At 48.0% G+C, this 57,671-nt stretch carries 54 protein-coding genes, 1 tRNA gene, 2 other RNA genes and 1 other annotated feature (2 of these 58 only partly in view); of the genes, 47 read left to right on the top strand and 10 right to left on the bottom strand.

Annotated elements, in window-relative coordinates; genetic code table 11:
• The 3 genes in view from AWM72_RS09060 to AWM72_RS09050 are tightly spaced (at most 18 nt apart) and all read left to right on the top strand, a layout consistent with a single transcriptional unit that may run on beyond the window.
• Positions 1–1,367, top strand: the 3' portion of a protein-coding gene (locus tag AWM72_RS09060) for a hypothetical protein (RefSeq protein WP_067976420.1). The gene continues 673 nt to the left of window position 1, outside the view; the window shows 1,367 of its 2,040 coding nt (coding positions 674–2,040); the start codon falls outside the window, past its left edge; its stop codon occupies positions 1,365–1,367.
• An 18-nt stretch (positions 1,368–1,385) separates the two neighbouring features.
• Positions 1,386–1,808 (top strand): phage holin family protein, encoded by a 423-nt coding sequence (locus AWM72_RS09055; protein WP_067976418.1) that lies wholly within the window; start codon positions 1,386–1,388, stop codon positions 1,806–1,808.
• Between the two features lie 8 nt (positions 1,809–1,816).
• The gene (locus tag AWM72_RS09050) at positions 1,817–3,079 is read left to right on the top strand and encodes a peptidoglycan amidohydrolase family protein (protein ID WP_067976416.1); all 1,263 of its coding nucleotides are present in this window, start codon (positions 1,817–1,819) and stop codon (positions 3,077–3,079) included.
• 276 nt (positions 3,080–3,355) lie between these two features.
• Here AWM72_RS09050 and AWM72_RS09045 read toward each other — a convergent pair.
• Positions 3,356–3,427, bottom strand: a tRNA-Arg gene (locus AWM72_RS09045).
• A gap of 134 nt (positions 3,428–3,561) precedes the next feature.
• On the opposite strand from AWM72_RS09045, the gene clpP reads away from it, so the two are divergent.
• The 36 genes from clpP (at position 3,562) to AWM72_RS08865 (ending at position 39,742) form a co-directional block, all read left to right on the top strand.
• The gene (gene clpP, locus AWM72_RS09040; RefSeq protein WP_067976413.1) at positions 3,562–4,158 is read left to right on the top strand and encodes an ATP-dependent Clp endopeptidase proteolytic subunit ClpP; all 597 of its coding nucleotides are present in this window, start codon (positions 3,562–3,564) and stop codon (positions 4,156–4,158) included.
• 220 nt (positions 4,159–4,378) lie between these two features.
• Positions 4,379–5,215, top strand: coding sequence for a helix-turn-helix transcriptional regulator (locus tag AWM72_RS09035; protein ID WP_067976412.1), 837 nt, complete (start codon positions 4,379–4,381; stop codon positions 5,213–5,215).
• Positions 5,216–5,258: 43 nt separating this feature from the next.
• Positions 5,259–6,428 carry a Gfo/Idh/MocA family protein gene (locus AWM72_RS09030; protein WP_067976411.1) on the top strand — a complete coding sequence of 390 codons (1,170 nt, stop codon included), beginning with the start codon at positions 5,259–5,261 and terminating at the stop codon, positions 6,426–6,428.
• A gap of 15 nt (positions 6,429–6,443) precedes the next feature.
• The gene (locus AWM72_RS09025) at positions 6,444–7,445 is read left to right on the top strand and encodes a Gfo/Idh/MocA family protein (protein WP_067976410.1); all 1,002 of its coding nucleotides are present in this window, start codon (positions 6,444–6,446) and stop codon (positions 7,443–7,445) included.
• Positions 7,446–8,309: a sugar phosphate isomerase/epimerase family protein gene (locus tag AWM72_RS09020; protein ID WP_070485929.1), complete on the top strand. Its 864-nt coding sequence runs from the start codon at positions 7,446–7,448 to the stop codon at positions 8,307–8,309.
• Positions 8,310–8,352: 43 nt separating this feature from the next.
• A complete protein-coding gene (locus AWM72_RS09015) occupies positions 8,353–9,435 on the top strand; it encodes a Gfo/Idh/MocA family protein (RefSeq protein WP_198434454.1) in 1,083 nt (360 codons plus the stop codon).
• Between the two features lie 235 nt (positions 9,436–9,670).
• On the top strand, positions 9,671–10,714 hold the full coding sequence (locus AWM72_RS09010) for a sugar-binding transcriptional regulator (protein WP_067976409.1): 1,044 nt from the start codon (positions 9,671–9,673) through the stop codon (positions 10,712–10,714).
• Positions 10,715–10,765: 51 nt separating this feature from the next.
• Positions 10,766–11,758, top strand: a complete 993-nt coding sequence (gene gap / locus AWM72_RS09005) for a type I glyceraldehyde-3-phosphate dehydrogenase (RefSeq protein ID WP_067976407.1) — start codon at positions 10,766–10,768, stop codon at positions 11,756–11,758.
• 82 nt (positions 11,759–11,840) lie between these two features.
• A complete protein-coding gene (locus AWM72_RS09000) occupies positions 11,841–13,034 on the top strand; it encodes a phosphoglycerate kinase (RefSeq protein WP_067976406.1) in 1,194 nt (397 codons plus the stop codon).
• A 3-nt stretch (positions 13,035–13,037) separates the two neighbouring features.
• Positions 13,038–13,799 carry a triose-phosphate isomerase gene (locus AWM72_RS09255; RefSeq protein WP_083272361.1) on the top strand — a complete coding sequence of 254 codons (762 nt, stop codon included), beginning with the start codon at positions 13,038–13,040 and terminating at the stop codon, positions 13,797–13,799.
• 30 nt (positions 13,800–13,829) lie between these two features.
• Positions 13,830–15,128 carry a phosphopyruvate hydratase gene (gene eno / locus AWM72_RS08990; RefSeq protein ID WP_067976404.1) on the top strand — a complete coding sequence of 433 codons (1,299 nt, stop codon included), beginning with the start codon at positions 13,830–13,832 and terminating at the stop codon, positions 15,126–15,128.
• Positions 15,129–15,645: 517 nt separating this feature from the next.
• Positions 15,646–15,854 (top strand) — a binding site (T-box leader).
• Between the two features lie 177 nt (positions 15,855–16,031).
• A complete protein-coding gene (gene argF, locus AWM72_RS08985) occupies positions 16,032–17,045 on the top strand; it encodes an ornithine carbamoyltransferase (RefSeq protein WP_067976400.1) in 1,014 nt (337 codons plus the stop codon).
• A complete protein-coding gene (gene argC / locus AWM72_RS08980) occupies positions 17,038–18,075 on the top strand; it encodes an N-acetyl-gamma-glutamyl-phosphate reductase (RefSeq protein ID WP_067976398.1) in 1,038 nt (345 codons plus the stop codon). Before argF ends, argC begins: the two co-directional genes overlap by 8 nt.
• 12 nt (positions 18,076–18,087) lie before the next feature.
• Positions 18,088–18,963, top strand: a complete 876-nt coding sequence (argB, locus tag AWM72_RS08975) for an acetylglutamate kinase (RefSeq protein WP_067976396.1) — start codon at positions 18,088–18,090, stop codon at positions 18,961–18,963.
• A gap of 10 nt (positions 18,964–18,973) precedes the next feature.
• Positions 18,974–20,161 carry a bifunctional glutamate N-acetyltransferase/amino-acid acetyltransferase ArgJ gene (gene argJ, locus AWM72_RS08970; RefSeq protein WP_067976392.1) on the top strand — a complete coding sequence of 396 codons (1,188 nt, stop codon included), beginning with the start codon at positions 18,974–18,976 and terminating at the stop codon, positions 20,159–20,161.
• Positions 20,162–20,174: 13 nt separating this feature from the next.
• Positions 20,175–21,377 (top strand): acetylornithine transaminase, encoded by a 1,203-nt coding sequence (locus tag AWM72_RS08965; RefSeq protein WP_070485920.1) that lies wholly within the window; start codon positions 20,175–20,177, stop codon positions 21,375–21,377.
• A 109-nt stretch (positions 21,378–21,486) separates the two neighbouring features.
• Positions 21,487–21,714, top strand: a complete 228-nt coding sequence (gene secG / locus AWM72_RS08960; RefSeq protein WP_067976391.1) for a preprotein translocase subunit SecG — start codon at positions 21,487–21,489, stop codon at positions 21,712–21,714.
• 232 nt (positions 21,715–21,946) lie between these two features.
• Entirely contained in the window at positions 21,947–22,711 is a 765-nt protein-coding gene (locus AWM72_RS08955; RefSeq protein WP_067976389.1) for an alpha/beta hydrolase, read from the top strand.
• On the top strand, positions 22,708–25,083 hold the full coding sequence (gene rnr / locus AWM72_RS08950; RefSeq protein WP_067976387.1) for a ribonuclease R: 2,376 nt from the start codon (positions 22,708–22,710) through the stop codon (positions 25,081–25,083). The genes AWM72_RS08955 and rnr overlap by 4 nt, the downstream gene beginning before the upstream one ends.
• A 12-nt stretch (positions 25,084–25,095) precedes the next feature.
• The gene (smpB, locus tag AWM72_RS08945; protein WP_067976385.1) at positions 25,096–25,560 is read left to right on the top strand and encodes an SsrA-binding protein SmpB; all 465 of its coding nucleotides are present in this window, start codon (positions 25,096–25,098) and stop codon (positions 25,558–25,560) included.
• Between the two features lie 297 nt (positions 25,561–25,857).
• Positions 25,858–27,849, top strand: coding sequence for a fructose-bisphosphatase class III (locus tag AWM72_RS08940; protein WP_067976645.1), 1,992 nt, complete (start codon positions 25,858–25,860; stop codon positions 27,847–27,849).
• Positions 27,850–27,868: 19 nt separating this feature from the next.
• Positions 27,869–28,561, top strand: coding sequence for a histidine phosphatase family protein (locus AWM72_RS08935; RefSeq protein WP_067976383.1), 693 nt, complete (start codon positions 27,869–27,871; stop codon positions 28,559–28,561).
• A 149-nt stretch (positions 28,562–28,710) separates the two neighbouring features.
• Positions 28,711–29,075, top strand: a transfer-messenger RNA (tmRNA) gene (ssrA, locus tag AWM72_RS08930).
• 414 nt (positions 29,076–29,489) lie between these two features.
• Positions 29,490–29,831, top strand: a complete 342-nt coding sequence (locus tag AWM72_RS08925; RefSeq protein WP_067976381.1) for a DUF2187 family protein — start codon at positions 29,490–29,492, stop codon at positions 29,829–29,831.
• A gap of 304 nt (positions 29,832–30,135) precedes the next feature.
• Complete coding sequence (locus AWM72_RS08920) at positions 30,136–30,363, top strand: acyl carrier protein (RefSeq protein WP_067976378.1); 228 nt, start codon at positions 30,136–30,138, stop codon at positions 30,361–30,363.
• Positions 30,364–30,390: 27 nt separating this feature from the next.
• On the top strand, positions 30,391–31,344 hold the full coding sequence (gene fabK, locus AWM72_RS08915) for an enoyl-[acyl-carrier-protein] reductase FabK (protein ID WP_067976375.1): 954 nt from the start codon (positions 30,391–30,393) through the stop codon (positions 31,342–31,344).
• A gap of 86 nt (positions 31,345–31,430) precedes the next feature.
• Positions 31,431–32,366: an ACP S-malonyltransferase gene (gene fabD / locus AWM72_RS08910; RefSeq protein WP_067976373.1), complete on the top strand. Its 936-nt coding sequence runs from the start codon at positions 31,431–31,433 to the stop codon at positions 32,364–32,366.
• Between the two features lie 4 nt (positions 32,367–32,370).
• Positions 32,371–33,102, top strand: coding sequence for a 3-oxoacyl-[acyl-carrier-protein] reductase (fabG, locus tag AWM72_RS08905; protein ID WP_067976371.1), 732 nt, complete (start codon positions 32,371–32,373; stop codon positions 33,100–33,102).
• A 9-nt stretch (positions 33,103–33,111) separates the two neighbouring features.
• Positions 33,112–34,353, top strand: coding sequence for a beta-ketoacyl-ACP synthase II (fabF, locus tag AWM72_RS08900; RefSeq protein WP_067976369.1), 1,242 nt, complete (start codon positions 33,112–33,114; stop codon positions 34,351–34,353).
• Entirely contained in the window at positions 34,353–34,838 is a 486-nt protein-coding gene (accB, locus tag AWM72_RS08895) for an acetyl-CoA carboxylase biotin carboxyl carrier protein (RefSeq protein ID WP_067976366.1), read from the top strand. Before fabF ends, accB begins: the two co-directional genes overlap by 1 nt.
• An 11-nt stretch (positions 34,839–34,849) precedes the next feature.
• A complete protein-coding gene (gene fabZ / locus AWM72_RS08890; protein ID WP_083272359.1) occupies positions 34,850–35,311 on the top strand; it encodes a 3-hydroxyacyl-ACP dehydratase FabZ in 462 nt (153 codons plus the stop codon).
• A gap of 20 nt (positions 35,312–35,331) precedes the next feature.
• A complete protein-coding gene (gene accC / locus AWM72_RS08885; RefSeq protein WP_067976363.1) occupies positions 35,332–36,702 on the top strand; it encodes an acetyl-CoA carboxylase biotin carboxylase subunit in 1,371 nt (456 codons plus the stop codon).
• A gap of 16 nt (positions 36,703–36,718) precedes the next feature.
• Positions 36,719–37,582, top strand: coding sequence for an acetyl-CoA carboxylase, carboxyltransferase subunit beta (accD, locus tag AWM72_RS08880; protein WP_067976359.1), 864 nt, complete (start codon positions 36,719–36,721; stop codon positions 37,580–37,582).
• 10 nt (positions 37,583–37,592) lie between these two features.
• The gene (accA, locus tag AWM72_RS08875) at positions 37,593–38,405 is read left to right on the top strand and encodes a carboxyltransferase subunit alpha (protein WP_067976357.1); all 813 of its coding nucleotides are present in this window, start codon (positions 37,593–37,595) and stop codon (positions 38,403–38,405) included.
• A gap of 32 nt (positions 38,406–38,437) precedes the next feature.
• Positions 38,438–39,340, top strand: a complete 903-nt coding sequence (locus AWM72_RS08870) for a hypothetical protein (protein ID WP_067976356.1) — start codon at positions 38,438–38,440, stop codon at positions 39,338–39,340.
• A complete protein-coding gene (locus AWM72_RS08865) occupies positions 39,341–39,742 on the top strand; it encodes a ribonuclease HI family protein (protein ID WP_067976353.1) in 402 nt (133 codons plus the stop codon).
• Between the two features lies 1 nt (position 39,743).
• Here AWM72_RS08865 and AWM72_RS08860 read toward each other — a convergent pair whose 3' ends face one another.
• The 3 genes from AWM72_RS08860 to gpsB form a co-directional block, all read right to left on the bottom strand.
• Complete coding sequence (locus tag AWM72_RS08860) at positions 39,744–40,880, bottom strand: THUMP domain-containing class I SAM-dependent RNA methyltransferase (RefSeq protein WP_067976351.1); 1,137 nt, start codon at positions 40,878–40,880, stop codon at positions 39,744–39,746.
• Between the two features lie 145 nt (positions 40,881–41,025).
• An RNA gene (gene rnpB, locus AWM72_RS08855) (RNase P RNA component class B) lies at positions 41,026–41,375 on the bottom strand.
• A gap of 41 nt (positions 41,376–41,416) precedes the next feature.
• Positions 41,417–41,773 (bottom strand): cell division regulator GpsB, encoded by a 357-nt coding sequence (gpsB, locus tag AWM72_RS08850; protein WP_067976349.1) that lies wholly within the window; start codon positions 41,771–41,773, stop codon positions 41,417–41,419.
• A 183-nt stretch (positions 41,774–41,956) separates the two neighbouring features.
• On the opposite strand from gpsB, the gene AWM72_RS08845 reads away from it, so the two are divergent.
• From AWM72_RS08845 to dtd, 4 genes are all read left to right on the top strand, one after another.
• Positions 41,957–42,451, top strand: a complete 495-nt coding sequence (locus AWM72_RS08845) for a hypothetical protein (RefSeq protein WP_067976348.1) — start codon at positions 41,957–41,959, stop codon at positions 42,449–42,451.
• Positions 42,451–43,401 (top strand): 50S ribosomal protein L11 methyltransferase, encoded by a 951-nt coding sequence (prmA, locus tag AWM72_RS08840; protein ID WP_067976346.1) that lies wholly within the window; start codon positions 42,451–42,453, stop codon positions 43,399–43,401. Before AWM72_RS08845 ends, prmA begins: the two co-directional genes overlap by 1 nt.
• Positions 43,402–43,534: 133 nt before the next feature.
• A complete protein-coding gene (locus AWM72_RS08835; protein WP_067976343.1) occupies positions 43,535–45,763 on the top strand; it encodes a RelA/SpoT family protein in 2,229 nt (742 codons plus the stop codon).
• Positions 45,764–45,782: 19 nt separating this feature from the next.
• Positions 45,783–46,229, top strand: coding sequence for a D-aminoacyl-tRNA deacylase (gene dtd / locus AWM72_RS08830; protein ID WP_067976341.1), 447 nt, complete (start codon positions 45,783–45,785; stop codon positions 46,227–46,229).
• A gap of 629 nt (positions 46,230–46,858) precedes the next feature.
• Here dtd and AWM72_RS08825 read toward each other — a convergent pair.
• Together AWM72_RS08825 and AWM72_RS08820 are read right to left on the bottom strand one after the other, a co-directional pair.
• Positions 46,859–47,818, bottom strand: a complete 960-nt coding sequence (locus AWM72_RS08825) for a 2-keto-3-deoxygluconate permease (protein ID WP_067976339.1) — start codon at positions 47,816–47,818, stop codon at positions 46,859–46,861.
• Between the two features lie 117 nt (positions 47,819–47,935).
• Positions 47,936–49,084 carry a M20 family metallopeptidase gene (locus AWM72_RS08820; protein ID WP_067976337.1) on the bottom strand — a complete coding sequence of 383 codons (1,149 nt, stop codon included), beginning with the start codon at positions 49,082–49,084 and terminating at the stop codon, positions 47,936–47,938.
• A gap of 75 nt (positions 49,085–49,159) precedes the next feature.
• Between AWM72_RS08820 and AWM72_RS08815 the strand changes: the two genes are divergently transcribed.
• Positions 49,160–49,987, top strand: coding sequence for an ADP-ribosylglycohydrolase family protein (locus AWM72_RS08815; protein WP_067976334.1), 828 nt, complete (start codon positions 49,160–49,162; stop codon positions 49,985–49,987).
• Positions 49,988–50,422: 435 nt separating this feature from the next.
• Here the strand turns inward: AWM72_RS08815 and AWM72_RS08810 are convergent, their stop codons facing one another.
• The 3 genes from AWM72_RS08810 to AWM72_RS08800 all read right to left on the bottom strand — a co-directional run bounded on the left by AWM72_RS08810 (position 50,423) and on the right by AWM72_RS08800 (position 53,011).
• On the bottom strand, positions 50,423–51,427 hold the full coding sequence (locus tag AWM72_RS08810; RefSeq protein ID WP_067976332.1) for a biotin--[acetyl-CoA-carboxylase] ligase: 1,005 nt from the start codon (positions 51,425–51,427) through the stop codon (positions 50,423–50,425).
• Positions 51,428–51,466: 39 nt separating this feature from the next.
• Positions 51,467–52,018 (bottom strand): cysteine hydrolase family protein, encoded by a 552-nt coding sequence (locus AWM72_RS08805; protein WP_067976329.1) that lies wholly within the window; start codon positions 52,016–52,018, stop codon positions 51,467–51,469.
• Between the two features lie 63 nt (positions 52,019–52,081).
• Positions 52,082–53,011, bottom strand: coding sequence for an aromatic acid exporter family protein (locus AWM72_RS08800; protein WP_067976327.1), 930 nt, complete (start codon positions 53,009–53,011; stop codon positions 52,082–52,084).
• Positions 53,012–53,286: 275 nt separating this feature from the next.
• Between AWM72_RS08800 and AWM72_RS08795 the strand changes: the two genes are divergently transcribed.
• The 3 genes from AWM72_RS08795 (at position 53,287) to AWM72_RS08785 (ending at position 56,323) form a co-directional block, all read left to right on the top strand.
• Positions 53,287–54,969: a formate--tetrahydrofolate ligase gene (locus tag AWM72_RS08795; RefSeq protein ID WP_067976325.1), complete on the top strand. Its 1,683-nt coding sequence runs from the start codon at positions 53,287–53,289 to the stop codon at positions 54,967–54,969.
• Between the two features lie 131 nt (positions 54,970–55,100).
• Positions 55,101–55,868 carry a pseudouridine synthase gene (locus AWM72_RS08790; RefSeq protein ID WP_067976323.1) on the top strand — a complete coding sequence of 256 codons (768 nt, stop codon included), beginning with the start codon at positions 55,101–55,103 and terminating at the stop codon, positions 55,866–55,868.
• Positions 55,865–56,323 (top strand): hypothetical protein, encoded by a 459-nt coding sequence (locus AWM72_RS08785; RefSeq protein WP_067976321.1) that lies wholly within the window; start codon positions 55,865–55,867, stop codon positions 56,321–56,323. The genes AWM72_RS08790 and AWM72_RS08785 overlap by 4 nt, the downstream gene beginning before the upstream one ends.
• Before the next feature lie 25 nt (positions 56,324–56,348).
• Here the strand turns inward: AWM72_RS08785 and AWM72_RS08780 are convergent, their stop codons facing one another.
• Positions 56,349–57,671, bottom strand: partial view of an N-acetylmuramoyl-L-alanine amidase family protein gene (locus AWM72_RS08780; RefSeq protein ID WP_083505598.1) — the 3' portion only. 114 nt of this gene lie beyond the right edge of the window; only the last 1,323 of its 1,437 coding nucleotides appear in the window; its start codon lies off the right edge, out of view; the stop codon is at positions 56,349–56,351.

Here is a 57,671-nt window from a genome sequence, read left to right as displayed (position 1 = left end):
TGTATTATGGATATAAGGCCGAAATTCGAGAATATAATTATAATTTTGAAGCAGAAACTTTTGTTTTAACCAAAACCCATAAAATTAAAAATCCTGAAGAAAGTTTATCTTATAATACTGAGAATAAAAAAATTAAGATTGTGTCTCCTTATGTAAGTTTGTACTTGAAGTCCTTATCATCCAATCTAAATAAGATTGGTGTGGAAATGATGGGGAGTGTTCACAATGTTTCTAGTAATAAACTAGGTCAAATAGAGACAATGCTCGAACAGTTACTAGAGATTCAAAAAAATAGTCAGTTAAATCCTAAGAGGGCTATGCTTACGGATGTCAAACTAAGAAAGACATCTGTAAATTACATCCATGAATATCGTAACGGTAAATTCTATGGGACATATGGCCTAGATGTATATACAAGCGAAGATGGTGAGGCTTGGGAAAAGATAACTTCTCTACCACCTAAGGATGGAGCTAACCGTATTATCGAACATCTATTTGTTGGAGGCTATGGAAATCTTGTAGCCTGTTGTTACGGTGGAGAGGTATTTATATCTGATGAAAATGGTGTTTTTAAAGCAGAACCTGACATCGTATCAGGAATATTTAATCACAATTGGGGTTCAACACGGCATGAAAATGTTATTGCTTTTACGACATATGAGAAAGCTGGAATGGAGACATCTAATCGTCATGAAGCATTTTTATCCACGGACTCGGGAAGAACTTTTAAGAGAATCTTTGATAAAAGTATCATTATTAGCCCAGAATTTCCTCCATTAGAAGATCGCCGTACGCATTTACATGACATTGAATATGATCCTCTATCAGGAAGGCTATATATTTGGGCAGGGGATTTCGGTGCAGCTTCCTTGTATTATTCCGATGATTGGGGGAATACCTGGAATATGTTTGCTAACCAACGCAAATTTGCAGGAAATTATACTCAATTAATATCAGGCCCACGAGGGTTATTCTTAGCAGCTGATACAAGTGGAGGTGGCGGAGATTTCCTAAACATCGATAGAAATCGCGTGATTAACCCTCAATTAGAACTTTCAGATTTCACAGAAGGTTTTTGGAGCATGCAAGATCGTAGCAAACGCTATCTGTCGACAAAAAAATTTGTTAATCGCGCGGAACAGATTTACATGTTTTCAGCATGTCCTGAGTATGACGAAAATGGTCGATGTGGATATTTAGCTTTTTCTAGGGACGGATATAGCTGGCAACTCTTGTGGGAAAGCCCCCATACAAAGCACATGTCAGGATTGGATACGGTCGTTTACGGAAATGGCAGAATTGTTGGTTCTTATAATAATAAAGAAGGTGACGGGTATTTAACTTTTACAGCTTTACTCCACCTTTAGAAAGAAAGTGATAGGAACATGATTAATATTGATATTACAAAAGAAATTTTCTTTATGAGTTTAATTAAATTAAGCCATAGTTTTCTATTTCAATCTCTATTATGGCTGATTTTAGCTGATGTTATTTCAGGTTACGGAAAAGCGTTCAAGCTAAAAGTGCTCGACTCTAGCGTTGGTACAAATGGTTTAATAAAGCATACTTTAGTTGTCTTTATAATGACTATTTCTGGAACATACGCTAAAGCGTTAGGGCTAGATTTTGCTTCTAATGCTTTGGGTATTTTCTTTATCTCAGGTTACGCTGTTAGCTTTATTGAAAATTTAGATGCCATTGGAGTTCCTATTCCTTCTTGGATTTCCCAATATTTCAATAGAATGCGTTCAGATTATGACGCAAAAGTAACTAAATATTTCAAAGAAGACTTGAAAAATAGAAAATAGGTGATTTAATGGAGCTCAAATATAATGGAGCTGTTCTGAAAGAAGAAACGCTCAATGCTATCTTGAAAAAAGCTAGGGAATATCAAATCCTCCCCAGCTTTCTCATTACACAATTACATTATGAAGGCCTTTGGGGTAACTCTGAGGTGGCCCGATTAAATAGTAACCTTGGTGGCATGACATGGACTGGAACGGCTCAACGTCCATCTGGTGTTGTTGTGTCTAAAGGCAGTCCCCGGCCTGCTGCAGAGGGTGGCCACTACATGAAGTATGCCAGCCTATCGGATTTCATCGAGGACTGGACGTATCTGCTTCGCCCTGATGGCTACTACAATGTGTACCAGGAAAATGACTTCAAGTATGCGGTGAAGGGGATTTTCGTTGTGGGTGGTGCTCAATACGATTATGCGACGATGAACGTGGCCACCAGTCAGCAGCGCTATGAGTTATACCTACAAGGAATGACTGCTCGGCGACAAGCGATTAACGTTGCAAACAATAATAGCTTAGATAAATTAGATCAAGATTATTTACACGAAGGGAAGCAAACAGTTATGAAAATTGATATTGATAAAGCAATTTCTTTCATGAGAGATTTGAAAGCAAAAGGAACCACTTACAGCATGTATGGTAGCCGCACTGGCGCAGACGGCTCTGCTGATTGCTCTGGTGCCATCTATGCTGCTCTGCGGTCTGCTGGAGCTAGTAACCTAGGGCAGGTTGCTTCTACAGAAAGTATGCATGGTTGGCTAGTAGCGAACGGCTTCAAGCGGATTGCAACTAATGCAACTTGGCCAGCTCAGAAAGGGGATATCTGTATCATGGGGCAGATTGGTCACAGCGCAAACGCAGGAGGCCATGTATGGATGTTTACCAGTCCCACAACGGTTATCCACTGTTCTTATAAAGACGGCTGGAATGGCGGGGTATATGAGGAACCAGAAACAAATGTTATGGGGACTTATGACTACCTAGGCTACTGGTATGTATACCGCCAGGAAGCTAAACCAGTCCCTCTTAAATCACCTGCTGAGATTGCTAAGGAAGTACTGGATGCTAAATGGGGTAATGGTGCAGATCGAATTTCTAAATTACAATTAGCTGGGTATGATCCAGTTGCGGTTCAGAATGAGGTTAATAAGCTTGTGGAGGCCCGTGATCAAAAAGAAATCCAAGTGGCTGATCACCAACCAGGGCAGGATGGTAAGGTCGAACTGGCTGACAATGAAGTTCTTCTGAATGGGATTGTTTACGTCATTACTGAAAAATAGTATATAAGATTAAAAGAGGAGGCCGTATTGGTCTCCTCTTTTTTTGTGCTTTATATTAAAAAATAACTTCCCAACTTTGTGAAAAGTTGAAAAGTTATAGATAATTTTGTTCAAAACCTTATAACGATGCTGGCTGACGGTTCAAAAAGTTATAGAAATGTTATAGAATTTCGAGTAAAAACTAGCATTTATTAGACTTCACTAGCCTTTAGTAAGTGCGACAAATGCTGATAAATCAACACTGGCCTTTACTAGACCTCACTAGATTTCACAAAATACGCCCAGAGGGAATCGAACCCCCATCTCAAGAACCGGAATCTTACGTGATATCCATTACACTATGGGCGCAAAAATTAACAACAAGATTATTATACAATTTTTCCTTGGAAAATGCAAATCTTTTTTAGGACTTTTTGCTTGACCATTGTTGACCAACCGTGTATGATAGAATTAAACAATGTATAGGGAGGTAGTTTTAATTTATGAATTTAATTCCTACAGTAATCGAACAATCTTCGCGTGGTGAACGTGCTTATGATATTTATTCTCGCTTATTAAAGGACCGTATTATTATGATGTCTGGGGGAGTAGATGACAATATGGCGAACTCAATTATCGCCCAATTGCTCTTCCTGGATGCCCAAGATCCTGAAAAGGATATCTACATCTATGTCAACTCACCAGGTGGTTCTGTCACAGCTGGCCTTGCCATCTATGATACCATGAACTTTGTGAATGCAGATGTGGTAACCATTGTGACAGGTCTTGCAGCTTCGATGGGTTCAGTGATTGCCATGGCTGGAGAAAAGGGCAAGCGTTATGCCTTACCTAACTCTGAAATTCTAATCCACCAACCTTTAGGCGGGGTCCAAGGCCAAGCGACTGAGATTGAAATCACTGCCCGTCATATCTTGAAGACCAAGAAGAACTTGAACCGGATCATTTCCGAAGCAACTGGTCAAGACATTGAAGTGGTTGAAAAGGATACCGACCGTGATAATTGGATGTCGGCTGAAGAAGCCAAGGAATATGGGATCATCGACCATATTATGACCTCCAATTCAGAATTACAAAAATAGTCGCTTGAGTCAAGCTGTGCGAGCTAAGATTTTCTTGCACAAGTTAACAAGTGAGACGAGTTATAGACTGGAGTTTTTCCAGTCTTTTTTTACAAATATTCATGTTCAAAATATCACAAATAGCACTCTCAGTCAAAAAATAAGCGCTTTTAAACAGATTTATCTAATGATTAAAAGCGCTTTCTCGGGTATAATAAGGATGTACGAGGCAGGTGGCAGAATGGATGAAGAAATTTATGCGGGTTATGACCTGCAAGGCGGCGATGAGTGGTTAGAATTCCATACCCACCGCCAATTGGAGATCTACCAGTTTATTGCTGGTTGCTGCTATTTTCAGATTGGCAGCCAGTTTTATGAGCTGGAGCCAGGGGATATTTTACTGATTGATGGCATGCGCCTCCACAAGGCTTTTGTCAAAGATGAAGGGGAGGTTTACCGACGCCATGTGGTGCATTTCACCAGGGAGTCGATCCAGCCCCTCTTGGCCAGCCTGGACGCTAGTCAGCTCCTGGAGCTCTTCAAGGAGGGTCAGGGGAGTCTCTACCGGATGACAAAATCTTCGGACAAGGAAATCGTGGCTGAGAAGATGCGAGCTCTGGCAGAACTCACCCAGCTGGATTCCTCCTATACTTTCCATGAGCAGCAGGTCAAGCTACAGATTGTAGACCTCTTGATGACCTTGGACCGGATGGACCACCAGTCGATTGTGGAAGTGAGCGCCCGCCAGGAAGAGCCCTTGCTAAGGGTCCAAGAGATTGCCTACTATTTGACCCAGCACTACCAAGAGAAGTTAGACTTGGATAAAATTGCAAGCGGTGTCAACCTGAGTAAGTCCTATGTCTCTCACTTGTTCCGTGAGGTGACCGGGATGACGGTGATCAATTTCCTCATGAAGTACCGCCTCTTACAGGCTCGCTATCATTTGATGATGAGCGATGATTTATCCATCCAGGAGATTGCCTTGGCGAATGGTTTTGAGAGCAATGCCCATTTTTCGCGTTATTTTAAGCAGAGTGTGGGCGTGACACCCAGCCAATTCCGCAAGGCTAACCGCTAAGTCAAAGAATATATTATAGAAGATAAATGAAGGAGATGTTATTATGGCAGACAAATTAAAATTCGCTATTATTGGTTTCGGGACACAGGGTTCAGCATACGGACGCTTTATTGATGAGGGCATGGTGCCTAGCATTGATTTAGTCGCTGTTTGTGATATTGATGAGGAACGTACCAAGTTAGCTAAGGAACTCTACCCACAAGTAGAAACTTATTCTGACTATAAAGAGTTAATCGATTCTGGCAAGGTGGAAGCAATTGTGACCACAGTGCCTCACTACCTCCACCCTGAAATGGCTATTTATGCCTTGAGCAAGGGCGTTCACGTATTGAACGAGAAACCTGCTGGGGTTTACACCAAGCAAGTGAAGGAATTAAATGAATACGCTGAGAAGGCAGATGCCACTTATGCGATCATGTTCAACCAACGCAACAACCCACTCTACCAAAAGATTAAAGCCATTGTAGATTCTGGTGACTTGGGCGATCTCCGCCGGTCAAACTGGATCATTACAACTTGGTGGCGGCCACAAGCTTACTATAACCAAAGCGACTGGCGGGCAACTTGGGGTGGTGAAGGCGGCGGCGTCTTAGTGAACCAAGCCCCTCACCAATTAGACTTGATTCAATGGATTGCAGGTGTTCCTGAATCGGTTTACGCCATGGTTCAAGAAGGTTACCAACGTGAAATTGTCGTAGAAGACCAAGTCCATGCCATGCTCCGCTATGCCAATGGGGCAACAGGGGTCTTTGTGACTTCTACCAATGAAATTGCGGGTTCAGACCGCTTAGAACTCTACTTCGACAAGGGTAAGATCGTTGTGGATGATTCTCAAAAAGCAACGGTTTACCGCTTGAAGGAAACTGAACAAGAAATTAACAAGGAATTCGATGCCGCTAAGGTGAAGAGCATGATGGCTGGGGAAGATGTCTTCGGCGACCTCTTCGAAGCCGTTGATACCATTGAAGAAGACAATGTCTGGGGTGCCCAACACTCAGGCGTTATGGAAAACTTCGCCCAACATATCTTACACGGTAAGGATTTAATTGCACCAGGGGCTGAAGGGATTAATGGCGTGCGTCTGGCGAATGCCATCCAAATGTCAGGCTGGACAGGCGAAGAAGTGTCCATTAAGAACTTCGATGATGAAAAATTCCTTGGCATGTTGAACGAACATATCGCTAAAGAAGGCAAATTCGAACAACGCCAATAAGAAAGGAAGCTAGACATGCTTAAGGTTGGAGTTGTCGGATTAGGAACAGTGTCCGTGGTCCACTTGAGAGCGATCGAGAATGCCCAGGCAGCTGAGTTAACAGCTGTCTGTGACCTCGATGAAAGCCTGAAAACTCAAGCGGAAGGGGCCCGTTTCTATACCGACCTAGATAAGATGCTTGACCAGGAAGATTTGGATGTGGTCCACATCTGCTTGCCCCACCATCTCCACGATGAGGCAGCGCTCAAATGTTTAAAGGCAGGGGTTCATGTCTTCCTTGAGAAGCCGGTAACCATTGACGCCGAGCGGACCCGCCAACTTCTAGCTGCCCAGGAAGACCTGGCCAATGACAGCAAGCTGGCGATTTGCTTTCAGAATCGCTTGAATGCTACGGTTCAAGAGCTTAAGCGCATTCTGACAGAGGAAGATACCTCGCCAGTGATTGCGGTTAAGGGGCTTGTTGCCTGGTACCGGCCGGAAGACTATTACACCATGAAGCCTTGGCGGGGACGGGAAGCTGAAGCAGGGGCTGGGACCATTATCAACCAGTCCATCCATACCCTGGACCTCATGCATTATGTGACCGATACGGACTGGCTAGCTTGCCGAGGCATGCTGGGTAATCTAATGGAATACGATATCGAAGTGGAAGATTCGGCAATGGCCAATTATAAACTAAGCGATGGTAGCCACGGCTTCTTTGCGGCGACCAATGCCTATTACGGTAACGATTCCATTGAATTACAGGTTGTGACCCAAAAGACCCGCTATACCATTAAAGACGACAAGCTCTACGATGACCAAATGAACTGCTTGGCTGAAAACGAAAGCTTACCAGGGACTAAGATCTACTATGGACCTAGCCACCAGCGCTGCATCGAAAACTTCTACCAGGCCATTATTGACGGCACAGACAACTATTGCCAACTGTCCGATGCCTTAACCACTATGGAAATGATCGATGCCATGAAAGCATCATCGAAGACCAAGCAAACCATCTATAAGGGGGATATTTAAATGAGTAAAATTGGCGTTCAAGCAATGATGTTAAAGGACAAGTTTGAGGAATTAGGAGCCTATGAAACCCTGAAAAAAGTTTCAGAACTCGGCTATTCAGCGGTTGAAATTTCTCAAATCCCGATGACAGAAGAGAATGTCCAAGAAATCAAACGAGCTAAGGAAGACTTCGGGATGGAAATTGCTTCCTTATCTTGTAACGTGATCGATGAAGGGGTACCAGGCGGAAACGATGCCTTGGATACTAAATTCGACAAAATTGTTAAGGACTGCAAGACCTTAGATGTGGACTTGCTCCGGATCGGTATGCTGCCCTTTAAGAATATGAAGAACAAGGAAACTGCCTTGGAATTCTGCCGGGAAGCGAATAAGTATGCTAAGCAGTTAAAAGAAGAAGGCATCCGTCTCTTCTACCACAACCACCATGTGGAATTCCGCCGCTATGAAGGCAAGTTCCTCTTGGATATCATTGCCGAAGAGTGCCCAGATCTCGACTTCGAATTCGACTTGCACTGGGTGCAACGGGGTGGAGCCAGCCCAATTTCAATTTTGGAACAATATGCGGACCGGACCGACCTTGTCCATATTAAAGACTACCGGATTGGTGAGATTCCGGACGAAGCTTTTGAAGCCCTCGAAGCTGAAGATGTAGAAACCTTCTATGGTTACTTCACGAATATTGTTGAATTTGCGGAAATTGGCCAAGGCTCCATGGACTACAAGGCGATTATCGACAAGGCGGTAGAATTAAACATTTCTTACCTCTTAGTTGAACAAGATATGCTTTATGGTCGCGATCCTTTCGACTGCTTAGCCGATTCACGGGATGCTCTTTATGACTTAGGCTTCAAAGACTTGTTCTAAAATCTAAGAGACGCAATGAAAGAATGATGAAGGAGGAATAACTTTGGGCGCAAATGATGGGATGAATTATGCACCAAAAGGAAAGGTTAACCATGTAGTAGAAGCTGGCGAATTCCAGGTTGGAGTGACGGCTCTCGACCACGGTCATATCAATGGGATGACTAATGGCTTAATTGAAGCCGGGGCTACGATTAAATACGTTTACGATCCGGACCCTGAGAAGGTCGCTGAATACCGGGAGACCTTCCCAGATGTGGAAGTGGCTGATTCTTTAGAACAAATTCTCGAAGATCCAGAGATCAAGATGGTAGCTGCAGCAGCTGTGCCTAATCTGAGAAGTGCCTTGGGTAACCGTGTCATGAAGGCTGGTAAGGATTACTTCACCGATAAGACAGGCTTTACGAGCCTAGACCAATTGGCAGAAACTCGCCGCGTACAGAAGGAAACAGGGCGCCGCTACTTCGTCTACTTCTCTGAACGCTTGCACGTCGAAGCCGCTGTCCTAGCGGGTCAATTGATTGAAGAAGGACGGATCGGCAAGGTCATCCAAGTAACGGGCTTTGGCCCCCACCGCTTGGACAAGGAAAAACGTCCGGACTGGTTCTTCAATAAAGAAGAATATGGCGGTATCTTAGCCGATATTGGCTCCCACCAAATTGAGCAATTCCTCTATTATACGGGTAATGAGGATGCGGAAGTGATCGCTTCTAAAGTGGCTAACTACGACAATCCAGATGTGCCTGAATTAGAAGACTATGGCGACGCGACCCTAGTCGGGGATAACGGCGCGACCTTCTTCTTCAAGGTGGACTGGTTCACACCAGACAGCTTACCGACTTGGGGTGACGGCCGGACCTTTATCACCGGGACCAAGGGCACCATTGAACTGCGCAAGTACTTAGACGTCGGACGCGAAGACAGCCTGGACCATGTGTACCTAGTGACAGAAGAGGGCGTTGAACACCGCCAAGTGACCGGCGAGATTGGTTTCCCCTTCTTTGGCCAAATGATTCTAGACTGCCTAAACGGAACTGAAGAAGCCATGACTCAAGAGCACATCTTTAAGGCCCAAGAGCTTTGCTTGCTTGCCCAGGAAAAGGCCCAAGTCATCCAAAGCAAAATATAAATTCGATAGCTTGGACTAATTATGTCCAAGCTATTTTATTTTTTTGCCCCATATTTGGGGTGGATTTACATACTTTTTACAAATTTTTGCCAAAGTTTTTAAGCTGATAACTTGCACTTTGGACGGAAGCTTGCTATACTAACGGTGTAAAGAAATTGATCGCAAATTTTTTTACAGACACTTGGTCAGAAATTGTCTACCTGGACAATAACTGTCCAAAGAAATGAGGGAGCTTATGGATCTATCTTTAAGTCTAATTGAAGATGTGGTTCCAGAGCTACACACAACTTACCGCTTGCGGATTCGGATGCTGAGTTTGCTCTTAGCTGAGGGGCCCATGGGTCGTAAGACCATGGCCTTGCGCTTGGATCTCACGGAGAGACGGGTGCGAGCTGAGACAGACGTCTTGGACAGGCAGGGGCTTTTAGAGAAATTGGCCTCGGGCATGGTCCTGACTACTAAAGGGGAGGAAGCAATTACGCTTGCCCACCGTTTATTCAGACTCGAAACCGATATCCAAGTCCTGGAAAGAGAATTAGCTGACCTTCTAGGTATCCAGTCGGCCCTGATTGTTAATGGGGTTCTAGGCTTGGATGATGGGACGGAAGCTAAGATGGCCCAAGCCTTGTCAACTTACTTGGCTGACCATCTGGACAAGGGCCAGCAAGTGATTGCTGTGACAGGTGGATCGACCGTCCAAGCTGTGGTGCCTCATCTCTCCAACCGTCTTTTAACAGATGGCCGGTCCTTTACCGTCGTCTCGGCGCGTGGAGGTATGGGAGATGAAGCGGCTAACCAGCCCAACACCATCAGCGAAAGACTCGCTCAACTCTTGGGTGGCCAGAGCATTTCACTCTACGCCCCTGAAAGTTTGAACACAGCAACTTATCAAATGTTGCTCAAAGAGCCACAGATTAACAAAACCTTGCAACGGCTAAAGGAAGCTAATGTCTTAATCTTTAGTGTAGGGAATGCGGATATCATGGCTAAGCGACGCGACTTGGATGCCAAGGCTTGTGACTTTATCAAGTCCAAGGCAGCCATCGGTGAAGCTTTTGGATGCTTCTTTGATAAGGAAGGTAAGATTGTATACCGGGTTCCACGGATCGGGATTCAAATTGAAGATATCCACCAAGTTAAGTGGCCCATTCTCGTGGCCGGTGGCGAAGTCAAAGCAGATGTGATTACTGCCTTCGCCAAAATCGCCCCCCAGCAATTAGTTTTAATTACGGATGAAGGGGCAAGTCATATGGTATTAAATGGAGCCAAGCTCTATTGATATAAAATTGTTGTATAACTGTTGTAGTTCTTACAAGGAGGAATTTACATTATGGCAAAGAAATTAGCAATTAACGGTTTTGGCCGTATTGGTCGTTTAGCTTTACGTCGTATTTTAGAAAAAGGTTCAGATTTAGAAGTAGTTGCAATCAACGACTTAACTGACAACGAAGACTTAGCTTACCTTCTAAAATATGATACTGCTCAAGGGCGTTTCCCTTACAGTGTTGAAGCTAAAGAAGATGCCTTAATTGTTGATGGTAAAGAAATCAAATCCTATGAAGAAGCAGACGCTTCTAAATTACCTTGGGGTGACTTAGGAATTGACTTCGTACTTGAATGTACTGGTTTCTACACATCAGTTGATAAAGCACAAGCTCACATCGATGCTGGTGCTAAGAAAGTTTTAATTTCAGCTCCTGCTAAAGGCGACCTTAAGACTATCGTTTACGGTGTTAACCACGATATCTTAACTGCAGACGACAACATTGTATCAGCAGCTTCATGTACAACTAACTGCTTAGCTCCAATGGTTAATGTATTGAACAAAGAATTCGGTGTGAAACGTGCATTAATGTCAACAATCCACGCTTACACTGCAACTCAAAAAACTCAAGATGCTCCAGGTGGCCGTAAGAACCGTGCTGGCGCTGACAACATCATCCCAGCTTCAACTGGTGCTGCTAAAGCTGTAGGTAAAGTAATCCCTGAATTAGATGGTAAGATCGACGGGACTGCTCAACGTGTTCCTGTAATCACTGGTTCAGAAGTTGAACTTTACTCAGTTCTTGAAAAAGAAGTAACTGCTGAAGAAGTTAACGCTGCTATGAAAGCTGCTTCAAGCACTGCCTTCGATTACACTGAAGATGAAATTGTTTCATCAGACATCATTGGTTACCCATACGGTTCTGTATTCGATGCAACCCAAACTAAGATCATGGATGCAGATGGTGGCCAATTAGTGAAGACTGTTGCTTGGTATGATAACGAATATGGTTTCACCAGCAACATGATCTCTACTTTAGAACACTTTGCTAACCTATAAGAGAAATCTTTAAACTAGCGGGGAGCTTCGCGCTTCCCGTTTTTTTAAAAGTAAGTAGATAAGGATAGAAAAGGGGTTTAGCATGGCTAAAAAAACAATTGAAGATATCGATGTAAAAGGGAAAAAAGTATTAATGCGCGTGGACTTTAACGTGCCAATGGATGGATCAACCATTACCGATGATAACCGGATGGTCCAAGCTCTTCCTACCATTAAATATGTGTTAGAGCACCAAGGAAAATTAATCCTCTTCTCCCACTTAGGCAAGGTTAAGACCGAAGAAGACAAGGCTTCTAAGACCCTACGTCCAGTAGCTGAACACTTGGAAGAATTACTCGGTCAAAAAGTAACCTTCGTTCCTGAAACACGTGGTAAAGAATTAGAAGATGCTATCAACAACTTGGCTGAAGGCGAAGTTCTGCTCTTTGAAAACACCCGTTTCGAAGACATTGATGGTAAGAAGGAAAGTGGCAATGATCCTGAATTAGGCAAGTACTGGGCATCCTTAGGCGATGTTTTCGTTAACGATGCTTTCGGTACCGCTCACCGGGCTCACGCTTCCAACGTAGGGATTTCTTCAAACATTGACACAGCCGTTGCTGGTTTCTTAATGGAAAAAGAATTAAAATTCTTAGGCGATGCTGTTGAAAATCCTAAACGCCCATTCGTGGCTATCCTCGGCGGGGCTAAGGTTTCTGATAAGATCCAAGTCATCGAAACCTTGCTTGACAAAGCTGACAAGGTATTGATCGGTGGCGGTATGGCCTACACCTTCCTCAAGGCACAAGGCTATGAAGTTGGGAATTCCCTCTTAGAAGAAGACAAGGTTGACCTAGCTAAAGACTTAATGGAACGCGCTGGCGACCGTTTGGTATTACCAGTTGACGTAACCATTGCAGATGACTTCTCTAATGATGCCAATACTAAGGAAGTCGCTGCGGATGAAATTCCTGCAGGTTGGGAAGGTTTAGACTGCGGGCCTAAGACTATTGAAGCCTTCAAAGAAGTGCTTAAAGATGCGAAAACAGTGGTATGGAATGGACCAATGGGTGTATTTGAAATGCCTGCCTTCGCTAAAGGGACCAATGCGGTCTGCGAAGCCATTGCCCATCTTGACGATGCAACAACTATCGTAGGTGGCGGGGACTCTGCAGCAGCAGCCCAAAAATCTGGCTTCGGCGATAAGTTCTCCCACATCTCAACTGGTGGGGGCGCATCCATGAAATTCTTGGAAGGCGCTGAACTTCCAGCTGTTGCCGCTTTAGATAACAAGTAAACCTTGCCTGAGCTTATACTAGGAAGGATCTGCCAAGCCGCGACTTCCGCGCGTCAGCTTGACCAAGCTATCGCTGGAGTCGACCGGATCCTTGGCCAGTCGGAAGGCGTCCAGCATATCCACTTCCTTCCTGCTATATTTATCAGCCAATTTTGCCCCAGTGCGTTTCAGGCATGCGCGCTGGGCAGCCAAAACTGCTCGGTTCAAAGTGACTATGCCGAATTAGGTGAATCGACGGCCTACCAACTTCACCAGGCGGGTATTACGCATTGCTTAGTTGGGAGTGCTAGTCGTCGCCAAGCCTTCATGGAGGATGATTCCGACTTGTCTAGGAAGATTACGAATTGCTTAGACGTCGGTATTCGTCCCGTGCTCTGCCTAAGCCTTCCCCAGATTAGTCGGGAATGGAACATGCAGAGCGTCTGGCTGGCCCAGCAGATTTGGCAGATTTATTCAAATTTGACGGCAGAAGAACAAGGTCAAGTCTTAATTCTCTTCGAAGGGGCAGAAGGGGACGAGCTCTCGGCTCAAGCCCTGGAAAGGGTGGCCCAATTAATCCGCGATACGGTCTTTGAGATTGCGGGTGAGGCCATTGCCCAGTCCCTTGAACTCATCTACAGCATTAAGGCTTTAGATGGGCTAGACTTGGATCTCCTAGCTGACGGCATCTTTGACGGCGTCTGTTCCAATGACCGGACCCTGTCAGATGACGATTGGCTAGCTGTCATTAAAAATTTGCAAGCCCATCATCTTATGGTAAAATGAATTTAATTTAAAAAAAGGAGCAATTAAAGCATGTCATTAATTATTGATGTTTACGCACGCGAAATCTTAGATTCACGTGGTAACCCAACAATCGAAGTTGAACTTTACACTGAATTAGGTGGCTTTGGCCGCGGTATGGTACCTTCTGGTGCTTCAACTGGGGAATACGAAGCTGTTGAACTTCGCGATGGTGACAAAGACCGTTACCTCGGTAAAGGTGTGACCAAAGCAGTTGAAAATGTAAACACTACAATTGCGGAAGCTATCCTTGGTTTAGATGTACAAGACCAAATTGGGATTGACAACACTATGATCCAATTAGACGGTACACCAAACAAAGCTAAATTAGGCGCTAACGCTATCTTAGCTGTTTCTTTAGCTGCTGCACGTGCGGCTGCTGATGAATTAGGCGTTTCTCTATACAACTACTTAGGTGGATTCAACGCTAAAGTTCTACCAACTCCAATGATGAATATCGTTAACGGTGGGTCTCACTCTGACGCACCAATCGCTTTCCAAGAATTCATGATCGTTCCTGCTGGGGCTCCTTCATTCAAGGGAGCTTTACGCTGGGGGACTGAAGTTTTCCATGCCCTTAAAGATATCCTTAAAGGTCGCGGCTTAGAAACTTCTGTTGGTGACGAAGGTGGTTTCGCCCCTCACTTCAAAGGGACTGAAGACGCTGTAGAAACCATTATCGAAGCTATCAAAGCTGTTCACTTAGAACCAGGTAAAGATGTCTTCATCGGTTTTGACTGTGCGTCTTCTGAATTCTACCAAGATGGCAAGTATGACTATACAACCTTCGAAGGTGAAGGTGCGGCTGTTCGTAGCGCTGCTGAACAAGTCGAATACTTAGAAGAATTAGTTAACAAATACCCAATCATCACCATCGAAGACGGGATGGATGAAGATGACTGGGAAGGTTGGAAACTCTTAACTGAACGTTTAGGTGACAAGGTTCAATTAGTAGGGGATGACCTCTTCGTAACCAACACTGAACGTTTAAGCCGCGGGATTGAAGAAGAAATCTCTAACTCTATCTTGATTAAGGTTAACCAAATCGGTACCTTAACCGAAACCTTCAACGCTATGGAAATGGCTAAACGTGCAGGCTACACTAACGTAGTTTCCCACCGTTCTGGTGAAACTGAAGATGCTTCAATCGCTGACATCGCAGTTGCCTTCAACGCTGGCCAAATTAAGACCGGTTCATTATCACGGACTGACCGTATTGCTAAATACAACCAATTACTCCGTATCGAAGATGAATTAGGTGAATTAGCTGAATACCAAGGTCTTAAAGCCTTCTACAACCTTAAAAAATAAGGTCTGAGATTCCCGTCACTTAAAAGTTAATTGTTCATCCACTATTCTTGTTTGTCTTCTGACAAGCGGGATAGCGCCAGGCTCATTAGGGCCTGGCTTTTTTAATTAAACACATTGTGCTGGTGAGCATGCGTTCCGTCTTGAAAGTGATCGTTAAATGTTCAGCGGATCAACACGGCTGAAGCCGTCTTGTACTTTATCCGTAAGTCGCTAAAACGCCAACGGCTAAAGCATAGCACCGGCTCGAGCAGCTTCAGCTCTTGGAGCGAAACGACTTATGCGATAGCTGTTCGAACAGCGTGAGATTACAGATATCGTATGCTGGCCAGAGATGAAGTTCAAGGCTGCGTCAGCAGCGTTGCGACTTCACAATTTAATATCTGTTCATAAAACTTGCTAATAATTCTACTTTTATTTTTATAAGCCTAGTGGAATGAGATGGCGCTGCTATATCTTTTTTTGAAGAAATATAAAAAAGGCTTGACCTTAATATGAAAAAATGGTTAAATAATACTAATCAAATTCTAAGAAACAAAAAGTAGCAGGGGCTATTCTCTTAAGCGAGCAGCTGGTGGTGGAAGGGTTGTGAGAAGCTAACTGTGAAACGTCTTGTTGAGATGGCTGGTGAAATGAGTAACCGGACCCGCAGAAATTGCGTTAACATTAACTAAGTGAAGCTGACAAGCTAAGAATTAGAGTGGTACCGTGGAATTTTCCGCCTCTTATCGTCTGGGACGATAGGGGGCTTTTTTCATAAGGAGCGACTGGCTGGGCTAGGCTTCTGGGTAGTTTTACTTAAAGCTACCAGTAGAGTGGTACCGTGGTCACACCGCCTCTACTGTTCAAGGACAGGGGTGGTGTTTTTTATTTGAAAGCAAGTGTTGAGTTTAAGGAGGACACAAGATGTTACAAGGAAAAGATTTTTTAAAGATTAAAGATTTTACAAAAGAAGAGTTAACTTATTTAATTGATTTTGCGCTTCATTTGAAGGGGCTGAAGCAAGCGGGAATTCCTCATAAGTACATGGAGGGGCAGAATATTTGTCTCTTGTTTGAGAAAACCTCGACGCGGACCCGGGCTGCTTTTACGGTTGCGGGGGCTGACTTGGGAGCGACGGTTGAATTCCTGGGGGCTAAGGATATCCAGCTCGGTAAGAAGGAATCGGTTGCCGATACGGGACAGGTTCTCGGGCGGATTTTTGATGGGATTGAATACCGGGGCTTTAGCCAGGAAATTGTGGAAGCTTTGGCTGAGGCCTCACCGGCACCGGTTTGGAATGGCTTGAGCGATGTCTCCCATCCTACCCAGATGATCGCGGATTATATGACCATCAAGGAAGTCTTCGGCACCCTCCAAGGGATTAAGTTAGTCTACTGCGGCGATGGGGCCAATAATATGGCCAATAGTCTCTTGATGGCTGGCGCTATTCTCGGAGTGGATGTGACTGTGGCTGCGCCAGAAGGCTACCAGCCGGATCCTGCTATCTTAGCTGAAGTCCAAGACCGGGCCAAAGTATCAGGGGCTAAGATTGACGTGACGGCTGACATCAAGCAGGCTGTCCAAGGGGCCCATGTCATCTATACCGATGTTTGGATCTCGATGGGGGATGAAGCGGAGGCTGACCAACGCTTGGCTGACCTTCAAGCCTACCAGGTCAACCAAGACTTGATGGACCTGACAGACCCCACCTGCATCTTCCTCCACTGCTTACCTGCCTTCCACGATGCTCAGACAGACTTCGCTAAGGACAAGGGCGTATCCGAATTAGAGGTTACGGATGAAGTCTTCAAGAGTCCAGCCGCCTACCAGTTCCAACAGGCCGAAAACCGGATGCATTCGATTAAGGCCATCATGGCGGCTACCAACGGCCACCTCTTCGTGCCTCACTTAGAGAAGGGAGGGGCTCTCCATGATTAAGGTTTCGGTAATCGGAGGCAATGGCTATACCGGTCTTGAGCTCTTACGCCTCTTAGCCAAGCACCCCCAAGTTACCCTCTCCCATGTGACGTCCAGAAGCTATGCCAGCCAGGTCATCGGCCAGGCCTTCCCCCAATTAGTAGACCTGGGGGACTTAGCCTTTGAAAACTTAGACCTGGACAAGCTCCAAGCTTCTGACCTCGCCTTTATCTGCCTGCCCCATGGTCATGCCAAGGCTATTGTGGAAAATCTTGACCTTGAAAAGATCCGGATTATCGACCTGGGCGCTGACTTTCGTTTGAAAGACCCGGCGACTTATGAAGCCTACTATGGGCAACCAGCACCAAGAGGCGACTTGTTAGACCAGGCTGTTTATGGTTTAGCAGATATTTATCCTGAGGCCATTCAAAAAGCCCAACTTGTCGCTAATCCGGGCTGCTTTGTGACGTCTGTCTTGCTGGGGCTCTATCCTGCACTGAAAGCGGGTTTGGTTGACCTTCAAGCGATTATGATCTCTTCCGCCTCGGGCATTTCTGGGGCAGGACGGAATGAATCCCTAGATAATCTCTACGCGGAAATGACGGAAAACTTCAAGGCCTATAAGCCCTTGACCCACCGCCACGTTCCGGAAATGGAAGCTGAACTGGGCCGTTTTGCTAAAGAAGAAGTTAAAGTACAATTTGTGCCTCACTTGCTGCCTATTGCTCGGGGCATCCAATCCACTATTTATACTAAATTGACAGGCAGTGAGGATTTGACAGCCATCCACCAGCACTACCAAGCCGCCTACCAGGCATCTGACTTTGTCCAAGTCTTGCCTTTAGGGAGTCTGCCCCAAGTCAAGCAAGTGCGGGGGACCAACCGCTGCCAGATTGGTCTAGCAGCTGATGCGGACGCGGGTCACTTAATTATTTTCTCAGTGATCGATAATTTGATGAAGGGCGCCAGTGGCCAGGCGGTTCAGAATATGAACCTCTTATTTAATTGGCCTGCCAACTTGGGCTTGGACCAGCTGACGGTTTGGCCCTAAAGGAGGAAAGACATGACAAAAGAATGCGATGCAAGAGTGCAGGTCTTACTTGAGGCCTTGCCTTATGTCCACCAGTTCCACCAAAAAATTGTTCTCATTAAATTTGGTGGTCATGCCATGGTCGATGAAGAGGCCAAGCTAGCCTTTGCCCAGGATATCGTCCTCATGCAAGCGGTAGGGATCCTGCCGGTAGTGGTCCACGGGGGTGGGCCTTTCATAGGCAAGATTCTGGAGCGGATGGGGATCCAGTCACGTTTTGAACAGGGGCTCCGGATAACGGATAAGGAGACCTTGGAAGTGGTGGAAATGGTCCTCGATGGTCAGGTGAATGGCGACGTAGTCAAACGGATTAACCAGATGGGCGGACGTGCCCTCGGTTTATCGGGCAAGGATGCCAAGCTGATCCAAGCCGGTCCCCTTGCCCTAAGAAATGATGAGGGGAAAGTTCTTGACCCGGGCTATGTGGGCCAGGTGCAAGGGATTAATACAGATCTTGTCTCAGAAGTTATCCAAGCAGGCTATGTGCCGGTTATTTCCTCTGTAGGGGTGGGCAAAGACGGCCAGGTCTACAACATCAATGCAGACACAGTGGCTAGCCAGCTGGCCCAAGCCCTAGGAGCGGTTAAGCTGGTGCTCTTAACGGATGTCAAGGGCGTCTACCGCGACCCTGAAGATCCCGAGAGCTTAATTTCGACTCTGACTATTGACGAGTTCCTCCAGCTTAAGGAGGAAGGCATTCTCACCGGGGGCATGTTGCCGAAGATTGAGGCTGCCCTTGCAGCTATCCAGGCTGGGGTCGACCGGGTCCACCTGATCTCTGGGAGTGAACCCCATGCCTTATTGGAAGAATTGTTTTTTGATGCTGGTATTGGCACCATGATTGAATAGGAGGAGCGCTATGAGAGATGTATTAAACCAGGGCCTTGCCAGTATTCCCGGCTTGGAAACTTGCGGAGCCCATCTCGGTTTTAAATATAAGAAGAAAGATATGGGACTGATTTACTTTCCCGATGGGGCGGAAGTAGCGGGCGTTTTCACTCAAAATCCTGTCCAAGCCCATCCGGTTCGTTTTTGCCAGGACCAATTGGAAGCATCGAAGCGTTTCAAGTTAATCGCGGTCAACAGTGGCAATGCCAATGCCTGCAATGGCCCGGCTGGCTGGGAAGCTTTAAAAACTTGTCAAGCTAGCTTGTGTGAGGCTTTAAAGATTGGCGAAGATGAATTTCTGATGGCTTCAACAGGGGTGATTGGGGAAGCCTTTGATGTGAGTCCCTTGGTCTCTGCTTGCGACAGTCTATGCGGTCAACTCGGGACGGCTTCTTCCGATGATTTTGCCCAGGCTATCTTGACGACGGATACCTGTACCAAGCAAGTGGCCTACCAGTTCGATCATTATCGAATTGCTGGGGTGGCTAAGGGATCGGGGATGATCCATCCGAATATGGGTACCATGCTGGCCTTTATCGCAACGGATGCTGACCTCAGCCAGGTCCAGCTCGGCAAGGTCCTCCACCAGGTGACCCAAACGACTTTCAACCGGATTACGGTGGACGGGGACACGTCGACTAATGATTCGGCATTCTTAGCCGCTACCGGTCAAGCAGGTCCAGCTGATGTCGACCAATTCGCCCAAGACTTAGAAGTGGTCATGCGCGACTTGGCGCAAATGATTGTACGCGACGGGGAAGGAGCGACTAAGTTTGTCACGGTAGCCGTTGAAGGCGCCCAAGACGAAGACCAGGCCGTGTCCGTGGCTAAATCGGTAGCCACGTCCAACTTGGTTAAGACAGCTCTCTATGGCGAGGATGCCAATTGGGGTCGGGTCTTAGCCGCAGCTGGCTATGCCGAAGGTCTGCCCATCGATCCGGACCGCCTGACCATTGCTTTTGCATCAGCAGGGGGAACGATCACCCCCTACCAAGCTGGGCAGGGGCAAGGCATGGATGAAGACCTGGCGCGGCAGATTCTCCATGAAGAAGACATTCAGATCCACTTAAGTCTCGGTTTAGGCCAGGCTCAGGCCAGGGTTTGGACCTGTGACTTCTCTCACGATTACATTAAGATTAATGCGGAATACCGCAGCTAGAAAGGATGGTTGGATGACGAGTCAAGCAGAATGGAGCCAACGCGGGCAAGAGGTTTTATTGAATTTATTTAACCGGGAGGACCGGGTGATGGTGAAGGGGGAAGGGTCTTATGTCTATGATGCGGACGGCAAGGCCTATCTGGACTTTATGTCCGGCATTGCGGTTAACGCCCTGGGGCATAGCCATCCCGCCCTCGTCCAGACCTTAGCTGACCAAGGTCAAGTCGGCATGCACTTCTCTAATTATTACTGGAACATGCCCGCCATCGAACTTGCGGAAAAACTTGCCGCAAAGACGGGCTTGGGCCAGTCCTTCTTCTGTAATTCGGGGACGGAAGCTAATGAAGCGGCGATCAAGTTAGCCCGTAAGTGGGGCCGCCAGCACAAGGGCGAAAATGCTATTCAAATCATTAGCTGCCAACAATCCTTCCACGGTCGGACCATGGGCTCACTTGCGGCAACGGGTCAGGCAAGCTTGCAGGCGCCTTTTGCGCCCATGCTCGAAGGCTTCTCCTATGTTCCCTATAATGACTGCCAGGCTCTCAAGCAAGCGGTGACCAAGGAGACCTGCGCCATCATTGTCGAAGTGATTCAAGGGGAGGGTGGGGTCCATCCGATGACCCAGGCCTATGCCCAGACCTTAAAAGACCTCCAAGCGGAAGCTGACCTTCTGCTCATTATTGATGAGGTACAGACAGGGGTCGGTCGGACCGGTCATTTCTTAGCCAGTCAGGGCTATGGCTTACAGGCGGATATGGTGACTTTGGCCAAGGGGCTAGCGGGCGGTTTTCCGATTGGGGCCTTGCTGGCGGGAGAAAAGATCCAGGCCAGTGTCCAAGCAGGGGACCATGGGAGCACTTTTGGGGGCAATCCTTTAGCCTGCGCCTTAGCCAACACTGTCCTCGATGTTTTGGACCAGGACCAATTATTGGCTAATGTCCAGGCACGGTCTAAGCAATTACAGGAAGGCCTAAATCATATTCGTCAAGAAGTCGGCAGGATTGTTGATGTCCGGGGTCAGGGCCTCCTGCTCGGCGTTGAGCTCAGCTTACCAGTCGCAGATCTTTGCCAAGCTTGTTATGAAGCAGGACTGCTCTTAGTGAGTGCTAAAGGTAATGTGGTCCGCTTCCTGCCCTCCTTGAATGTTTCTCAGGCAGACTGCGACCAGGCTTTGGCGATTTTTGCCCAAGTCTTAGGCGAGCTCCAGCCTGCTTAAGTATTTTGTCCGACTAGACCTCTGGATCTGAAGAGAAAGCATTGTTTGCTAGACCAAGTTATGGTAGAATAAGGGTTGTATAATTTTATTTATGAGATGAGGGGATGTATTGTACGATATTTTACTAACAGCAATGATTGTCATTGCGATTCTATTAATATTAGTCGTTATTGTGCAACCATCAAAGAATAATCCGAGCAATCTAACGAGTTCTGATGCCTCTGTCGGTAAACGCAAGAAGGCCCGCGGTTTTGAAGCGGCCATGAACCGTTTTACCGTTGTACTTGGTTTTGTTTTTATGGTAATTGCATTATTAATTGCTAAAATTTCATCATAAGATTGACAAGAGCCAGGTTCAACCTGGTTTTTCTTTTGCATTGGAATCCTCGCATGTGTTCTGCTTTTGAATTTAGATAAGATCTCGTCTCGATGCTCGACAAACAGTCATCGATAATCGCAATTAAATTAAAAATATCGAAGCATTCTTTTTTCCTGAAGGCTATGGGTTGTTTTCCCTAGGCAGTCTTCGGTAAAATGAAAGTAAGTGAAAGATCTTGAGGAGGGGTATTGTGAAATTACCTGGACCATTCTATTTTAAAGCCGGTCCCCGTGCGGTTCTCTTACTGCACGCTTATACAGGAACGGCTAATGACCAACGGATGCTCGGTCGCCGACTCAACCGGGAGAATTATACGGTGCTAGGCCCTAACTTTACGGGCCACGCTACAACAGATGTCGACCAATTAGTGGACACGCCTTGCAGCCAGTGGATTGAAGATGGCCGGCAAGCGCTGGCCCAGCTGCGTGCTGACGGTCATGAGGAGATTGCGGTCTTTGGCCTGTCGCTAGGCTCTAGCATCGCGACCCGGCTGCTCTTAGATGACGACGCGCTCTTGGGAGGCGGGGTCTTCAGCTCGCCCTTGATGCTCGATTCGATTAGCGAGAGTCAGGTCCCCCAAGCCTTCATGACCTATGTGAAGAAGGTCTGGCAACAATTAGGCGAAGACCCAGAAGCAATTTCTGCCAAAAGTCAGGCTATCCAGCCTAAGTTGGCCAAGCGTTTAGAAAACATCGACCAAATGAACGCTCAAATTTGCCAGGATCTTACGACTTTGGACAAGTCTTTCTTTATTGCCCAGGGCGAACAGGATGAATTAATCGACGGGACGGCGGGAAGCCAGCTCAAGGCCTATATGGAAGATCTGGGTAAGACGGTTGATTTTGTTTCTTATCCAGATGCAGGGCATGTCCTCACCGTTGGCAGTAACCATAAACATTTAGAAGACGATGTCCTTGATTTCTTAGAAGGACTAGATTGGAAAGATAAGGCATGAATAAAGAACAAGTAAAAGACCAACTTTTACAAGCCATAAAGACTAGTGACCAGGGGCAGACCGCTTCGGATTACAGCAAGCTTTTAGGCTATGATGCGGCAAAGGATTTTACAGATTTTGTCAACCTGGTAGCGGAATTGGAGCGCCAGCACGAGATTGTGATCCTAGAAGACGGGACGCTCGGTTTAAGCCAGGACTATGACCAGCTGACCGGTCGGCTCTCAGTGAATAAGAAGGGCTTCGGCTTTGTGAGTGTGGAGAATATGGAACGCGATATTTTTATCCCTGCCAAGGACCTCAATGGGGGGATGAATGGGGATACAGTCCAAGTTGAGATCACCCAGGAAGCCAAGGAGTGGGAAGATAAGTCGGCCGAGGGTAAGATTAACCAGGTCCTGGAACGGGCCAACCAACAAGTTGTTGGGGAATTCTATCCCTTCTCCGATGACGACCAGAAGAAATACCAAGCGATCGGTTATATCAAGCCGCTCAACCACTCTTTGGGCCAAATGACCTGCCTAGTGACGGACCAGGGCCTCAAGCCTGTTGAAGGGGAGATTGTCCGGGCCGAGATTGTCGCCTATCCAACAGCCAAATTGGCGATGACCTGCCGGGTTCTAGTTAAGGAAACGGTGGGCCACAAGGATGCGCCGGGAACGGATATATTGGCGGTTCTCGCCATGTTTGACATCCCCCATGAATTTCCAGAAGAGGTCATGGCGGAAGCCGAGGCTGTCTCCGAAACGATTAGCTCCGAGGATTTAGAGGGGCGGATGGATTTAAGGGACCAGCTCACCATCACCATCGATGGGGCCGATGCCAAGGACTTGGACGATGCCATTTCCCTCAAAACTTTAGTGGATGGGGGCTATGAGCTGGGGGTCCATATTGCGGACGTTTCCTACTATGTTAAGGAAAACTCTGCGATCGACCAGGAAGCCTTCGACCGGGGGACCTCTGTCTATTTGACTGACCGGGTGGTTCCCATGCTGCCCCAACGCTTATCGAATGGGATCTGTTCCCTCCAAGAAGGGGTGGACCGCCTGGCCATGTCCTGCTTGATGACCTTGTCTAAGACGGGTCAAGTGACGGACTATCAGATTGGGCCAAGTGTCATTCAATCCGACCACCGCATGACCTATTCTGATGTCAATGCCATCCTCTCGGGTCAGGGCCAAGACTTGCGTGGGCAATACCAAGATATCGTGGCCATGTTAGAAGGAATGGCAGACCTCCACCATATCTTAGAAGCTAAACGTAAGCACCGGGGCGCCATTGATTTTGATACATCGGAAGCTAAGATCATTGTGGATGAGACAGGCTTCCCAGTGGATATCCAGCTCCGTGAGCGTGGCCTGGGTGAGCGGATGATTGAATCCTTCATGCTGGCCGCCAATGAGACGGTTGCTAGACACTACACCCTAGCTAAGAAAGACTTTATCTACCGGGTCCATGAACATCCCGATATGGACCGGATGCAGAACTTCCTCCAATTCGTGACGGCCATGGGGGTTAAGGTCAAGGGGACTTCTTCTGATATCAAGCCTAAGGAATTGCAGCAGATCCTCAAGAAGATTGAGGGCGAATCCTATGAGCCTGTCGTTAAGATGATGATGCTCCGGTCCATGCAGCAGGCCCACTATGATACCGAAGCTCTGGGTCACTTTGGCCTAGCAGCGGAAGACTATACCCACTTCACCTCGCCTATCCGCCGCTATCCGGACTTGATTGTCCACCGGCTTATCCGCCAGTATGCTAACCATGAAAGTAATACGTCGACCCAGAAAAATTTAGGTGAGATTGCCGAGCAATCGTCCAAGCGGGAGCGGCGCAGTGTGGATGCTGAGCGAGAAGTGGATAGCCTGAAGAAGACCGAATTTATGTTGGACAAGGTGGGCGAGACCTTCCCAGCCATTATCAGCTCGGTCACAAATTTTGGCCTCTTTGTCCAATTGGAGAATACCATTGAGGGCATGATCCATGTCTCCAGCCTCAAAGATGACTACTATAACTTCATAGAAAGTCACCTGGTTCTGATCGGTGAACGGACGGGACGGACCTTCAAGATTGGCGATCCGATTGAAGTGAAACTGATCAATGCGGACGTGGACTCCCGGCAACTGGACTTCCGCTTGGTAGAAGAGGAGGCTGAGTCCAAGCAAGGTAAAGACCAGCAAGCTGGCCAGTCTAAAGCTAAGAAGAAAGGCAAGGGCAAGCACCACAAGGCCAAGCCTAAAGACTTCAAGTCCCCTAAGAAGGACAAGAAGGGTCATCCTAAGAAGAAACATGGAAAAGGCAAGAAAGGCAAAAAGTCTTCCCAACATAAGCACAAAGGCCAGGGAGATTTTAAGATTCGTAAACGTCAAAAGTAAAGGAGCTATCAAATGGCTAAAGCAAAAGATAACAGTCATGTGGTGGCCCGAAATCGCAAGGCCAACCACGATTTCACCATTGAAGATACTGTCGAATGCGGCATTGTCCTGACGGGGACGGAGATTAAGTCCGTCCGCCAGTCCAAGGTTAACCTAAAGGACGCCTTTGCCCGGATTGAACGGGGGGAGGTCTGGCTCTACCAATGCCATATCAGCCCCTATGAGCAGGGCAACCGCTACAACCCTGATCCTATGCGCCGGCGCAAACTGCTCTTGAAGAAGCGGGAGATCGCTAAGTTAGAAAAGGCGACGGAAAGGGACGGCTACACCTTAGTCGCCCTCAAAATGTATATCAAACGGGGCTTTGCTAAGGTTCTTATCGGCACAGCCAAAGGGAAGAAACGCTACGACAAACGCCAGAGCCTCAAGGAACGCGATATGAAACGCGACATCCAACGGGCCCTCAAGGTGCGCTAGACTTTTCTTCAGGGCAGGCAATTCTGCCGGACTAGCCTTTCGAAATAGATTTTCAAGCTGGGCTGAGCCCGGCTTTTTCTTTTTGGAAAGGCGATTTTATGTCCTCTAATCCTCAACACTAGCTTGATGACCAATAAAAAACTTTATACCGATTCAAAAAGTTGAGCGGATACTGGCCAATACAATTCGCTAAAGAATATTTTTATTGGAAAGTTTCTAGCAGAAAACGAAAAGCATGCTATAATGAATAGAAGATGTAAGTGTTTTCTTACAAATATGTTTGAAGGGATTAAGCGTATGGATACAAAAGCCTCCTATACACATGACCGTTACTTGCAATTACTGGCCCAAAAATTTCCTAACCAGGCTGCTGCAACAACTGAAATCATCAACTTGGAAGCCATTATGGAGCTACCCAAGGGCACGGAACATTTCATGAGCGACCTCCATGGGGAATTCAATGCCTTCAACCATGTCTTACGTAACGGCTCAGGGAATATCAAAGAAAAGATTTCTGAAGTTTTTGGTTCCTTGCTCAGCCAGGAACAGCGTAATGAATTGGCGACGATTATTTATTATCCTGAAGAGATGTTGGCCCACCTCCTTCCTCAATTCACCAGCGAGCGGGAAGTAGTTGATTTCTACTATACGATTATATCCCGTTTGGTCAAACTGGCCCAGTTCGTGGTGTCTAAGTACACCCGGTCTAAGGTGCGCAAGGCTATGGCTAAGGACATGGCTTATATTATGGAAGAGCTGATTTTTAAGGATTCCGTTGTGACCAATAAGGAATACTATTACCATAATATCGTAGAGAATATCATTGAATTGAATGAAGCTGACCTCTTAGTGGTACGCTTGTCGGAGTTAATCCGTGAATTAGTCGTGGACCACCTCCATATTCTTGGGGATATCTACGACCGGGGTGATAGTCCAGATAAGATTATTGACCTCTTGATGGAAAAGAAGTCTCTTGACATTCAGTGGGGCAACCACGATGTGATCTGGATGGGAGCTGCCAGTGGGTCTCGGGTCCTGATTGCCAATGTCATCCGCATCTGCGCCCGCTATGATAACTTGAATATCATTGAGGACGCTTACGGGATTTCGCTGCGCCAATTGGTTTCCTTTGTGGACGCAACCTATTCAGATGATGATTTAGGGATTTTTATGCCCAAATTAGACCCAGATATTGACCACTTCCCAGCTGAAATCGTCCAGATTGCCAAGATGCAACAAGCCATGGCCATTATCCAGTTCAAGTTGGAAGCGGCCATTATCAAGCGCCATCCTGAATTCAACTGTGACAACCGCCTGCTTTTAGATAAGATTGACTTTGACAAGGGCCAGGTCTTCGTCGATGGGAACTGGCACCGCTTGCTCAATACCCATTTCCCCACTGTTGACCCCGATGACCCCTACCGGCTGACGGAAGATGAAGAGATGATTATGGACCGGCTCCAGGAAGCCTTCCTCAATTGCGACCGGCTCCATAAGCATATTGCCTTCCTCTACCGCAAGGGGGGGATCTACAAGTGCTACAACGATAACTTGCTCTTCCACGGCTGTATTCCTTTTAATGAGGACCATTCCTTTAAGGAGCTGGAAATCGATGGCAAGTTCTATGGGGGACGCACACTTATGGATAAGTTCGATAAGCAGATGCGCCTGATGTATAGTTTCCGCCAGGCTGATGAAAGCAAAAATCCCTACTTGGACTATTGCTGGTATCTCTGGCAGGGCGAAGCCTCCTCGCTCTTTGGCAAGAAGCAGATGCGGACCTTCGAACGCTACTATGTCAAGGATAAGGACACCCATGAAGAATATAAAAATACTTACTACAGCTGGCGAGAAGAGGAGGCCTGTGTGGATACCATCCTCAAAGAATTCGACCTGCCCGTGGAATGCGGCCATGTGATCAATGGGCACACCCCCGTCAAGGAAATCAAGGGGGAAGACCCTATCAAGGCTAATGGAAAGCTCCTGGTTATTGATGGGGGCTTCTCCAAGGCCTACCAATCCACAACAGGACTTGCAGGTTATACCCTGCTCTTTAACTCTTTTGGTATGCAATTGGTCTGCCACCAAGCCTTCAAGGGGGTCGAAGACGTGGTGATGAACGGAACGGATATTATTTCCACCCGGCGTGTGGTCGATAAGGAACTGGAACGTAAGACAGTGGGGCAGACGGATGTCGGCCAAGCATTAAAAGCCAATGTCCAAGACCTTAAAGATTTACTTTGCGCCTTCCGTTCTGGTAAGATAGCAGAGAAGGAAGTTAACAATTAATAAGGGAGAGATTGAAGCGATGTCCAAAGGTGTCAGCATTTACTTTATGCGCCACGGCCAAACTTATCTGAACAAGTATAACCGCATGCAGGGCTGGTGTGATGCCCCCTTAACGGATCAGGGGATCCGGGACGCCATGCGCAGCGGCCGGGGCCTAGCGGAGATTGAATTTTCCGCTGTTTATACCAGTGACCTGCAGCGGACGGTTAAGACAGCTGAATTGGTCTTAGATCAGAATAAGCAGGGCCAGGGCCTAGAAATTCAAAAACGCCCCGAATTCCGCGAGCAGTTCTTTGGCAGCTTCGAAGGCCTGGATGCTAAGGAGATCTGGGACGGCGTGAGTCGGCATGTCCACCAAGACTTGAGCCGGGGCTATGAGGGATTGACCTCTCCTGATGCGGTTAAAGTTGAGATGGATGCCTTCCATGAATTGGACCCTAGCCATGATGCCGAGGACTTTATGACCTTCTGGCTGCGGGTGGAACTGGGCTTGATCGATGTCATTACTAAGCACCGAGAGACCGACCAGAATATCCTCATTGTCTCTCACGGCATCACCATTCGCAATATGATCCATGAACTCATTCCTGATTTTGAGATCGACCAGATGTTAGACAATGCCAGTGTCAGCATCCTCCGCTACCAGGATGGTTTCTACCACCTGGAAGCTTACAACCAGACCAAGCATTTCGTAGAGCTTGCTGAGGATTAAGCTCTTAGAGATTCGCCCTGATGACTGGTCTAAGTAATAACTAAAAAAAGCAGGCTCTCTTACAAAAGGAGGGCCTGCTTTGTGGTCGATAGGGCATGAGGCTTGCACTGAGCCTTAGTATTTGTTATAATTATTTTTGCATCACATTCGGGGATGTTCCGGAATTCGACAGGCATGCCCCGATGTATGACTACATTCCGAAGCGACGACTTCGTAAAAACGTCAAACAGTTTAAATATAACTGACAAACAAGAAAATCAAACTTTAGCATTCGCTGCCTAGCAGCATGCTAAGATCCGCCTAGTATCGCCCATGTATTAGTTTCGGGTCCTATTGAAGTGGGATACGCTCTAACTTTCCACCTGGAAGTTAGAGAAGAGATTCACCAGGTTCGCTAACCAGATCGGTTTGTCATAAGACCCCTGGGGCGCTAAAATGAATCTTATGACTATGAGTGTAAACGTCATATAATCGGAATGTCTGGACAGGGGTTCGACTCCCCTCATCTCCATTGAAGGGGCTTAGATGATTTAAAAATGGCTCTCAAACGTTGATATGACAATGTTCTTAGAGAAGTTTAAAGTGTTTAAAAGCATACCCCTCCAGTATAAAGCTTGAGGGAAAAAGCCCCGCAAAAGTTGAGGAGGGACTGCATTAAGCCTCCTAACAGATATGAAGCCATGGTTCAGCCGTGGCTTTTTTCTTTTGTCTCTCTCAGTAATGTTTAGTGGGTAGACCATATGCGCATGGGAAACCTTTATGTCAGGTTTTCTTGACTAAATAACATCGCATGCACATGCAGAGGCCTTTTTTGTGTTGCTAAACAAGTCCTCAAGCAGTCAAAAATGCAAATATTAGCAAAAATATTAAAATGATGTTAAAATAAGACTAGTAGCTATTATTTGTTTCCAAAGAAAGAGGCGTAAGTATGAAAATTAAGCTGACTCCTGAAGTTCAAGCGTTGGTTGAAACGGAGCTAAGAAGGGGAACAAACAAATCTCGGATTGCGAATTTGATTGACCTTTCCTATGAAGAAGCCTGCGCTGTCATTGATCAGGTAAAGAAATCGGTTCGTCCTGATGTTGGAGATGAAATAAAATTTCAATTTAGAGACTGCGATATGACCGGAATCATCGAAAAATTGCTCACCAATTCAGCTGTTGTCCGTATCTATTGGGACTATTCTAATGAGAAGATGCTGGATATCTGTGAAGAGCGAACCATTGTTAACTTCAAAGATATTGATGAATTTGTAAATATTTACCAATAATCGACCTGTGCGACAAAAGTTAAACCGTCCTGGCTGTCTCACTGTTTTTTGCAGGGGAGGCTGGGGGGAAGTCTTTTGTTGCACTTTTAATTTATCTAAATAAAGTATATTATAATTTGACAAATTAAAAACAATAAGTTATCATACTTTTTGTTGAGAATTTGAAGAGCTGTGATGGCTTTAAAAAATTCTTTAAGTCTAGCTGACTTAAATTGACAAGTCCATGGACTTAGTTTAAGATAGCTCTAATCGATCCATTCAATGAATGGTAAAAATTTTCTTATAAAATAAAGGAGACAGAATAATGACAACATTTGAAAAAATCCAAGAAATTATCGTTGACCAATTAGACGTTGAGGCAGAAGAAGTAAAGGCTGACACTAACATCCAAGACGGTTTAGATGCAGATAGCTTAGACATCTTCCAAATCATCAATGAAATCGAAGACGAATTCGATGTTACCATCGATGAAGATGAAACTAACATTGCGACTGTTCAAGACCTCGTTGACTTTGTTGACAACAACCAATAAGCCGACAGTTAAGAGAGTAGGCGCTTAATGAAAACTGATTTATGGAAAGAAATGGGTGTCACTTACCCCATCGTCCAAGGCGCCATGGCATGGGTGGCAGATGCAGACCTTGCATCTGCTGTCTCTAATGCCGGAGCTTTAGGTGTGATTGGGACGGGACATGATCCTGTTGAACTCGTCCAAGAAAAAGTCGAGAAGATGCAGGCCTTAACGGACAAGCCCTTTGCGGTTAATGTCATGTTACTCAATGCCCATGTGGATGACTTGGTTGACTATCTTTGCCAATCTGGCGTAAAGATTGTCACAACTGGTGCTGGTTCACCAGGCAAGTACATGAAACGTTTCAAGGCAGCAGGCATTAAGGTGATTCCCGTGGTTGCTTCCGTTGCCCTTGCTAAGCGCATGGCCCGTGAAGGGGTCGACGCTCTGATTGTGGAAGGCATGGAGTCGGGTGGACATATTGGTAAATTAACCACCATGGCCTTGGTTCCTCAAGTAGTTGATGCCGTCGATATTCCGGTCATTGCAGCCGGTGGGATTGGTGACGGCCGGGGCATGGCAGCTGCCTTGATGTTAGGTGCTTCAGGGATTCAAGTGGGGACGCGTTTTGTGGTCGCCAAGGAATCGAATGCCCATCCTAATTTCAAGGAAAAAATCATCAATGCTAAGGATATTGATACAGTGATTACAGGTGAATCGACTGGCCATCCAGTTCGTGTCTTACGTAATAAACTGACCAAGAAATATCTTAAGCTGGAACATGAAGAAGCGGCCAAGGACCAACCTGATTGGACCAAGCTAGAAGCTTTAGCCAAAGGGGCCTTGAAACGAGCGGTTGTTGATGGGGATGTGGATAATAGTTCATTAATGGCCGGTCAGATTGCCGGACTCATTCACCAAGAAGAGACCTGTGAAGAAATTATTCAGTCCTACATGCAAGAATGTCGCGAGCTGATTCAGCAGCATGCCAGTATGAATTAAGACGGACAGTGAGGGCTAACTTTTTTATTGCTTTCACTGTTTTTATTTTAACTATAAATAATAAACAATAAAGAAAGAGGGATTCCATGTCAATTGCCTTCATGTACAGTGGCCAGGGCGCCCAGTTCAAGGGGATGGGCCAGGATATCTTAGCCCATTATCCTCACTTGGAGACATTTTTTGAGGAAGCGAGCGCCGTCACATCCTATGATATGAAAGCCATCTGCTTTGAGGACGACGAGAAGATCCATGAGACCCAATATACGCAGCCTGCCTTGATTACGATTGAAGCCATGCTGACCCAGGTCCTCCATGAAGCGGGGATTCAGGCGGACTATAGTCTGGGACTTAGCCTCGGGGAATATGCGGCTCTGATGGATGCAGGCGCTTTGTCCTATGCCACTTGCTTGGATTTAATCCGCCAGCGTGGCAAAATCATGGCCGAAGCCGTACCATCCGGCTTAGGTAAAATGGTGGCTGTGATGAACACGCCCCGCGAGACCATTGAAGCAGCCTGCCAAGAAGCCCGCGAAGAAAGCGGCGCTTATGTGGCCCCCGCTAACTACAATACCTCTAAGCAAGTGGTGATTGGGGGCTATGAAGAGCCCGTTGACCTAGCCTGTGAGAAACTCAAGGCACGTGGGAGCAAGAAGCTAATCCCTCTCAAGGTCTCTGGGCCCTTCCATACGGCCTTGATGGAGCCTGCTAGTGCGGACTTTAAGCAGGCCCTGGAGGCGGTTGATTTTGACCACATGCAGTATCCCGTCATTTCTAATACCACAGCCCAAGCCCATGATATGGCGCATTTGAAAGAAAACTTGGCCAAGCAGATGTACCGCCCCGTTCGCTGGGAGGATTCGATCCGTTATCTCTTAGACCAAGGCGTGGATTGTTTTATTGAAATCGGTCCAGGTAAGACCCTGTCTTCCTTTATGAAGCAGATTGACCGCTCGGTAGCTTGCTACCGGGTGGGGGACCTCGATAACTTACAGAAAACCATTAATGAATTATCAGGAGAATAAGCATATGTCTAAAGAAGAAACCCTTATTATTACGGGCGCTAATCGCGGTATCGGCACTGCGACGGCGCTCGCCTTTGCCAAGGCTGGCTACCGCATTGCCATGGTCAACCGGTCCCAAGCGGATGAATCGCTCTTGGAAGCCATCCGGGATTATGGGGTAGAAGTGAGAGAGTACCTGGCTGATGTTTCAGATTTTGACCTGACTAGCCAGGTGGTTAAAGCCATTCACAAGGACTTTGGTCAAGTCGATGTCCTAGTCAACAATGCCGGGATTACCAAGGACAGCCTCTTGATCCGCATGTCTGAAGAAGATTTCGACCAAGTCATTGACGTGAACCTTAAGGGAAGCTTTAATTTGATCCGTCATGTGTCAAAAATAATGCTAAAACAACGTAGAGGTGCTATCATAAATGTATCGAGTTTATCCGGTATTATTGGAAATATCGGCCAGGCTAATTACTCGGCTTCCAAGGCTGGTTTGATCGGCCTGACCCGATCGGCAGCCCGCGAGCTAGCCAGCCGCCAGATCACCGTTAATGCCGTGGCACCTGGTTTTATTTCTAGCGACATGACCGATAAATTATCAGACAAAACAAAAGAAGCCATGCTAGATGAAATTCCGCTCAAGCGCTTCGGCGAGCAAGAGGAAGTAGCAGAAGCGATCTTATTCCTAGCAAATAGTAAGTATATTACCGGAACCACCCTTGAAATTAACGGTGGTCTCAATATGAACTAGGAGGTTCTTATGACGAGAAGAGTTGTAGTGACAGGTCTAGGGGCTGTGACCCCCTTAGGAAATTCAGTCGAAGAATTTTGGACCAATTTAAAAGCAGGCAAGCATGGCATTGGACCGATTACCAAGTTCGATGCTAGCGGCCTGGATACCCAGTTAGTAGCTGAAGTTAAAGACTTCGAGCCCAAGGATTATATGGACCGCAAGTCAGCCAAACGGATGGAACCTTACGCCCAATACGCGATTGCAGCGTCAAGCGAAGCTCTCAAAGACGCTGGCTTAGACCTTGACCAAGTGGACCGCGATCGGGTCGGTATTTATTTTGGGACCGGTATCGGCGGGGTTCAAGAAATGGAATCAGGGATCCGCAAGATGATTGCTAAGGGGCCAAAACGGGTGAATCCTTTATTCGTTCCGATGGCCATCTCCAACATGGGTGGGGCCAATATCTCTATGCATTTTGGTATCCATGGCCCAGCCCAAACCGTATCAACAGCCTGTGCTTCAGCTAACAATGCTATTGGTGAAGCCTTCCGCTATATCAAGCACGGCTACGCCGACTATATGCTAGCTGGTGGGGGCGAATCATCCATCTGTGAGATTGCCATGTCCGGCTTTGAAAACCTCACCGCGATGAACACCACTTCAGACCCTGACCGTGCCTCCATTCCTTTCGATAAGGAACGGGCAGGCTTCATTATGGGCGAAGGGGCTGGCATCTTGCTTCTTGAAAGCTTAGAATCTGCCCAAGCCCGGGGTGCTAAGATTTACGCTGAAGTGGCTGGCTACGGAGCAACTTCCGATGCCTACCACCTGACAGCTCCTCATGCAGAAGGTCAAGAAGCTGTCAAGGCTATTGAACTTGCCCTTAAAGAAGCTGGCCTCGGCCAAGGCGACGTGCAATATGTCAACGCCCATGGAACGTCTACGCCAACTAATGACCGAGTAGAAAGCCATGTTATCAAAACGGCTTTTGGCGATTATAGTCAAGACGTCGCAGTGACCTCAACCAAGGCAGCAGTCGGCCATCTCTTAGGGGCTGCTGGTGCTGTTGAAGCCATCGCCAGTCTGAAAGCCATGGAAGAAAGCTTTATCCCAGGCATGGTCGGCTACCAAGTGCCAGATGAAGACTGTGACCTCCACTTGGTAACTGGCCAAGGGGAAGACCGCCAAATTGATGCTTTAGTTTCTAATGCCCTTGGTTTCGGTGGCCACAATACGGTGATTTGCTTTAAGAAGGTGACTCAAGACTAATGGAAACAAAAGAAATTAAGGCGCTTATCCAAGCCGTAGATGCATCCAGCTTGCAGCAATTTGTCTTCAAGAATGAAGACCTAGAGATTGTCATGTCCAAGTTGGAAACTGATGCCCTGAATGCCAAATTGACTGACCAAGCGGCCACTTCCGTCGACGCCTTGGCTGCTGAAAAAGCAGGTCAAGAAGAGGCTTCGCCTGCTCCTGCGCCAGCGGCAGAAGAAGCAAGTAAGGAAGAAGAAAGCTTGACTGGCCAAGTTGTGACCAGTCCTATTGTGGGTGTGGTCTACCTGGCGCCAGGTCCTGACCGTGACCCTTATGTGAGCTTGGGTCAGACCATCCAGGCGGGGGAAACGGTATGTATCGTGGAAGCCATGAAGATTATGAATGAAATCCCAGCTGAATACTCAGGGACCATCAGTCAGATTTTAGTCAAGGACGGCGAAGTCGTTGAATACGGCCAGCCTCTATTTGAGATTAGTTAAGGAGAGATCTTGTGGAAAATAATGAAATTATCTTAGATGCCCAAGAGATTATGGACATCATTCCTAACCGCTATCCAATTTGTTTTATCGACCGGGTAACGGAATTAGAGGTTGGCAAACGCGTGGTGGCACGCAAGAACGTGACCATTAACGAACCTTATTTTGTCGGCCACTTCCCTGGCGAACCAGTCATGCCAGGTGTCCTTCAAATTGAAACCATGGCCCAGGCTGGTTCGATTCCGCTCTTGATGACGGACGGCCTCACCAAGCGGACCGGTTACTTAGCAGGGGTGGACAAGGTTAAATTCCGCCAGAAGGTTGTTCCAGGCGACGTCCTTACCGTGACCGTTGATATCTTAAAGATTAAGCGGAATATTGGCTTGGCTAAGGCTACTATCCACCGTGAAGATGGCGTTCTATGCAGTGAATGCCAAATGACCTTCGCCGTATCAGATGTTGAACGCGATATTTAAGTAATAAAGAAAGTGGTCAAATGTTTAAGAAAATACTTATTGCCAACCGTGGCGAAATCGCCGTTCGAATCATTCGAACTTGTAAGGAGATGGGCATCCAAACAGTGGCTGTATACTCCGAAGCGGATGCCGATGCAATGCATGTCTCCTTAGCTGATGAGGCAGTCTGTATTGGGAAAGCATCCGCAGCTGACTCCTATTTAAACATGCCCTCTATCCTCAGCGCAGCTGTCGTTACTGGGGCCCAGGCCATCCATCCCGGTTTTGGCTTCTTATCGGAAAATAGTAAATTTGCCCGCCTCTGCCGGGAGATGAATATTGTCTTTATCGGACCGGAAGCGGATGTGATTGACCAGATGGGGGACAAGCAACATGCCCGGGAAACCATGCAGGCCGCTAAGGTTCCAGTTATTCCTGGGAGCGAAGACTCCGTTAATAGCGCCGAGGAAGCCCTAGCTATCGCTGAAGAAGTGGGTTATCCGGTCCTCTTCAAAGCCACAGCTGGAGGTGGGGGCAAGGGCATGCGCCTAGTCAAGGAGGCTAGTCAATTGCAGTCGGCCTTCGATGAGGCCCGCTTGGAAGCCCAACAGAACTTCCAAAATGACCAGCTCTACATGGAGAAGGTCATCCATCCTGCCCACCACATTGAAGTTCAAATCCTCGGTGATAACTATGGTAAAGTGATCCACCTAGGGGAGCGGGAATGCTCCCTCCAGCGCAACCACCAAAAAGTGCTCGAAGAGAGTCCAAGTCCCTTTATCAGCCAAGCGATTCGCGAGAAGATCTGTGCAGCAGCAGTCCAAGCGGGCGAAGAAGTTAACTATACTGGGGCTGGGACCATAGAATTTTTGGTGGACGAGGACCAGAACTTCTATTTTATGGAGATGAATACCCGGATCCAGGTCGAACATCCGATCACGGAAATGGTTACTGGCGTCGACTTGGTCAAAAAGCAAATTGAAATTGCGGCGGGGCAACCCCTGAGCTTGGACCAGGAGGATATTCACTTTGAAGGCCATGCCATTGAGGTCCGCTTGAATGCGGAGCGCCCAGAGCAGCACTTCTATCCTTCAACCGGATCCTTTGACTTTATTCATTTTCCGGCAGGCAATTTGGGCTTGCGACTAGAATCAAGTGTCTATAATGGCTATCAAATGCCGCCATACTATGATAATATGTTTGCTAAATTGATTGCTTATGGGGCGGACCGAGAAGAAGCTGTGCAACGGATGAAGCGGGCCCTAGGCGAGCTGCGGATTGAAGGCATTGCCTCTAACCAGGCCCTCCTCCAAGCCATTCTTGAGGATAAAGGCTTTCTTTCTGGGGATTACAGCAATGACTACCTTGAAGCCAGCCTCCTACCTGCCTGGCTAGCCGCACAATCAAACTGAGAAGGGAGCTGAGCTGATGGCTTTCAAGCGGAAAAAGAAATCTTATATTCATGTGCCCCAGGCCAGCCAGGTGGACGTCGTTGATCCTAACCACAAGCCCTATATTCCTGACGGCATGTGGCAGAAGTGTCCCCAGTGCCAGCAAACCATCCTGACCCAGGATATGAAACCGGCCTATGTTTGCAGCAATTGTGACTATCATTTCCGGATTTCAGCCCAGGAGCGGATTCGTTTGATCTTGGATCAAGATTCTTTTGAGCCTCTCTTTGAAGACGGAGGACATGCTAATCCCCTGGACTTTCCAGGCTATGAGGAGAAGCGGGCCAAGGCCCAAGAACGGGCTCAGACGGATGAAGCCATCACCACGGGCCTAGGTAAGCTCAATGGACAGAAACTTGCCTTTGCCTGTATGAATCCCTTCTTCATGATGGGGTCCATGGGCGCCCGGGTGGGGGAGAAGTTAACTTCCCTCTTCGAGTTAGCTCTTAAAGAAAGCCTGCCAGTTGTGGTCTTTACAGCGAGTGGGGGGGCTCGGATGCAAGAAGGGATTGTCTCCCTGATGCAGATGGCCAAGATTTCGCTGGCTGTGGAACGACACAGCGAGGCTGGCCTCTTCTACCTGGCTGTTTTGACTGATCCAACAACGGGTGGGGTAACGGCTAGTTTTGCCATGCAGGCTGATATTATCTGTGCCGAACCGGGCGCTTTAATCGGTTTTGCCGGCAAGCGGGTGATTGAACAAACTATCCACCAGGCTGTGCCTGACAGCTTCCAGAGTGCCGAGCACCAATTGGCCCATGGTTTCGTTGACCGGATCATCCCCCGCCAGCAATTAAGAGAGGAACTATCTGCCTTGCTGTCCATCCATTGCCAAGCTTAAGGAGTGTATTATGCTAGAAAGTCATTCAAAAAAGCGACCTTCTCTCCATCCAAGTGAGGTTGTAAAAGCTGCTCGGGATACCCAGCGGCTGACTACTTCGGAACTGGCCAATTACATCTGTGACGATTTCTATGAACTCCACGGCGACCGGGCCTATGGGGACGATGCCGCGATTTATGGTGGGGTCGGTCGTTTAGATGGCCGGCCGGTGACCATTATCGGGACAGAAAAGGGTCACACCACTAAAGAAAATGTGGAACGTAACTTTGGCTCTCCCCATGCGGAGGGTTACCGCAAGGCCATCCGCCTAGTGGAACAAGCTGATAAATTTAAGCGTCCAGTCATTAGCTTTATCAATACTTCCGGTGCCTTTTGCGATATGGAAGCGGAAGACCGGGGGGTTGGTGAAGCTATTGCCCGGTCCATGCAGGCTTTGGGGCGTTTATCTGCTCCTAATATCTCCGTCTTAATTGGGGAAGGAGGGAGCGGTGGGGCCCTAGCCCTGGCAGTGACCAACCGGGTTTGGATCCTAGAAGACGCCATGTATTCCATTCTTTCCCCAGAAGGCTTTGCGACTATTCTGTGGAAGGATGTTAACCGGGCCAATGAGGCAGCGGAACTGATGAAGTTCACCGCTAAAGACCTCTATGAATTGGGTGTAGTGGATGAAATTATTCCCGTCCGCCAACGGGGAGAGGCGATCACCAAGGAACACTTAGCTGATAATATCAAAACCATGCTCATCAAGGAATTAGAGGACTGGGATGGTAAGTCAGCTGAAGCCATCCGCCTAGCCCGCGAAGCGCGTTTTCGTCAATTTTAAGGAGAATGTGACAACAAAGGGAGGCATGCGCCATGTCAATGGAAAGAAATGCTGACTGCCGGTCCCTGATCGAAGAAGCCCTAGCGCTTAAGGCAGCAGGGGGCCTCAGTCAGGGCCTGGCCGCTATCCGCCAGGCTCAGCGACAGGCCGGAAATTTTTCCAAGTTTTTCCTGGACTTAATCCAGGTTTTGCTGGACCAGGACCAGGCTGATCGAGCTCTGGCTTTGACCCAGCAAGTTTTAGAGGAGCTTGACCAAGACCAAGCCCTCCTCTTATATGAAAGCGCCATGTCCCTATTGGCTCAGACTGCCCCAAGTACTTTGAAAGAGTTTTCAGAGCTGGGGCTTTTTGTGCGTCAGGGACCAGCTATCGACCAGGATTGGATCGATTTTATCTTCTATCCCGATCAGACAGCTGCTAAAGAAGCGGCTGCTAGTCAAAAGGCGCTGACCGCTTACTTAGATAGCGACCTAGGCTCGGATCCGAGCCAGGCTATGGCCTGCTACCAGGTCTTAGACAGCTTAGCAGCTGACCAGGTTCAAGCTTTCATCCGAGCCTATCTGACTAGACATCCTGGACCTAGTCTGGTACGGACGGATTTCCTGGTGCGCTTGTTGGAGGCTGGAGACCAAGGCCACTTAGTTCTAGAGGGGCCTTTTGGTAAGCGTCATGAGCTCCATTTAGCTACTTTAGACCAGCCCCAGGACCGGTCTTTCTTCCAGGCTGGCCAAGACTACTTGGAGGCTTGTTTCTTTAAGGAGCCCTTGGTTAAGGCCTATCTGGAGGAGGAGTGGGTGCTTTTGACGGGCTTGCTCTATCCCTTCGAAGGAGACCTCGACCAGTCACCCGCTGACTTATTGACTGCTCTAGCGGCAGCTGACCCAGAAGACGACCTTTACCGTCTACTTAAAAAAATTATGAAAGGAGTGATCTAGGTGATACGTCTCGCCATCGATGCTTCGGTCAATGTCAAGGACGGCCGGGTGGGGGTCGGAATTCTCTGGCTGGAAGGGGGCAAGCAGCACCCCCTCAAATTCTCCCTGCCTCAAAAAATGGACAACCACTTAGCTGAATTCTCTGCCCTTAAAATCGCCTTAGAGCTGCTCGAGGACCAAGGGCGTACGCATGACCTGATCATCTGCCAAACGGACAGCCGGGCCGTTTATGACGCCATACGCAAGAAAAAAAGCAAGAACAGTCCCTATAGCCAGGCCATCCAGGCTATCTTACTTGCTCTTGCTAAATTTCCTCAATTTCATTTGAACTGGGTGCCGGAAGCTGACAACCGGGGGGCTGACCAGCTCGCCAAGCAGGCCATGCGCCAGGCCCCGCTTTAGCTTAATGTGATTTCTTCTTCTTGCCCCAGAATTGGAAGAAGTCGGTCCGCAAAGCGCCGTTGTAAAGCTTGCGCTTCTTGGTGGCCTTCTCACCGTAATAGTCTTCAAAGGCCAAGTCTGAAGTCAGGATATACTTGCTCCAGGTCTCGAGGGGACGGAAGACCTCGCCCATTTCTTGGTAGAGTTTGTGGACACTGTCTTCATCATTGAGCCGCTCCCCATAAGGCGGGTTGCTGATCATAATGCCGAAGTCTTTATTCGTTGTAAAGTCAGCCACTTGCATCTGCTTAAAGGTAATTTGATGGGCAACTCCTGCCGCTTGGGCATTGGCTTTGGCAATTTCAACCATGCGGTGGTCAATATCCGAAGCCTGGATGTCCAGTTGGATGTCATGGTCAATGGCCGCTTTAGCAGCAGCCCGCTCCTTGTCGAACTCCTGGTCCCGGAAGATATCCCAGTCCTCGCAGACAAAGTGCCGGCGCATTCCCGGTGCGATATTCATCCCAATCATAGCTGCTTCAATGGCGATAGTCCCTGAGCCACAGGTAGGGTCCACCAAGGGCCGGTCGGGGAACCAGGTCGTTAGTTTAACCAGGGAAGCTGCGAAGTTTTCCTTGAGTGGTGCGCCTCCTTTAGCCTGGCGGTAGCCCCGCTTGAACAAGCTATCTCCCGTCGTATCCAGGGTTAGGAGGGCTTGGTCTTTGTGGATGCTGACCTCAATGGGGTAGCGGGCACCGGTTTCGGGCAGCTGTCCGCGCCGGAAATAAGCTTCTTTTAAGTGGTCTACAATAGCTTTTTTGACCATCTTTTGGCAGGTGGGGACGGAGTGGAGCTGGGACTTGACGGACTTGCCGGAGACAGGGAAGTTGGCGTCGAAGGGCAGGAGATCCGACCAATTGAGGGCCTTGACTTGGTCGAAGAGAGCCTCGAAAGTTTTGGCTTCAAATTCACCGACGATAATTTTAACCCGGTCAGCTGTCCGCAATTGGATATTGGTCCGGGCGATGTCTTGGGGCCCCCCTTCAAAGCGGACCCGGCCGTTCTCGACCTGGCAGTCATAGCCCAGGGCCTTTAATTCATTCTTCACCAGGGCCTCGATCCCGCTCGCGCAGCTGGCCATTAACTGATACGTCTTCATGGAATCCTCCTTATAATTTTTTTAGTTATTATGTTGGTAGTCATTGTCTAGTCACCAACACAAAAATAATCCATATACAATATAAAAAATCCAAGCCTGGGGATAGACCACACAAGCTTGGATTCTTTACAAACCTGATGTAAATTTCTATAAGCCATGTTCTGTTCCCTTGCATCCCAGGTTGTTTGCAAGTTCGGTAATCATCTATCTGCATTGCTGCCTCGGCTCACATTCATTTCTGCTTGCCAAGTGCCCCTACCGAATTTGGGTTGCTCACTCGAGGGGTTTACCTCGTTCCACTTAGCTGGTTTCCCAACTAACTTCGTCACTGTGGCACTTTTCAGGGATACTGGGGCATAGCCCTAGGGCTGAAGCCGTTTTTCCCGCCGTCTCTGCCTTAGCTTATGCTTTCGCTAAGCACGAACACTACTGACCTCTCAGTCAGTGTGAGCATGGACTTTCCTCAGGTATGACTACCCGCGATTACCCGAAATTTACATATGATAACTCATTATAACGCATGTCGGCGTAAAATGCTAATAATTTTGGCGAATAATGGTATCGTCCATATGGTCCTCTTCATCATAGCTTTGGGAACCAAAGACCGCCTTCTCTAATTTGGATAGGCGGCGGAGAATATCATAATTGGTAGTTGCACCGGTTTTGTTAGTTCCGGTAGCCTTGGACCGGCTTTGCCGGCTCTTATCGTCGCCAGTCTGCCGCTTGGCTTTCTCCAATTCAGCTTGTAAGTAGGCAATTTCTTTTTCATAGGACTCATAGTCCCGCATGATGATATCTAGAAATTCATCCACTTCTTGCATGTTAAAGCCGCGGATGGCTGGTTTAAATTCTTTTTGTAAAATATCTTTTGTTGTCAGATTACGTTCGGACATCCTTACACCCCATTTTTATCACTGTCTTCCAATAGTATAGCATATCTTCTTTCGTCAAGGTCAGTGAAAAGAGGGCTTTAGAGAACTTTTAATAAATTAGGAGAACAAGGATGGATGGGCTATAATAGAGAGAAGTGAAGGCCCCAAGATAGGGCAAGCAATGACCAAAAGGAGTGTGGACAGATGACCGAAAAGAGCTTATTTGAATACTTATACCAGGAGTGGCAGGGCATACGCTTCCAGTTTCCCTGGCAATTAACCTATGATGAGAGGAGTACAGGGATTATTCTCCAGGTCCACCTGCCCAGTCGGCAGGGCCCGGCTTCGGATCATATGATGCGAGATGCTTTAAATAAGCAAAGTAATGAATTTGCATATTTAAGTTTAACTTTTCGTTTTGGTTATTATAGCAAAGATATTAGTTTGCAGCCGGGGATTTTTATTCTGGCACCTAACCTAGGCAATGGGACTTATACGGGCGACTATGTCCAAGTGCTTCTCAAATGGATGCGCTATACCCTCCGCCAAGCTGACCAACAGTTGCGCGAACTGGACCGGGGTGAGCGGGAGACGCTCGATTTGACCTGGCCTCATGAGGCAGTGAGGCAAGATGTTGCCCAGCGTCAGGCAGTCAACCGCTATGGAAACAAAGAACGCTATTCATTGGAGGTATATTAATGGGATTCTATGAAGTGACAATCGACGTCAAATACGGAGATTCCGACCAGATGTCGGATAGCTTGCTGGCACTGGGCTCACAGGGGGCTCTGATCCAAGATGTCAAGGATTTTGATGCGCTAGAAGAGGAAGGATCAGTGGTTAAGTTAGAGGCCAAGCGCCAGGCTTATCCGTGCTTTCCCCAGGTGGTGGGCTATTTTTCTGATACGGCTTGGTCCAAAGAAGATCTGGGCCAGGCCCTCCTAGCAGCTATGAGGGATTTAGACCCAGCCTATAGCGAAGAAGAGATCGCGATTGGTCAATTGGCGGAGACCAACTGGGAGGAAGAATGGAAGCGTTACTACCAGCCCACAGTGATCAGTCGTTTTATTCATATTATTCCTTCTTGGCAAGAAGAAGAGAGCCAGGCCTTGATTCCTATCTATATGGACCCAGAAATGGCTTTTGGGACCGGGGACCATGCCACTACCCAGCTCTCCCTCCAACTTCTGGAAAGCTATCTTGAAGCAGAGGACCGGGTCTATGATGTGGGCACCGGTTCAGGGATCCTTGCCATTGCAGCAGCTAAGCTGGGGGCCCGGTCCGTCCAGGCCTTTGACTATGATGAGCAAGTCATTCCCATTGCCCAGAAAAATTTTGAAGTCAACCAGGTGGCCGACCGGTGTTCGGCTCGGGCTAATGATAAGCTAAGCGGGATTGCTGACCCCGTCGACCTGATCACGGCTAATATCTTGGCTGATATTTTGATCCCGCTCATCCCCCAAGCCTATGACTGCCTTGAGCCTCAAGGGAAGTTCATCCTCTCGGGCATCTACTATAAGGAATTTGAAGCGGTCAAGGCGGCCCTGATCCAAGCAGATTTCCGTATCGAAGAGATCGTCCGCCGGGGCGACTGGTTTGGTATCTATGCCATTAAGGGGCGGGCGGAAGCGACTAAGGATTCCATTTAAAGGAATACTTCTCATTATCCTCTCAGATATGGTAAAATATGAGTTAAACCATTCATCAAAAGACATCTAAACTGCCATAGCTTACCTAAGACTGTCCGCGGTATTGAGATGTAATTAGAAAGGGGTAGGTTTGATGTCTGAAAAACAAAATTATACTAAAGAAGAAGTATTGGACCTCTGCAAGTCCTATATGCCAGAAGATAAGCTGGCCTTTGTCTCTAAGGCGGCTGATTTTGCTGAGCGGGCCCATCGTGACCAAGTTCGCAAATCGGGAGAGCCTTACTTTACCCATCCTATCCAGGTGGCTTCGATTCTAGCGGAACTGCACATGGATCCTGACACGGTGGCGACCGGTTTTCTCCATGATGTGGTGGAAGACACGGGCATTTCCTTGGATGATATTGCCTATTTCTTCTCCGATACAGTGGCGACTCTGGTGGACGGGGTAACCAAATTAGGGAAGCTGAAATACCGGTCCCAGGAGCAGCAGCAGGCGGAAAACCACCAAAAAATGCTCCTCGCCATGGCCAATGACCTCCGCGTAATTATGGTAAAATTAGCTGACCGGCTCCACAATATGCGGACCCTCAAGTGGCATAAGCCCGAAAAGCAAGTCAGTATTTCCAGAGAAACGCTGGAGATCTATGCCCCGCTGGCTGACCGCTTAGGGATGAGCCAGATCAAGTGGGAATTAGAAGATACCTGCTTGCGTTATATTAATCCGGAAGCCTACTATCAAATTGTTCACTTAATGAATGCCAAGCGGGATGAGCGGGAGAACTACATCAATGAAACTATTGAAAAACTCCAAGCCCAGATGGAAGGGGTCATTGCGGAACCCTTCGAAATCTATGGGCGGCCTAAGCATATCTATTCCATCTACCGGAAGATGAAGAAGCAGAAGAAGGAGTTCTCGGAAATTTACGACCTCCTAGCTATCCGGGTTCTGGTCGATACGGTCAAGGATTGTTATGCCGTCCTGGGGGTTGTCCACACCAACTGGAAGCCCCTGCCTAACCGCTTCAAGGACTATATCGCCATGCCCAAGGCCAACATGTACCAGTCCCTCCATACCACGGTATTAGGGGATAAGGGAGTCCCGGTTGAAATTCAGATCCGCACCTACCAGATGCATGAAGTTGCCGAATACGGGGTGGCTGCGCACTGGGCCTATAAGAAGGGCGTTACCGGTGAAGTAGAAAAGGATGACTTAGACGACCAGATCGCCTGGTTCCAACAAATCCAAGACCTCCAAGATGATTCGGTTGACGCAGAAAACTTTGTAGAAAGCGTCAAGGAAGACATTTTCAAGGACAAGGTTTACGTCTTCACCCCCCAAGGCGACGTCCAAGAGTTACCGTCAGGGGCAGGACCGCTGGACTTTGCCTACCAGATCCACACAGAGGTAGGGAATAAAACCATCGGAGCTAAGGTCAATTCTAAAATTGTCCCGCTCAACTATAAGCTAGAGAATGGCGATATTGTGGAAATCCTAACCTCGAAGAATTCCGCTGGTCCTAGTCGAGACTGGGTCAACCTAGTGGCAACCAACCGGGCCAAGAACAAGATTAAGCGTTTCTTCAAGCTCTTAGACCGGGAAGAGAACCTAGAAAAAGGTCGACAAGCAGTCGAAGATGCGGTCAACGAGAGCGGCTTTGCCTTCAAGGACCTCTATACCAAGACCAAGCAGGCTGACCTCTTGGAACGCTTTAACTTTTCTTCCTTAGACGACCTCTTTGCGGCAGTTGGTTTTGGTGAACTTTCGGCTTCGGCTGTGGCCAATCGTTTAACGGAGAAGGCTCGGGCCAAGCGCCGGGAAGAGTTGCATAAGAAGGATCTGGAAGAAGTCATCCATGATGAAGAAGAGAAGGACCGCAAGCCCGCCATGACGGTCCGTCATAATGATGGTGTCTTCGTGGAGGGGGCTGACAACCTTCTCTTCCGCCTGGCCCACTGTTGTACACCGGTGCCTGGGGATGATATTGTTGGTTATATTACCAAGGGACGGGGCATTTCTGTCCACCGTCGCGACTGTAAAAATGTCGACTTGGATGATGAACTCTCTGACCGCCTGATTGAAGTCGAGTGGGAGAATACCCAGGATGATGCGGATATCAGCTTTGAAGTGGAACTGGTCATCGAAGCTTTTGAGCGGAGTGGGCTCTTGAATGAAATCATCCAGGTGGTCAGTCCCTTGACCAAGTCGATATCTAATATTAATGGGAATGTGGACCACAAGACCAACATGGCCAAGATCCGCCTCCGCCTGGCTATCCAAAACATTGACCAGTTAGATAAGATCATTGATAAGGTGAAGGATATCCCTGACGTCTATGTGGTGGAGCGGGCCTCCACCCAGTAAAAAGAAAGGAAGAGTGACTGTGCGAGTAATTATTCAACGTGTTAGCCAAGCCTCTGTAAGTGTTGACGACCAGACTTTGGGCGCTATTCAAGAAGGTTTCATGCTCCTAGTAGGTGTCCATGATGACGACAACGAGGAAACAGTGGACTATATGGCAAGGAAGATTGCTAAAATGCGGATTTTCGCTGATGAAGAGGGCAAGCTCAACCTGGATATTAAACAGGTAGGCGGTAAGATCCTCTCCATCTCCCAGTTCACCCTCTACGCCCGGACACGCAAGGGCAACCGACCTTCCTTTGTCGACGCCGCCCAACCTGACCACGGCGAAAAAATCTACTTGGCCCTCAATCAAAAACTGCGCGAAGCCTATGACCTCGACGTTGAAGAAGGCCAATTCGGGGCCGACATGCAGGTTAGCCTAACTAACGATGGCCCAGTAACCATCATCTTAGACTCTGAAGAATAAGGGTGTGAGCAAAGGCGGTTAGAAAGGGAGCTCTGGAGTAAAAGGCCTGAGAAGGCTGAAAGCCTTCGACGAACTTTTGCGAAGAGGAGCCCTTTCTGCATCCTCGAACCCGACTAGCTAAGGGTGTGAGCAAAGGCGGTTAGAAAGGGTTGACTGGAGGCAAAGAGGATAAGAGCGGCTTTAGCCGGTCATTCCACTTTGCTGAAGTCACTCCCTCTCTGCCTTTGCGACCCCGACTGTGTAGGGTGTGAAGGCTAGCGGGAGAAATAGAACTCTGGAACCAAAAGCCAGAGAAGTCTGAAGGACTTTGGCGGATTTTTGCGAAGAGGAGCTATTTCTGCTAGCCTGAACCCGACTAAGCAGGGTGTGAGACTTGGCGATTAGGCTTGGATGATTGGAGCAATTAAGGATAAGAGCGAAGCATTCGCTTGTTCCTTAATTGTGAAATCACTCCAAGCCTGCCAAGTCGAACCCGACTGAGGGGTGTGAGCAAGAGCGCTTAGCCCAAAAAATTCCCCTTCAAAAAAGGCCAGGAATCTAATCCTAGCCTTTGATCAGTGGACTGGCCTAATGATGGCCGGTCTTTTTTTATTAATGAATTTTTTTAAAACTTGCTCCAAAAGTCAGGCCTAACCGACTTTCGTTACAGGCTCTTTTCTTTGGTAGAGCTTTTGGGCGACGAGAGGGGAGAGGAGGGAGCTGGCGATGCAGACCATCATCACGATGGCGGTCGCGGCTACCACATCATCGCCGAAAGTTTCGGGTAGGGTCAGGCCGATGAGCGCTGGGTTGGCGACAGACATGCCAGCCACATTCCAAATTGCTGCTCCATCAATGCCCGCATTCTGCTTGGTGACGTAGCGGTCAAAGAAGATGAGCGGGAGCATCAAAATAAAGAAGGCGACTGTCATCAAGAGGCCCGAGCCACCAGAGGCCAGGGCGTCTTGGATCCGCATGCCGGCACCCAAGTTCCAACCGAGGAAGGGCAGGAGGCGGCCGATCATTGGCGTAAAGAAGTCTGCAAAGTCAGGATCCAAGTTGCCTAGGGCCATTCCTACAAGAAGAGGGATAAAGATCGAAATAATGGGGTTCCAGTCAATGCCGCCAGCTCCTCCATCAGCGGTAAGCAGGCTCAGGAGGATAAGCGGGGTAAAGGACATACCCAGGATACCAAAAATCCCGTAAACCGCTCCAAAATGCTGGTCGCCGTATGAGGAATGGATGGCTAGGGCTACAGCTGGATTGAGAGAATAGATCACACAAGCAAAGCTCAAAAGCGAAATACCGAAGATCCCCTGGGTCCCAAAAGCCTGATAGTAGAAGTAGATCAGGAGGCTTGACCAAAATAATTTAAATAAGATCATGGGCAGGTGGCGCTTCAGCAAAGGAACAATCTGCTTGAGGTCGAGACTCGTTCCTGCCGCAAAGACCAAAAGGCCAATGACAACCGGCGTCCCCATCTGGAAGCTAGCCTGACTGGTGCCGCCAAAACGGTCGTACATATTGGGGAAAATAGAAATTAAGACCATGCTGATGACCATGGGAACTAGGAACATGCCAGCAGGTAATTGGTTGATTTTCTTTAACATAAGAACCTCTTTTCTTTTAAAATTAACTAGCTTATAAGTTTAAAGAAAGCCTTTATTAAAGTCAAGCTAATAAAAGAGAGTACGGCAAAAGGCCATACTCTCTTTCATTTGACATGGTTAATCTTTTTGTTCAAACCATTGGCGGATAATGGCTTGGTACCAGGCGATGCTTTGGTAGAATTCACTGACGGTGATGTGTTCGTCGGGTTCATGTAAGCTTTGGCCGGGGCCAATAATAATGGTTGGTATACCGGCTTGATGGCGAATGAATTCTGCGCAGTCGGTTCCCCCGCTGAAGGCCGCTAGCCCGGCTGCTTGGTCGAGGGTCTCTTTAGATGTCTCGAGCGCAATTTGGACGAGTGGGTCTTGGTCGTCGGTCCGCAAGGGGTAGAGGTTGGTGAAGAGGTCCATCTCTCCCTTAAAGTCAGGATCTTCAGCTTCTAAGTCTTTGATGATTTGTTCAAAACTAGCGTAGAGTTCGGGGTGGTCTTGGCCAGGCACGGTGCGGATATCCACCTGGGCTTGGGCACGGTCTGGGACCACATTGACCACGCTGCCGCCCGAAATTTGGTTGAAGGACATGGTCGACTTGCCGAGGAGATCGTCTTCATGGTCGTCAGCATGGTAGGTCTGAGCGATCCGGTCCAGCCACTTGATCATTTTTTCTACGGCATTGACACCTTTTTTAGGGGTCGATCCGTGGGCAGTCCGACCTTGAGTTTCAAGCGACAGCCAGAAGACGCCTTTGTGGGCCCGCGCCACTTGGAGATTAGTTGGTTCGGCACAGATGAGGGCATCGACATAGGGGAGGAGGTCTTGGTCGACTAAATCCTTGGCGCCCTTGCCGCCCATCTCTTCATCCGCCGTAAAGACTAAAATAATTTTTCCCTTTTTAAGTAGATTTTCGGCTTTCAGTCGAAGGGCTGCTGCGACTAGGGCAATTAGGCCACCCTTCATATCGCAGGCGCCTCGTCCATAGATAACCCCGTTTTCAATTTCTGCGGCGAAGGGCTCGTGCTCCCAAGGGTTATCGCCGATTGGAACGACATCCATATGGCCGGTTAAGCCAAGTGTCGGGCCTTCTACGCCACTATCTAATGTTGCTATAAGCTGGGTCCGGTCCTTCTTATAGGAATAGCGTTTGGTTTCTAGGCCAGCCTCCTGTAAAATAGGTTCTATAAGGTCGGCCACGGCAGTTTCATTGCCATTGGTTGAGTTTACTTTTAAGACATCTTGAAGCAATTGGAGTGCTTGTTCATTATTCATTATGATCACCTCCACCTTATTATGCACTTAAAATTAGTAAGTTACAAATTGAAAAGTTTTAGAGAGGGGAAAGATATGCTAGGTGCAATCATTGGAGATATTGTAGGCTCACGTTTTGAATTAAATAATTACCGAGGAAAGGACTTTGAACTTTTCCACCCAGACTGTCATCTAACGGATGATTCGATCATGACCCTAGCGGTGGGCCAGGCCTTGATGCAGACTGCAGAAAAAGCAGGGGGCTTGGCTAAGGATGATGACTTTTTAGCCTTGCTGGAGGAGGAAACGGTGCGGTCTATGCAGGCTTGGGGGCGAAAATATCCGACGGCGGGTTATGGGAAGAACTTTTTCCGCTGGATCTATAGTCGGACTCCCCAGCCCTATCAGAGTATCGGCAATGGGGCAGGCATGCGGATCAGTCCCGTCGCTGACCTAGCGAGAAGCGAAGAAGAAGTTCTCGCTTGGGGATCAGTGGTGACTGGGATTAGTCATGACAGTGAGGAAGCCTTCCTGGGGGCTCGCACCTTATCACTTGCCATCTACCAGGCCAAGAGGGGGACTAGTCAGGATGAAATCTTCAAGCAAGTGGCTGACCAGGCTTATGACTTAAACTTCACCATTGAAGACTTACGTCCGCATTACAGCTTCCATGCTAATTGTGCTGACTCTATCCCCCAAGCCCTAGTGGCCGTAAGGGATGGCGAGGATTTCGAAGACTGCTTGCGCCTAGCCGTTTCCCTGGGTGGGGACAGCGACACCATCGCTTCCATGGCCGGTGCCTTAGCTTCTTACCTCTATCCCATTCCTCAGGCTATTGCGGACCAGGCCCTCGCCTATCTTGACGACGACCAAGCCGCCCTTTACCAAGCCTGGCAAAATTTTTGTCAGAACTACCAGGCTTAACTAGGGGGGATTTGCACTTGATCAATTGGATAAGACTCGTTTATTAGGTCGATTGACCACTGAGAGCGATTAAAAAGCAGCTGGCTCCTGTATTAGGTCCAGCTGCTTTTTAGTTATCTTTAGTAATCGATTGGTGGCCTAGCTGTTCGATTGACTTACTCCAAACATCCGAGTCTAACCGCCAAGTCTCACACCCTGCAGTCAGGTTCGGTCGCGCAGAAGTGGCTCCTCTTCACAAAGCGCCGCCGAAGACTTTCACTCTTCTCTGTCGCTTTGCTCCAGAGGTCCACTTCTACCCGCGCTCCCTCACACCCTCCTAGTCGGGTTCGAGGATGCAGAAAGGGCTCCTCTTCGCAAAAGTCCGTCGAAGGCTTTCAGCCTTCTCAGGCCTTTTACTCCAGAGGTCCCTTTCTCCCGCATCCTCTCACACCCTCTTTACAAATCGCGGAATTGCTGGCTAGAGAAATGGATATCCTGGCCATAGAGGATTTCTTTTTTGCCATTGGCTTTGGCAATGATTAGCTGGCCTTCGGGGTTGACGCCGACGATGACACCGGACTGCCAGTCGCCATTGTACTGGTAGGAAACCTCCTTGCCTACGCCCATGAGCCGGTCCTTGTATAAGGGGAAGAAGGCCTTGTCATCGAAGTTGGCATGGTAGGTCAAGATTCGGCTCACAATTTGTGCTAAAAATTGGTTGATATTGAAGTTTTCTGGCGTTTCTTGACCAAAAATAGTTCCTGCGACGTCTTGGACAGCGGGGTCTGAATTTTCAAAGGAACCCGCTAGGTTGATCCCAATTCCAATCATGACTGCGGAGGTATCGGCCGCTTCAATAGAGCTAATCATTTCGCTCAAGATGCCAGTTACCTTGCGCTTGTGGTAGAAGATGTCGTTAACCCACTTGATCTCGCACTGGTCGTTGACATAGCTTTCAATGGTCTCGACAACAGCAGTCGCTGCCAGGATGGTGTACATAGGTACGTCCTGGAGTTTCACCTTTTGGGGGCGGAGGGCCAGGGTAAAGTAGAGGCCTTCTGCCAGGTCGCAATAATAGGCCTTGCCTCGCCGTCCTCGGCCCTTGGTCTGCTGTTGGGTGGCGTACAAGAGATAATCCGCCTGGCTATGGGCTAGGGCCTCTTTCATCAAGTCGTTAGTCGAGCTCATGCTGGGGCGGATCTCATAGGCTATGTCGAACGGGCCGACTGCCTGCTTGAGGAAGTAATCGATTTGTTGGGGGTCCAAATCATCGCTCAGGCTTTCTAGCCGGTAGCCCTTGTTGGGGGTCGAAGAAATTTGATAGCCCTGGTCTTTGAGAGCTTGGATAGCCTTCCAGATGGCATTGCGAGAAACCCCTAATATTTCAGCCAGCTTCTGTCCAGACAGGTAAGCACCATCCGCTTTTAAGAGATGATCGAGGACTTTTTGCTGTGAATTCATAATAAGACTCCTTTGTTGTAAATGATTTAACTGCCATGCCTAGTCGACAATTTTAGCGTCTAGGCAGGTCTCGAAGTGGGTTAGGGCCCAATCGTGGCCTGCCTGGTTGAAGCTTGCTACGGCTGTGGGGTGGATCACTAATTGATAGCCCAGATTATAGGCGTCCACAGCGGTATGGAGGATACAAATATCGGTGCAGACCCCAACTAAGTGGAGGGTTTGGATATGGCGCTCCCGCAGTTTCATATCGAGATTGGTCCCCGCAAAGGCGGAGTAGCGGGTCTTTTCCATATAGTAGACATGGGCCAGGTCCTTGGCCTCTTGGTAGATGTCAGCCAGGCGTCCGTAGAGCTCTTGTCCCTGGCTGCCTTGGATATTATGGCTAGGGAAGAGCCTGCTCTCGGGATGGTAGGGGTCATCTTTTTGGTGGCTATCGATGGCAAAGACCACAAATTCTTGGCTTTGGATAAAGTCTTTCGTCAAGTCGCAGATCGTGTCTTCGATGTCTTGTCCGGGTTGGCCACAGGTTAGACTGCCATCATCCGCGACAAAATCGTTGGTATAGTCAATGTTGATCAAGGCTTCTTTCATGGTGAGATTCTCCTTTTAATGTGAATAGATAAAATTGCTTTCATAGTAGAAGTTTTTCTTTAATTATAAGAATTTTTTGCAATCTGTCAAGATCGCAAAAAGGGTAGCCCGGAGCTCAAATTCTTTGCGGGTCTGGGGCAGTTCGCTCTCCCGGTAAGTCTTAATGAGCTGGTCCAATTCTGCGCTTAGTCCCAAAGCGGGATTGCGCTCGTTCAGCTGTTCGGAGACGTTGATGAGGAACTGGGCCAAATCCTGGTGCTGGGAGGTCTTCTGGTCGAGCCGCTGCAAGCTCTCCGCTATCTGGTAGAGGACATTGCTTTGGGCCTGGCGCATGGCAAAATATTGCTTAAAGTATAGGGTATCCTGGTTCATCCGGTTGGCATTCTCCCGGGCAGCCAGACCCTGCCCATCTTGGATGAGCTGGCTGAGTTCGTGGAGGGCCAAAACAAAGTGATCCTGCTCAAAGAAAGTGCCTCGGTCCAATTGATCAGCATAGGAGCAGAGCACCGTCCGCATTCGGTCTTCAATCGCCTCTTTTAACTGGGCCATTTCCTTTTGGTGGGAAGGCTGGAGAAAGTTAACCAAGAGGGCGATCCCAGTCCCGATGATGAGAAGTAGAAACTCGTTCATCAAGTCGGGAAAAGCTACGGTCTGGTCCAAAAGCAAGTGGGAGACCGATACCGCACAAGGGGCAATGGCATTCCCCGACTTCATCCAGGCGGCCAGTGGATAAGTGATCAAAAGATAGAGGGCAAAGACCCAAACGGTAAATCCTAGGTAATAAAAAAGCAGGCTGGCAACAGTCAAGCTTAAGACCATGGCCAGACTAATATTTCCGATGTAGTGGACGGTCTGTTGGTTAGTGTCAGCTAAGGTCAGGATGGCGATAATGCCAGCCGAAACCGCATAGTCTAAATGGAGCCACTGGGCCAGGAAGATGGCAAAGAAGGTCGCCACCCCGTACTTGAGGGCTTTAATTAAATGCAAGGTCATCGGTTCGAACAGTCCTCCTTTAATTCTAATAAACTTATTATAGCAAAAACTCCCTAGAAAAGCCTGAGAGTCCAGTTGAAAGGAATTATACAATAATTGTTTTTGTTAAGAAAGTAGGAGTGCACTTAAAGTCTAAAAGGCTTTAATTTCTCGATTTTTTTTGGCTTGCTTCTTAAGATGGTTTTCGGACTTTCAGCAAAAAGAAGCAATCTACTTGTGAAAGCGCTTAAAAATGATATAATGTGTATAGTTAATTTTAAAGGAGGAGTCATTATATGTTAACGGATATTCAAATTGCCCAACAAAATGAACCGAAGCGAATCACTGAAATTGCTGAAGGCCTCGGCTTTAAGGAAAGCGATTTAGACCAATACGGACTCTATAAGGCCAAAATCCCTCAAAGAACCCTGGATCAAATCCAAGATCGAGAAGATGGTAAGTTAATCCTTGTCACCGCTATCAATCCAACGGCAGCTGGTGAAGGGAAGACCACCATTACAGTTGGTCTAGGGGATGCCCTACAAAAAATTGGGAAGAAATCCATGGTGGCTCTTCGTGAACCTTCATTTGGACCGACTTTTGGCTTGAAGGGCGGCGCTGCCGGTGGGGGTTATGCCCAAGTTGTGCCGATGGAAGATATCAATATGCACTTTACCGGCGACATGCATGCCATTACAACTGCCAACAACCTACTATCAGCTGTGATTGATAACCACATCCACCAAGGCAATAAATTAAACATTGACAACCGCCGGATTACTTGGAAGCGTGTCGTTGACATGAATGACCGGAACTTACGCCATGTGGTCGTGGGGCTAGGTGGCCCAGGGAACGGTTACCCACGCGAGGATGGTTTTGATATCACGGTGGCTTCCGAAGTGATGGCAGCCCTCTGCTTAGCTACTGACTTAAGTGACCTGAGAGACCGCTTCAACCGGATCGTTATTGGAGAAACCCGGGACAAGGAACCTGTAACGGTTGAACAATTAGGGTGTGCGGGTGCCATGACCTTAATTATGAAAGATGCGATCGAACCTAACTTGGTGCAAACCCTAGAACATACGCCGGCCTTAGTTCACGGGGGACCATTTGCTAATATCGCCCATGGTTGTAACTCCATTATCGCGACCAAGGCAGCCTTGAAGTTAGCTGACTATGCGGTAACAGAGGCTGGTTTCGGTGCCGACCTAGGTGGGGAAAAATTCATGGACATTGTAACGCCTAACCTCGGTAAGACACCTGATGCTGTGGTTATTGTAACCACCATCCGTTCGATGAAGATGCACGGGGGCATTCCGAAGAAAGAATTGAAGGATGCCGGTGAAGACGTGGAAGCTGTAAAAGCCGGTGTGGTTAACTTAGAAAAACACATCGAAACCATGCAAGGCTACAATGTTCCAGTTGTTGTGGCTTTAAATGAATTCGTTGCCGATACCGACGCAGAAATCGCAGCAGTTCAAGAAGCTTGTGACCAACTCAATGTGCCATTCGTCAAAGCATCTGTCTGGGAAAATGGTGGCGAAGGTGGCGTTGACCTAGCCAAGGAAGTCGTTGAACTGATCGACCAATCCGGTCAACCAGAATTCAAGCCTCTATACGATGCTGAAAATACCAGCATTAAAGAAAAACTCGATGCCATTGTAACTAAGGTTTATGGGGGACGCGGCGTCGTTTATGAATCCAAGGCTGAAAAACAAATTGCTGATTTCGAGAAGAATGGTTGGGGGCATTTACCAATCTGTATGGCTAAGACCCAGTATTCGCTGAGTGATGACCCAAGTAAGGTGGCCCGTCCAACAGACTTCGATATCCATATCCGCGAATTTGTACCTAAGATTGGGGCCGGCTTTATTGTTGCCCTGACTGGGGACGTGATGACTATGCCAGGTTTACCAAAAGAACCAGCTGCTATGAAGATGGATATTAAAGAAGACGGTACTATTGAAGGGCTCTTCTAATCCTTTACTCATTTGATAAAAAATAGGGAGACAGTTTTTGTCCTGTCTCCTTTTTTACTGGGCTAGGCCAGGCTTTTTATTTAGACTTATGTTAAAATAGAATAAGATCAAAAAAGTGGAGGAGGCCAGCTATGCGCTTAGATAAATTAATTGCTAATTACACGCTCTTGAGCCGCAAGGAGGCCAAGCAAGCCATCAAAAAAGGGCGCGTCCAAGTGAACGGTCAGACGCTTAAAAAAGTTGACCAACATTTGGATCCAGACCGGGACCAGGTCAGCTTGGATGGGGAGAGCGTCCGCTACCAACCCTTCATTTATTTTATCTTGCACAAGCCAGGCGGTTATTTGTCCACGACTAAGGACGGGCAGACAGCCATTGTTACCGATCTTCTGCCCCAAGACCTGGTCCAAATCTACGATCCCTTTCCTGTGGGGCGCTTGGATAAGGACACGGAAGGCCTGCTTTTGATCACGAATGATGGCCAGCTCAGCCATGACCTCCTGTCCCCACGCAAGAAGGTGGACAAGGAATACTATGCGGAAATTGCAGGTATCGTGACTGCTGACGACCAGGAGGCTTTTGCTTCCGGTTTGGCCATCGACCAAGGAGAAACTTGCCTGCCCGCGGAACTCTTTATTGACCAGGTCGACCTGGATTCTGGGAGGAGCCAGATTCGTCTCATCCTCCACGAAGGGAAGTTCCACCAGGTCAAGCGGATGTTCCAAGCGGTCGGTAAGGAAGTGACCTATCTCAAGCGACTCCGCATGGGCGGCTTGCGCTTAGACCCTAATCTGGACCGGGGAGACTACCAGGAAGTGGACAAGGCCAGCCTCCTCGCTTTACTCCACTTAGATGAAACTGAGGCCACGGCCTCGCAAAGAAAGGAAGACCAGAAATGACACAAACAATTTACACGGTTTACTGGGAAAACAAACGCCACGGCGTCCGTAAACAACACGGTTCTTACAAGAGCGAAGAAGAAGCTATCGAGGGTATCAAGGCCTGGTGGGAGCTGCAGAAGGACAAGTACGACAATGTTAACTACGAGCGCACCAATACCGGCGCCTTAGAGATCACCTACGATGACGACAACTATGTCTACCGGGTGGAAAAGGAAGAAAGCGACCAAGAACTTCCTAGCCGCCAGTACAAACTCCGTTCTGAAGGTGAAAATGAAGCCAACCGCAAGAAATACAACCTCCACGATGAGGAATTTCTCTTTGACGAATTAGCTGAACCCTACCGCGACCGCCTGATCTTGAGCATGGCCAGCAGCCAAAAAGCCCGCGACCATGTCTATGACGAACGGGGCCGCTTGATCCGCAACCTGGACCAACGTCCTCCTAAAGCTTAAAATAAAAAAACGCCTTAGCAGCTTTTTATGGAGCTGCTGAGGCGTTTTCATTTGCTTGCTTTTGATCGCTAGAGGTTGGGACGCTCTGGCCCTGGCTATTGCCATCTTCTTGGAAGTAGCAGACCAGGCCGTTGTAGACGGCTTGGGCGACCCGCTCGTGGTAGTCTTTTTGGCTAAATTTCTGCACATCATTAGGGTTGGACATGTAACCGAGCTCTAAGAGAAGGGCAGGTGGGTGGGAGTCCCGGATGACCTGGAAGTTCCCGAATTCGATCCCATTATTGGGCACATTCATCTGTTCGATGAGCTGACTTTGGAGCTCTTGGGCTACTGGAATCGAGGCTTCATCGTAATAGTAAATGGTATTACCGCTGACGGTCGCTTCAGCTGCCGAATCGTAGTGGAGGCTGAGGAAGAGGTCGCCGTTGACTTCATTGTAGAGTCGACCCCGGTCAGCCAGTTCGATGAATTGGTCGTCCTCCCGGGTCATGATGACCTTGGCACCGGCCGCTTCCAGTTTTTCCTTGAGGATCTGGGCCGAGGCTAGGGCAACGTCTTTTTCATAGACTTTTTCATCATCGGAAATAGCGCCCGGGTCCTTACCCCCGTGGCCTGGGTCGAGCACGATAGTTTTTTGACTGAGGCTGGTCGTGGTTTCTGCTTCTTGAGCTTTCTTGGCCATTTCCGTGGCATCGGACTTGGCCAGCCAGTTGGCCAGGTAACCTTCCTGGCCGTCTTTGGTCTTGACCTTATAGTAGACGTCCTCTTGGCCCAGATAGGCGAAGCCTTCGTTCATCTTGCCCTTGTAGATGACATCAGACTCATTGGTCGGTGCCTCCCGGATATTGACGCCAGCTGCGGTAGCGACGACTTTAGCCGGATAATCTTTGAGTAAGTTATCGACGGCTGCCTGTTCGTCTTCAGATAGGCTGGCAATGTACTCGTTAGCAATGGTCCCGGGCGTGATGTCAATGGCGCTCTGGTCGATCCAGGCGGTTTCATTTTGGAATTGGACTTGGATCCACCCCTTGTCTTGGTAAAGGATGGTAAACTTATCACCTTGCTTAGCTTCGCCGACCTTGTCGCCATCTTTGGCCTTAGAGAGGATAGGGACCTGGTCGTTGATCACGGTTGCGATAAAGCCCCGGTCCTTGTCATCTTGGCCCTGGGGCATAAGCCAGCTAGGCAGCCAACCCGTCTGTCCATTGGCTAGGCGGACATAGAGCCAGTCATTGGCCTCCCGCATCACTTGGTAGCCCGTTCCCTTCTTGACCTGTTCCTTGATGTCATAGGTAATACCGGGCCCTTGGCGGAGGTTGATCAGGTCAGCCTGGGTCTTCTTCTGCTG

The sequence above is a fragment of the Aerococcus sanguinicola genome, from assembly GCF_001543145.1.
Taxonomy (GTDB): domain Bacteria; phylum Bacillota; class Bacilli; order Lactobacillales; family Aerococcaceae; genus Aerococcus; species Aerococcus sanguinicola.
This window is presented reverse-complemented; position numbering and strand designations above follow the sequence as displayed.

What these genes read in the sequence shown, in the direction of transcription:
- argF (WP_067976400.1), top strand. Translation starts at nt 16,032, where the DNA reads ATGTTACAAGGAAAAGATTTTTTAAAGATTAAAGATTTTACAAAAGAA.
- AWM72_RS08870 (WP_067976356.1), top strand. Translation starts at nt 38,438, where the DNA reads ATGTCAATGGAAAGAAATGCTGACTGCCGGTCCCTGATCGAAGAAGCC.
- AWM72_RS09055 (WP_067976418.1), top strand. Translation starts at nt 1,386, where the DNA reads ATGATTAATATTGATATTACAAAAGAAATTTTCTTTATGAGTTTAATT.
- AWM72_RS08920 (WP_067976378.1), top strand. Translation starts at nt 30,136, where the DNA reads ATGACAACATTTGAAAAAATCCAAGAAATTATCGTTGACCAATTAGAC.
- clpP (WP_067976413.1), top strand. Translation starts at nt 3,562, where the DNA reads ATGAATTTAATTCCTACAGTAATCGAACAATCTTCGCGTGGTGAACGT.
- accC (WP_067976363.1), top strand. Translation starts at nt 35,332, where the DNA reads ATGTTTAAGAAAATACTTATTGCCAACCGTGGCGAAATCGCCGTTCGA.
- AWM72_RS09050 (WP_067976416.1), top strand. Translation starts at nt 1,817, where the DNA reads ATGGAGCTCAAATATAATGGAGCTGTTCTGAAAGAAGAAACGCTCAAT.
- fabG (WP_067976371.1), top strand. Translation starts at nt 32,371, where the DNA reads ATGTCTAAAGAAGAAACCCTTATTATTACGGGCGCTAATCGCGGTATC.
- AWM72_RS09025 (WP_067976410.1), top strand. Translation starts at nt 6,444, where the DNA reads ATGCTTAAGGTTGGAGTTGTCGGATTAGGAACAGTGTCCGTGGTCCAC.
- AWM72_RS08845 (WP_067976348.1), top strand. Translation starts at nt 41,957, where the DNA reads ATGACCGAAAAGAGCTTATTTGAATACTTATACCAGGAGTGGCAGGGC.
- gpsB (WP_067976349.1), bottom strand. Translation starts at nt 41,773, where the DNA reads ATGTCCGAACGTAATCTGACAACAAAAGATATTTTACAAAAAGAATTT.
- accB (WP_067976366.1), top strand. Translation starts at nt 34,353, where the DNA reads ATGGAAACAAAAGAAATTAAGGCGCTTATCCAAGCCGTAGATGCATCC.
- AWM72_RS08940 (WP_067976645.1), top strand. Translation starts at nt 25,858, where the DNA reads ATGGATACAAAAGCCTCCTATACACATGACCGTTACTTGCAATTACTG.
- AWM72_RS08925 (WP_067976381.1), top strand. Translation starts at nt 29,490, where the DNA reads ATGAAAATTAAGCTGACTCCTGAAGTTCAAGCGTTGGTTGAAACGGAG.
- AWM72_RS08820 (WP_067976337.1), bottom strand. Translation starts at nt 49,084, where the DNA reads ATGAATAATGAACAAGCACTCCAATTGCTTCAAGATGTCTTAAAAGTA.
- AWM72_RS08800 (WP_067976327.1), bottom strand. Translation starts at nt 53,011, where the DNA reads ATGACCTTGCATTTAATTAAAGCCCTCAAGTACGGGGTGGCGACCTTC.
- accA (WP_067976357.1), top strand. Translation starts at nt 37,593, where the DNA reads ATGCTAGAAAGTCATTCAAAAAAGCGACCTTCTCTCCATCCAAGTGAG.
- AWM72_RS09020 (WP_070485929.1), top strand. Translation starts at nt 7,446, where the DNA reads ATGAGTAAAATTGGCGTTCAAGCAATGATGTTAAAGGACAAGTTTGAG.
- AWM72_RS08810 (WP_067976332.1), bottom strand. Translation starts at nt 51,427, where the DNA reads ATGAATTCACAGCAAAAAGTCCTCGATCATCTCTTAAAAGCGGATGGT.
- prmA (WP_067976346.1), top strand. Translation starts at nt 42,451, where the DNA reads ATGGGATTCTATGAAGTGACAATCGACGTCAAATACGGAGATTCCGAC.
- AWM72_RS08815 (WP_067976334.1), top strand. Translation starts at nt 49,160, where the DNA reads ATGCTAGGTGCAATCATTGGAGATATTGTAGGCTCACGTTTTGAATTA.
- AWM72_RS08860 (WP_067976351.1), bottom strand. Translation starts at nt 40,880, where the DNA reads ATGAAGACGTATCAGTTAATGGCCAGCTGCGCGAGCGGGATCGAGGCC.
- eno (WP_067976404.1), top strand. Translation starts at nt 13,830, where the DNA reads ATGTCATTAATTATTGATGTTTACGCACGCGAAATCTTAGATTCACGT.
- fabK (WP_067976375.1), top strand. Translation starts at nt 30,391, where the DNA reads ATGAAAACTGATTTATGGAAAGAAATGGGTGTCACTTACCCCATCGTC.
- AWM72_RS09030 (WP_067976411.1), top strand. Translation starts at nt 5,259, where the DNA reads ATGGCAGACAAATTAAAATTCGCTATTATTGGTTTCGGGACACAGGGT.
- smpB (WP_067976385.1), top strand. Translation starts at nt 25,096, where the DNA reads ATGGCTAAAGCAAAAGATAACAGTCATGTGGTGGCCCGAAATCGCAAG.
- AWM72_RS09000 (WP_067976406.1), top strand. Translation starts at nt 11,841, where the DNA reads ATGGCTAAAAAAACAATTGAAGATATCGATGTAAAAGGGAAAAAAGTA.
- AWM72_RS09035 (WP_067976412.1), top strand. Translation starts at nt 4,379, where the DNA reads ATGGATGAAGAAATTTATGCGGGTTATGACCTGCAAGGCGGCGATGAG.
- fabD (WP_067976373.1), top strand. Translation starts at nt 31,431, where the DNA reads ATGTCAATTGCCTTCATGTACAGTGGCCAGGGCGCCCAGTTCAAGGGG.
- AWM72_RS08835 (WP_067976343.1), top strand. Translation starts at nt 43,535, where the DNA reads ATGTCTGAAAAACAAAATTATACTAAAGAAGAAGTATTGGACCTCTGC.
- argB (WP_067976396.1), top strand. Translation starts at nt 18,088, where the DNA reads ATGACAAAAGAATGCGATGCAAGAGTGCAGGTCTTACTTGAGGCCTTG.
- AWM72_RS08965 (WP_070485920.1), top strand. Translation starts at nt 20,175, where the DNA reads ATGACGAGTCAAGCAGAATGGAGCCAACGCGGGCAAGAGGTTTTATTG.
- accD (WP_067976359.1), top strand. Translation starts at nt 36,719, where the DNA reads ATGGCTTTCAAGCGGAAAAAGAAATCTTATATTCATGTGCCCCAGGCC.
- AWM72_RS08825 (WP_067976339.1), bottom strand. Translation starts at nt 47,818, where the DNA reads ATGTTAAAGAAAATCAACCAATTACCTGCTGGCATGTTCCTAGTTCCC.
- AWM72_RS08935 (WP_067976383.1), top strand. Translation starts at nt 27,869, where the DNA reads ATGTCCAAAGGTGTCAGCATTTACTTTATGCGCCACGGCCAAACTTAT.
- argC (WP_067976398.1), top strand. Translation starts at nt 17,038, where the DNA reads ATGATTAAGGTTTCGGTAATCGGAGGCAATGGCTATACCGGTCTTGAG.
- gap (WP_067976407.1), top strand. Translation starts at nt 10,766, where the DNA reads ATGGCAAAGAAATTAGCAATTAACGGTTTTGGCCGTATTGGTCGTTTA.
- fabF (WP_067976369.1), top strand. Translation starts at nt 33,112, where the DNA reads ATGACGAGAAGAGTTGTAGTGACAGGTCTAGGGGCTGTGACCCCCTTA.
- argJ (WP_067976392.1), top strand. Translation starts at nt 18,974, where the DNA reads ATGAGAGATGTATTAAACCAGGGCCTTGCCAGTATTCCCGGCTTGGAA.
- AWM72_RS08790 (WP_067976323.1), top strand. Translation starts at nt 55,101, where the DNA reads ATGCGCTTAGATAAATTAATTGCTAATTACACGCTCTTGAGCCGCAAG.
- AWM72_RS08795 (WP_067976325.1), top strand. Translation starts at nt 53,287, where the DNA reads ATGTTAACGGATATTCAAATTGCCCAACAAAATGAACCGAAGCGAATC.
- AWM72_RS09010 (WP_067976409.1), top strand. Translation starts at nt 9,671, where the DNA reads ATGGATCTATCTTTAAGTCTAATTGAAGATGTGGTTCCAGAGCTACAC.
- AWM72_RS08805 (WP_067976329.1), bottom strand. Translation starts at nt 52,018, where the DNA reads ATGAAAGAAGCCTTGATCAACATTGACTATACCAACGATTTTGTCGCG.
- AWM72_RS08785 (WP_067976321.1), top strand. Translation starts at nt 55,865, where the DNA reads ATGACACAAACAATTTACACGGTTTACTGGGAAAACAAACGCCACGGC.
- rnr (WP_067976387.1), top strand. Translation starts at nt 22,708, where the DNA reads ATGAATAAAGAACAAGTAAAAGACCAACTTTTACAAGCCATAAAGACT.